Origin of the sequence: Trichococcus patagoniensis (assembly GCF_003051085.1) — a bacterium.
GTDB classification, from domain to species: Bacteria; Bacillota; Bacilli; order Lactobacillales; family Aerococcaceae; genus Trichococcus; species Trichococcus patagoniensis.
This window is the reverse complement of record NZ_QAOM01000003.1, coordinates 1-57,514: the sequence shown is the minus strand read 5'-3', so window position 1 is coordinate 57,514 and position 57,514 is coordinate 1. Positions and strand designations below refer to the sequence as shown.

The window sequence follows — 57,514 nt, the reverse complement described above, 5'->3', positions numbered from 1 at the left end:
AGTTGCAAGTTCCGAGTCAGCAGCTCCTGCTCAAACAGTTGTCAGCACGCCGGTTGTTGAAAGTGCACCCGTTGTGTCTGCTCCGGTTGCCGCTGCACCAGTCGTCAGCGCACCCGTTGTGGCTGCGCCAGTCGTGACTGCACCGACATTATCAGCACCAACAGGCGATGTTGTTTCCATTGCTGCGAAATACATCGGCGTTCCTTATGTATGGGGCGGAAAAACACCATCAGGTTTTGACTGCTCGGGCTTCACGTCTTATGTCTTCAGAGAAGCATACGGCATCGAAATCGGTGGCTACACAGTTCCTCAAGAAAACTCAGGTACACAGATTGCTGTATCAGCCGCACAAGCGGGAGATTTGATTTTCTGGGGTTCAAGAGGCGCGACTTATCACGTGGCTATCTCGGTAGGCGGCGGACAATACATCCACGCTCCAGCACCAGGCCAAACAGTTACTTATTCTTCTTACAACCTTTCCGGCGCATCATTTGCCGTACGTGTTGCAAGATAATCCAAAAATTCACGACAGTCCTCCGGGGCTGTCTTTTTTTGATTTTTGCGTATATGAAGGGACACTGTTGACCTTGACGCAGCGTCAAGGTGTAAGATGAAATCAACGGAGGGGATAAGATGGAATATACGATTCAAAAATTGAGCCGGCTGGCCGGCGTCAGCACGAGGACGCTGCGCTTCTATGATGAAATCGGCCTGCTGAAGCCCAAACGCACCAGTTCCTCCGGCTATCGCATCTACGGTGAAGCGGAGGTGGACAGACTGCAGCAGATCCTGTTCTTCAAGCAACTGTCCTTTTCGCTTGATGAGATCAAATCAGCGATGGATGATCCGGCATATGACGCGGAACGTTCGTTGGTCGCGCATAAACAGGCGCTGTTGGAGAAAATGAAAGAAATCGAATTGCTGATCAAAACGGTGGATGCTACGCTGGACGAAAAAAGAGGAGGCAGAAAAATGAGTGACAAAGAAAAGTTTGAAGGCTTGAAGAAGGAACTGCTTGACGAGAACGAAGCTCGCTACGGGCAGGAAACCCGCGAAAAATACGGCGAAAAGACCATTGAGGCCTCGAACAAGAAATTCGCAGGAATGAGCGAAGCGGATTTTGACGAGATGCAGGCGACAGCCGCGCGCTTGCAGGATCTGCTGACGGAAGCGATGGCTACGGGGGATGCCGGCGGAGAGCCAGCCCGGGCGGTTGCTGCGCTGCATAAACAGTGGCTGAGCTATACATGGCCGACCTACTCCCCGGAAGCGCATCGTGGACTGGCCCAGATGTATGTCGACGACGAAAGGTTCACCGCTTACTACGACAAAGCATCAGGCAAAGGGGCCACTGCATTTTTACGGGATGCGATCCACAACTATACTGAAAAAGCTGAATGACGCTGGAAAGGCCGGGAGCTGTAATTTGCTTTCGGCTTTTTTGGTGCGTGGATTCGGAGGTGCAGGCGTTGGCAAGGGTTGCCGCTTGTTTCGAATTTCGCGCCCCAACCCTTGACTTTTGTGGTAGAATGGTACGGTAAGTTGCGTACATTCGCAAACAACTTAGAATTCAGGGAGGCGCACTCATTCGTGGCTAAAGAAAAAAATACATTTTATATCACTACTCCAATCTATTATCCGAGCGGTAAGCTCCACATCGGGAATGCGTATTCGACAATCGCATGCGATGTAATGGCACGCTATAAAAAACTGATGGGATTCGATGTGTTCTACCTGACCGGATCAGATGAGCACGGACAAAAAATCGAGAACAAAGCAGCAGAATTGGGCATTACACCAAAAGAATATGTGGACGGCATGGCCCAGGATATGCAGGATCTATGGAAACGTCTGGACATTTCCAACAACAAGTTCATCCGCACTACTGATGATGATCATGTCCAAGCTGTTCAGCAGATTTTTGAACAATTATTGGAACAAGGCGACATCTATCTTGGCGAATACGAAGGCTGGTATTCGGTTTCCGACGAAGAGTTCTTCACGGAAACACAATTGGCTGAAGTATATCGCGATGCCGACGGAAAAATCATCGGCGGGGTTGCTCCAAGCGGCCATGAAGTCGAGTTGGTGAAAGAGGAGTCCTACTTCTTCCGCATGAGCAAATACGCAGACCGCCTGTTGGCTTATTACGATGCGCATCCCGATTTCATCCAACCGGAATCGCGCAAAAACGAGATGGTCAACAACTTCATCAAACCGGGCCTTGAGGATCTGGCTGTTTCACGGACGACCTTTACCTGGGGGATTCCCGTGAAGAGCAATCCAAAGCACGTAGTCTATGTTTGGATCGATGCATTGGCGAACTACATCACTGCCTTGGGCTATGGTTCGGCTGATGATTCGCTTTACCAAAAATATTGGCCGGCTGATGTGCATATGGTCGGAAAAGAAATCGTCCGCTTCCACACCATCTATTGGCCAATCATGCTGATGGCATTGGATCTGCCGCTTCCGAAGAAAATCTTCGGACACGGTTGGTTATTGATGAAAGAAGGCAAAATGTCCAAATCCAAAGGCAACGTTGTCTATCCGGATATGTTGGTGGACCGCTTCGGTTTGGATGCTTTGCGCTACTATCTGATGCGCGAAGTGACGTTCGGCAGCGATGGCATCTTCACACCGGAAGACTACGTGAACCGGATCAACTATGACCTGGCGAACGATCTGGGCAACTTGCTGAACAGAACAATCGCGATGATCAATAAATATTTCGGAGGGAACATCCCTGCGGCACTAGCAGCGGAAACGGCTTTCGATGCGGAACTCAAAGCGATGGCAGCGGAAGTGACCGAGAATTACCAGAAGGAAATGGACAACATGCAGTTCAGCTCGGCCTTGTCCGAAACATGGCGCCTTATTTCACGCGCGAACAAATACATCGATGAGACCGCTCCATGGGTCTTGGCGAAGGATGAATCCAAGCAAGCGGAGTTGGGAAGCGTCATGGCGCATTTGGCGGAAACCTTGCGCGTCGTCGGCATTCTCCTGTCTCCGTTCATGACGCAAGCGCCGTTCAGAATGTATGAACAACTTGGATTGGACTTCGAAAAACAAGGCACTTGGGAAAATGTGGCCTTCGGAACGTTCCCGGCGGACGTGAAGGTAGTCGAAAAAGGCACGCCGATCTTCCCTCGTCTCGTCACGGAAGAAGAAGTCGCCTACATCAAGGAACAAATGGGCGGAACGGCCCCAGCGGAAGAGGAAACGGTCGCGGCTGAATGGAATCCGACGACTACCGTGCTGACTTCCGAAAAGGAAAAACAGATCAAATATGAAGACTTCGATAAAGTCGAGCTGAAGGTTGCTGAAGTCATCGATTGCCAGAAGGTCGAAGGCGCGGACAAATTGCTGAAATTCCGTCTGGATGCGGGTGACGAAGGTCATCGCCAAATCCTGTCGGGTATCGCACAATGGTATCCGGATCCTGCGTATTTCATCGGCAAAAAAGTCATCATCGTCGCTAACCTGAAAGCGCGCAAAATGAAGGGTGAAATCAGCCAAGGAATGATCCTTTCTGCTGAAAAAGATGGCGTGCTTCAAGTCATACTTGCACCTGAATCAGCAGCGAATGGGTCTACAGTGGCATAAAGGTTTTTGTGATTCAAGGAGCCTGGGACAGTTGTCCCGGACTCCTTTGTCCATTTTAAATGCAGAAGAATCAGGGTAGGCAACGTCCTTCCCGCAGGAACCGGAAAGGAATCTATGGATAAACTATTATTTGATACACACACGCATCTGAATGTGGACGCTTTTGCGGATGACGTGGATGCTGCCATCGCAAGGGCCCATGAAGCCGGTGTCGGAAGATTCGCGGTAGTGGGCTTCGATGCGGACACCATAAAAAAAACGCTCGAATTGAGCGCAAAATATCCTGAAATCTACAGCATCATCGGCTGGCACCCTACAGAAGCAGCGACCTATACTGCGGCAGTGGAAGACAGCCTGATGGCATTGCTTGAAGAAAAAAAGGTTGTTGCCATGGGCGAGATGGGACTGGACTATCACTGGGACACAGCGCCGCATGACGTCCAAGCGAAAGTGTTCAGAAGACAAATCGCGATTGCAAAAGAAATGGAACTGCCGATCAGCATCCATATGCGTGATGCCATCGAAGACACGTACCGCATTTTGAAGGAAGAGGATGTGCGCGACATAGGCGGCATCATGCACAGCTTCAGCGGTGATGTGGACTACATGAGGAAGTTTTTGGATTTGGGCATGCACATTTCGATCAGCGGCGTCGTCACCTTCAAAAAGGCGACGGAAGTCCATGAAGTGGCCAAAGCTGTGCCGATCGAGAGACTTCTCGTCGAAACGGATGCGCCTTATCTGGCCCCCGTTCCTTTCCGCGGAAAACGAAATGAGCCGGCCTATGTGCGCTATGTAGCCGAAAAGATTGCTGAATTACGCGGCCAGACATTCGAACAGATTGCGCTGCAGACAACCAAAAACGCAAATACATTGTTTGGGCTGGATGACAGATGAAAATAGAAGAGATTATAGTGGTCGAGGGAAAAGACGATACCAGACGGATCAAGCTGGCGGTGGAAGCTGATACGATCGAAACGAACGGATCAGCAATCAACGAAGAAACACTGCAGCTGATTGCCCATGCGCAAGCGACACGTGGCGTCATCGTCTTCACCGATCCTGATTATCCAGGCGGGAAGATCCGGGCAACAATCGTGGAACGGATCCCCGGCGTCAAGCATGCGTTCTTGCGTAAGGATGACGCGCAATCCCCGAAAGGCGGAAGCCTCGGAATCGAGCATGCTTCTCCGGAAATCATCAGGGAAGCGCTGAAGAATATCTACACGCAAAGGCAAGCGGAAACGAGCGACATCGACAGGAAATTCCTGGATGAATGGCACTTGGTCGGTCATGCTGACTCAGGCCGTTACCGGGAGTTGCTGGGGGATGCTCTTGGGATCGGCCATACGAACGGGAAACAGTTGTTGAAACGCCTGCGCATGTTCCAATTGGAAAAAGAAGCTGTTAACGCAGCGATGACGGCCATTTTGAAAGAACTGGATGAAAAGGATAGCCTGACCGCTTTGCGGCAGGAGGAGGAAAATAAATGAGTGGATTAGAATACCATAAGGATATAGCAACACCGAGCAGAACGAACGCCATCTTAAAAAAATACCATTTGACCATGAAGAAAAGCCTGGGCCAAAACTTTTTGGTTGACCCCAATATATTGACGAAGATGGTTGCTGCAGCCGGCATAGATGAAAACACCAATGTCATCGAAATCGGGCCCGGTATCGGAGCCTTGACGGAACGACTTGCCAGAGAAGCCAAAAAAGTAGTGGCGTTTGAAGTGGACAGACGTTTGGCGCCAATTCTGAAGACGGAACTTGCGGAATACGATAATATCGAAATCATTTTTCAGGATATTCTGGAGGCAAATGTTCCGCAAGTCATCGAAGAGCATTTTGAACCGGCCGAACGATTAGTGGTGGCAGCGAATCTGCCTTACTATATCACGACGCCAATCATCATGAATTTCATAGAGACTGATTTGCCGATCGACACGTTTGTGATGATGATGCAGAAAGAAGTCGCGCAGCGTATGACTGCCAAACCTGGAACGAAAGCATTCGGCTCATTGACGATTGCAATCGACTACTATACGGAAGCAGAGATTGCCTTCATCGTTCCGAAAACCGTTTTTGTGCCGCAACCGAATGTCGATTCGGCAATCCTGAAGCTTCAGCGCAGAGCGGAACCTAAAGTCAAGGTTACGAATGAGGCGTTCTTCTTTGATTTGGTTCGCGCCGGTTTCAATCAACGCAGAAAAACGCTCTGGAACAATCTGCAATCCCGCTACGGCAAAACGGAAGAAATCAAGGCAGCTTTGACAGCCGGACTTGAAGAAGCTGGCATTGAGCCTTCAAAACGGGGAGAAGCCCTGAGTATCGAACAATTTGCGGACTTGGCGAATGCCTTGGTCAAATATTTGGACGTTCAATAATCTATCAAAAAACAACCTATTATTTTCGCAACCAAGGGCACCGTCGGTACGGAGGCCTCACCTTCCGGATCCCATTGCGATGGGAAGGTGAGGCCTTTAAGCTGCAATTTTCCGTTCAAGGAATTTACTAAAAATAGGTAAAAAAAATTGATAAGATTTCTTTGAAAATTATCCGTTTCATAGTTGCGTGCATACGTCCTCTGTGATATACTTGTAAATTAAATTTATCTGTGTTATACTGTGAATCAGTGAGGTGAAACAGAATGCCGGATAATTTGAGTCAGATTAAGGAACAACTGGAATGTCACTTAGGGCAGAAAGTTATGCTGACTGCGCAAGCAGGACGCAAACGCAAGACAGAACGAAAAGGTATTTTACGTGAAACGTATCATGCTGTATTTGTGGTTGATCTAGACCAAAACGAAAATGCATTTGAACGTGTATCATACAGTTATGCAGATGTTTTAACCGAAGCTGTAGAGATCTTATTTTACGATGAAGAAAAATGCCTGTACGCTTAAATTATGTAAGAACTTATTCCAAATAAATCAAACAGACATCGAAATGTCTGTTTTTTTTTATGGAAAAAATTGCTTGCTGCAGGTGGAACAGATTACGGGAACAAACCGGTTCCGGTCACTGATTCAGGCGAGAATGATCATTCAGAAAGTAATTCTTGTTTATTGACATATATTTCTTTTAAAAACGGCACGCTTAAGCTAGTATTGTAAGTATAAGAACAGTGGAGAGGAGTGTGGAGCGATGGAATGGATTGAACGTGCACCGGCAAAAATAAATTTGGCGTTAGATGTATTGTATAAGCGGGATGACCTTTATCATGAACTCGAAATGGTGATGGCTTCAGTCGACCTCGCGGACCATCTTACGTTTACTCCTCTCGAAAAAGATGAAATCAGAATCTACACGAACAAAGTGTTTTTGCCAGTGGACACGCGAAATCATGTCTATCAAGCAGTGAAGCTTCTCAAAGACCGTTGCGGGATAAAGAAGGGGATCAAAATCGAAATCGACAAGAAAATCCCTGTAGCTGCTGGATTGGGCGGCGGCAGCACGGATGCGGCTGCGGCATTGCGCGCGCTGAACAAGATTTGGGATCTGCAGCTTTCTGTTGAGGAGCTGATTGCGATCGGCAACCAAGTAGGCTCGGATGTTCCCTACAGCATAGTGGGCGGCACAGCCTTCGTATCAGGCCGAGGGGAAATCGTCCGCAAACTGCGGCCGATGCCATCCTGTTGGGTGATTTTGGCGAAACCGCGCCTGAGCGTCTCGACGAAAACCATTTTTCGGCTGCTGGCTGTCGAGCAACTGCAGCACAAGCCGACTTCCCGCATTGTAGCGCAAGCCATCGAGGAGGGCGATTACGAGCGGATGTGTCAGAACGTTGGGAATGCTTTAGAACAAGTGACCTTCAATAAGCATCCGGAACTGCGCCAATTGAAGGACCGGATGGAGAAGTACGGCCTTGATGGCGTGACGATGAGCGGCAGCGGCCCGACCATCATCGGATTCAGCAGAAACACGTCGCGCATCAAAAGAGTCTATAACAGTCTGCGAGGATTCTGCGAAGAAGTTTATATGGTCCGACTGCTCAACGAAGATTGATTAATCAAAACCGCGAATCCCCCTGAAGGGTGTTTGCGGTTTTTACTTGTGAAATGGAAGCGGAATGGTTGACGCGTTGCATCCAATTGTGATAAAGTATCTATCGGGACTTAAACAGTAATCATTACGTTTTGGAGGAATAATAAATTATGATAAATAGATTGAAACTGACAGGCATTCTGTCTGCAGCAGCCCTTATTCTGGTTGGTTGCGGAACGAGCGGAAGCGATGAATCAGCCGTTTCTGAAGATGGGATACAGGTTGTCACGACCTTCTATCCGATGTATGACTTTGCGAAAAATGTGGTAGGCGATAATGGTGAAGTTTCCGTTTTGTTGGATGCCGGACAAGAATCGCATGGCTATGAGCCGACGCCACAGGACATCGCGGCCATTGCTGACGCTGATGTGTTCGTATACAACAGCGATGAAATGGAAACGTGGGTACCCAGCGTGTTGGAGTCCATTGAATCGAGCGACGTGATCGTTGTCGAAGCTGCCGAAGATATCGCGCTTTTTGAGTTGGAAGAGGATGAGGCTGCCGAAGAAGAGCACGATGAAGAAGGCGAAGACGCCCACAGTGTCGATCCGCATATCTGGTTGGATCCGGTGTATGCACAAGAGCAAGTGGCTGCTATTTTGGCCGGAGTCATTACGGCGGATGAAGAAAACAAGGAGAGTTATGAGGCAAATGCCGCCGCCTTTAACGAAAAATTGGCGGAATTGGATTCAGCCTATCAGACTGCCTTTGAAACTGCCGAAAACCGCACATTCGTCGTCCAGCACGCAGCTTTCGGATATATCGCCCGCCGCTACGAACTGACTGAAGTGGCCGTATCCGATGTGTCATCCGATGCGGAACCGAATCCTGCCAAACTGGCTGAACTGCAGCAATTTATGATCGACAATCAGATCACTACCGTCTATTACTCGGACAGCGCATCCTCAAAAACAGCGCAAACCTTGGCTGAAGCAACAGGCGCCTCCCTTGAAGTGCTGAGTCCGCTTGAAGGGATAACCGATGAAGACCAAGAAGCGGGCAAAGATTACCTGAGCGTGATGCAAGAAAATTTGACAGCTTTGAAAAAAGTGATCCAGTAAGAGAAGAGGGGAAATCAAGTGGAATATATCGATGTACAGCATCTGTCGTTCTATTACGATGATGAACCTGTCCTGCAGGATATCACATTCCAAGTGCATGAAGGGGAATTCGTCATCCTTACAGGCGAAAATGGCGCGGCGAAATCTACTTTATTGAAGAGCATCCTGGGACTGTTGAATCCCCGGGAGGGCAGCGCGACGATTTCGAAGGTGAACTATCGTGGGGAAAAGCTTACGATCGGTTATGCACCGCAGCAAATTTCGTCTTTCAATATCGGGTTTCCGAGCAGGGTCCTTGAGTTTGTGGAGTCCGGCAGATACCAAAAAGGCAAATGGTTCAAAAAATTGGATGAAGAAGATAATACCCATGTAAAAAAAGCCCTGGAATCAGTGGGCATGTGGGAAATGCGCAACAAAAAAATCGGTGAACTTTCCGGTGGGCAAAAACAACGCATCGCTTTGGCACGCATTTTCGCAACCGATCCGGACTTGTTTGTGCTCGATGAGCCTACTACCGGAATGGATAAGGAATCGCGCGAGCGTTTCTATCGTTTGCTGAAACACAATTCACAAGTCCACAACAAAGCGATCATCATGGTTACGCATGAGCACGAAGATATCAAAGAATTTATGGATACCCATATTCAGTTGGTCAGAAAGGAGGATTCGCCGTGGAGATGTTTCTCTATGGATTTATGCAAAGAGCCTTCCAAGCATCAACATTGATCGCAATCATGGCACCCATTTTGGGTCTGCTGCTGATTTTGCGCCGGCAATCCTTAATGGCGGATACGCTGTCGCATGTTTCCTTGGCTGGAGTTGCTTTAGGGATGCTCCTAAATATCAATCCAACGCTAACCACTTTGGGTATCGTCATTTTGGCAGCGATCGGAATCGAATATTTACGCGTCATCTTCAAAGGCTATTCGGAAATATCGATTGCAATCCTGATGGCTACGGGAATGGCTGTAGCTTTAGTGCTGATGAGTTTCGTATCGGGGAAACAGAACGCGAGTGTCGAACAGTATCTGTTCGGATCGATCATCACCATCAATGATCAGCAAATCCAGATTTTATTGGCTTTGGCAATAATTATTGTTTTGCTGTATCTGATTTTCCGCAAACCGTTATATGTGTTGACGTTTGATGAAGACACGGCCCATACAGCGGGCTTGCCGGTCCGCATGATGTCGCTGTTGGTTTCTGTGATCACAGGGGTCGCAATCAGTGTGGTGATGCCGATTACCGGGTCATTGCTGGTTTCTTCCATCATGATTCTGCCGGCAGCCATCTCGATGAGATTGGTGCATACCTTCAACGGCGTCATCCTGCTTGGGATAGGCATCGGTTTGACGGGAATGTACGGAGGTTTGTTCGCATCCTATCAGTACGGAACGCCTCCCGGTGCCACCATCACCTTGGTTTTCGTGGCCATGTTCATTTTGACCAGCATCTATAAGGTCGTCGTCGAAAAGAAGTAGAATCTTAACAATAAGATATATGGACAAGAGCAGAACATTGCTCTTGTTTTTTTGCCTTAAATTCGATTAAAAACGAACAATCATCAATTAAAAGCTTTCATTTTTCAGGAATCAACTATATAATAGGGAAAAGAACGCAATATAAGGAGAGATTTGGATTGAAAATAAAGCGCAGTGAACGGTTAGTCGATATGACCCGTTACTTATTAGAGAGACCGCATCGGTTGATTTCATTGACCTATTTCGCTAAACGTTATGAATCAGCGAAATCATCCATCAGTGAAGACTTATCCATCATCAAGAAAACATTTGAAGATCGGGGAACAGGGATTGTCGAAACGCTTCCGGGTGCAGCAGGCGGCGTCAAATATATTCCGACAATCACCAAAGGAAATGCCCGCGAAATTATAGAAGAAATGTGCGAAATCATGAACAGCAAAGATCGTCTGTTGCCAGGGGGATACGTTTATCTTTCCGACATGTTGGGCAATCCGGAAATCCTGCAGAAAATCGGGCGTGTCATCGCGGCTCAATACGTCGACAAAAAAGTCGATGCAGTCATGACTGTCGCCACTAAAGGGGTTCCGATCGCGCAAGCAGTCGCCACTTATCTGAATGTCCCATTCGTCATCGTGCGCCGTGATTCGAAAATTACCGAAGGCTCCACAGTCAGCATCAATTACGTTTCAGGTTCATCCGACCGGGTCGAAAAAATGGAACTATCCAAACGCAGTTTGCCGCGCGGCTCCAAAGTTCTCATTGTCGACGATTTCCTGAAAGGCGGCGGCACCATCAACGGTATGCGCAGCATGATTTCCGAATTTGAATCGGAGACAGTCGGCGTGACGGTATTCGCTGAAGCTGGCTACAATTCCAAACGCGAAGTGTTCGATTATTCGTCACTGATCCGCGTAAACAATATCGACCTGAAAGATCATTCCATCAGCGTGGGCTTGGGCAATTATTTCGATTCAAGCACCGAGTGATTATAGATTGTAGCCTAAAAAAAGAGCTGGATCCTAAACGCAAGTTTAAGGTCTGGCTCTTTGGTGTTGAGAAGGAAAAACGCGATTCCCTGAGTGGGATTGGGTGTAGTTCAGACTTGTTCATTCCTGAAACAATCCCGTGGAAGCTTTTTGTAGGCTAATTTTTCCAAAACATTCCCGCAATCAGGATAGTATTTGAGCAACACATCATAAGGCAGCAATTCAAAATCACGGTAATCGAATCCCGGGGAAACCATGCAGCTTACGAGCGCGAAGTCTCCGGATTGTCCTTCGATGCTGCTCCCAAAGATGACCCCTTTCGGAACCGTGAATTGGAAAAGTTCTCCGTTTTCGGGATGGCGGCCCATTCTGACTGCCTCGTAGCGGCCATCGGGATGCAACAGATGGATCGTCAACGTGCTGCCTTCATGGAAATACCAGACCTCATCGGATTTCAAGCGGTGAAAATGCGAAGGGTTGTCTGCAGTCAATAAGAAGAGGATGTTGCTGTAGAGATAGCGCTCCAACCGATCCTCGGTAACGATCAGTTCGGGGGAATGGCCGGTTTCGCGAAAATAACCGCCTTCCGCATGCGGCTGAAGCAACAGTTCTTGTATCCAAAATGATGCAGTCGTTTTTGTCATTGGAATCAATCCTTTCGATGTGTCTTCCTGTCTACAAGTATATCCAAAAAACCGGTCAATAAGAAACAATGTATCCGCATTCTTCGTATTTCCATTAGATAATGAAAAGAAGTCTGTATTTATGTACGATATCATATTGAAAAAAGCAAGTTTTTACGCTAAGATAATTTAGTTGAAGGAATAAAATGAAAAGATAGGAGTTGCTTATGGCTAATCGTTTTGCAATCATACTTGCTGCTGGTCAAGGAACGCGCATGAAAAGTAAGCTTTATAAAGTACTGCATGCAGTTTGCGGAAAACCAATGGTAGAGCACGTCGTGGATCAAGTAGAGGCTGCTGGCATTGAGAAAGTAGTGACAATTGTAGGGCACGGTGCGGATACTGTTAAAGGATGCTTGGGGAATCGTTCGGAATATGTATTGCAGGCGCAACAATTGGGAACAGGGCACGCTGTTCTGCAAGCGCAAGCTGTGCTGGAGAACGAAGAGGGCACTACATTGGTCATCTGCGGAGATACACCGCTTCTGACTGCAGAGACGTTGGAATCCTTGTTGCAATACCATGAAGAGAAAAAAGCGAAAGCAACTATCCTGACTGCGCATGCTGCTGATCCGAACGGCTATGGCCGCATCATCAGAAATGCTTCAGATAACGTAGAAAAAATTGTGGAACAAAAAGACGCTTCTCCGGAAGAAGTGCTTGTGCAGGAAATCAATACCGGAACGTATGCATTCGATAACAAGTTTTTGTTCGCTGCGCTGCAATCAGTAGGCAACAACAATGCGCAAGGCGAGTACTATTTGCCGGATGTCATCGAAATCCTGAAGAACCAAGGCGAAATCGTGACGGCTTACCAGATGAGCGACATGGGCGAAGCTTTGGGTGTGAACGATCGTGTGGCTTTGGCTGAAGCTTCTGTCTACATGAAGAGACGCATCAATGAAAAACACATGCGCAACGGCGTTACCTTGATCGATCCGGATAATACCTACATCGAGTCGGATGTGATCATCGGAAGCGACACAGTCATTGAACCGAATGTATTCCTGAAAGGGAAAACGATCATCGGTGAAGATTGTTTCATCGGATCAGGCTCAGAACTGAGCAATACAACAATCGGGGACCGTGTCCAGATCAGAAGCTCAAATCTGGAGGACTCCGTGATGGAATCGGACAGCAACATCGGCCCGTTCAGCCACTTGAGACCGAACAGCCACATCGGAAAACGCGTCCATATCGGAAATTTTGTGGAAGTGAAGAACGCGGTCTTGAACGAAGACACAAAAGTCGGACATCTGACATATGTGGGAGACGCGGATCTCGGTAAAAACATCAATGTCGGTTGCGGCACTGTCTTTGTGAATTATGATGGCAAGCACAAACACCGTTCCAGCATCGGTGACAATACGTTCATCGGCTGCAACGTGAACATTGTGGCGCCTGTCAACGTCGAGGCCAACACATTCCTAGCTGCAGGTTCGACTATCACTAAAGATGTGCCTGAAGGCGCGATGGGCATCGCCCGCAGCCGCCAGGAGAACAAACCCGGCTATTGGGAAAAATTGCCGCCAGCCAAAAAATAAAGCAAAACCTTATACATGTATGGTAGAATGATTTTGAAAATACAATATCAGTATGTGTTTAATTTGGTAAAAACAAAAGATTAACGGAGGATTATCATGACAGAACATTACAAAGATCCAAAACTTAAGATTTTTTCCTTAAGTTCAAATCGCCCTTTGGCTGAGAAAATTGCGGCTGACGTTGGTGTGGAGTTAGGGACCCTTTCTTCATCCCAATTCAGTGACGGTGAAATCAAGATCAACATCGACGAAAGTATCCGCGGTTGCCACGTTTACGTCATCCAATCGACAAGTTCTCCGGTAAACGACCACTTGATGGAACTTTTGATCATGATCGATGCTTTGAAGCGCGCGAGTGCCAAAACGATCAACATCGTTTTGCCTTATTATGGCTATGCCCGCCAAGACCGCAAAGCACAATCACGTGAGCCGATAACAGCGAAATTGGTGGCGAATATGATCACTAATGCTGGTGCTGACAGATTGTTGACACTTGATATGCATGCTCCTCAAATTCAAGGTTTCTTCGATATCCCGGTTGATCATTTGTTGGGAGCTCCGTTATTGGCAAGCTACTTCTTGGATCATGAAGTTTTGCGTGATGACGTAGTCGTTGTTTCGCCTGATCACGGTGGCGTGACAAGAGCCCGCAAACTGGCTGAATTCATCAAAGCTCCAATCGCCATCATCGACAAGAGAAGACCGAAAGCGAACGTTGCCGAAGTCATGAACATCATCGGTAATGTCGAAGGTAAAAAATGTATCCTGATCGACGACATGATCGATACTGCCGGCACAATTACATTGGCTGCCCAAGCATTGCAGGATGCAGGCGCGTTGGATGTCTATGCTTGCTGCACACATGCTGTATTATCAGGTCCAGCAATGGATCGCATCAACAACTCCGTAATCAAAGAATTGATCGTTACTGATTCGATCAATATCCCAGCTGATAAAGTCAGCGAAAAAATTGTGATGGTTTCTGTTTCCCAATTGATTGCTGAAGCAATCAAACGTATCCACGAAAACCGCTCAGTAAGCCCGTTGTTCCAAGAAAAATTCGTAATCATCGACTAAGAATCCGATGGTTGAAAAAAGTCCTCCATTGGAGGGCTTTTTTGTTTGGGTTGGTTGTTGTTTCCTGCTGTGGGCCAGGGCTGCCGGAAACCATGGATAACTCAAAAGAATTCATGGTTTTGAGCCCAAGTTGGTCTGAAACCATGAATAACTCGAAAGAATCCATGGTTTTGAGCCCAGATCAGTGCGAAACCATGAATAACTCGAAAGAATCCATGGTTTTGAGCTCAAGTTGGCCTGGGCTCTGCGACAACAGATAGAACTTGTTTCCCGGGTGGCTCAAGTTCTAAAAGCGAACAAAATAAGACGCGCAAATAAGCAGGTAACCGCCCGTTCATTGCACGTTGCGTTAGTGCAGCTCCTTCACGAATTAGGATAATATTCATCAAATGAAATAACGCCCGCGGTTTTTCCCCATCACTTGAAATTCTGACTTCAGTATATTGCTTATGCGATTTTGATCGCCGACACCACACCAGTCCGTGATACGGCTTGCTGTAATTTTATCATCCGGAAATAAAATGCGGAAATCGGATATGCTCGTTCTGATGGCTTCGTTTATGTTTATTTTCTTTCCGCATTCGCCGCAAATCTGATGTTGGCCTCTAAATGTATCTTTTAGCGCTCCGCAAGCTGGACAGGGGACACCTTTTTTCATGTTCTCGTAGTGATATTCTGGTATCTTGAAAGAATAATTGGGATCGTGAAGAGCTACGAGTGAATCTGCAAGTCTGTATTGTTCGGCAGTTATTCCAGTGGTTTTGGGTATATTCCGGAAATGTCCGGGAATTTGACTGGGAAGGATATAGCTTGTTTCATTTGGAGCACCAACCAAGGTGAATTCGGGATTTACGAAAATGACATAAGCTTCCACTCTTGTCTTAAATCCCATCTCCGACAGCAAGAATTCCAATCGCACTTTCGTTCTCTGCAGTTGCATGGATGGATTCTCCAATAAAAACCCGGATGATTTTATGAAGGATCCTTTTCCCCACTGATGCATACCTTCATAATTCTTGATTTCGTAGAGGTTGATCATATCTGAGAAAATCAAGAGGGCATCAATCTGGAAAGGGGATTCCCTGACTTCCAACTGAAGATCGTTCAAGATAATGCAATTTTCACTGAGTGGCTCGGTGTGTACGTCAAGTCCGCCTTCACCCCCGAATCCCTTCTTTCGATTGATGAACCGATAATAATCGGCCTTCCCAAGATGGGTGCGCGTGTGCAATATCTCGTAGATGCGCAGAAGCTTTGGTTTTGTTCGTTCTTTGTATGCGATAGGAATCCCTCCTGATATGAGTCGTCAAATAGAGCATACGCGGATTCTTATAAATGCCTTTCGGAGAGAATATAAGTTGCTGTCGCTTGCTTAGTGACGGGAGTAATCCATGCCTGCGAGTACGATTGTCATCTGTGGCCTGAAACCATGGATAACTCAAGAGAATTCATGGTTTTGAGCTCAAGTTGGCCTGAAACCATGGATAACTCGAAAGAATTCATGGTTTTGAGCCCAGATAAGTGCGAAACCATGGATAACTCGAAAGAATCCATGGTTTTGAGCCCAAGTTGGCCTGAAACCATGAATAACTCATAAGAATCCATCTTTTCGCCCCCGTAACCCCGTAACCCCGTAACCCCGTAACCCCATAAACACCAAACCCCACATCACCGAAACCCACAAACAAACAAAAAAACACCCGTCGTCCCCAAAATGGGACTGACGGGTGTTTGAGATCGGATTCGATTATTTTGCGTCTGCTTCCAGGCTGGCGAATCCTTCTTCCAACACTTTTTTCAAGGTGTTAGCGGATAGATCCATTTTTTCCTGTTCTGCATCAGACAAAGGAATTTCGATGATGTTGCGGATACCTGAACGGTTGATGACTGCCGGCACGCCGATGAAGATATCTTTGTGGTTATATTCCCCATCCAGATAGACGGATAAAGGCATGATCGCATTTTCGTCATTCAGGATCGCTTTTGTGATACGGGCTAAGGCTACAGCGATACCATAGAAGGTCGCTCCTTTTTTCTCGATGATTTCGTATGCGGCATCGCGCACTTTGAAGAAGACATCGACTAAAGCTTTTTCATCGACAGCAGAAGTTTGTTTCACCCATTCGTAAATCTGCAGGCCACCAACGTTAGCGTGGGACCATACAGGGAATTCGGTGTCGCCGTGTTCCCCTAAGATATAGGCGTGAACATTACGCGTATCTACACCTACTAGCGCAGCGATGCTTTGGCGGAATCGAGCGCTGTCCAGGGAAGTACCGGAACCGATGACGCGGTTAGCAGGAAGTCCTGAGAATTTCCAAGTTGCATAAGTGAGGACATCCACTGGATTGGATGCTACCAAGAAGATACCGTCGAATCCGCTTGCCATGATTTCTCCGATGATCGACTTGAAGATACGCAGGTTTTTGCTTACCAGATCCAAACGTGTTTCGCCAGGTTTTTGAGCAGCTCCTGCAGTTAATACAACGATATCAGCGTCGTGGCAATCTGCGTAGGATGCTGCATAAATTTTCTTGGGTGAGGTATAAGCTAAAGCGTGGGAAAGGTCAATGGCGTCTCCCTCTGTTTTTGCTTTGTTGATATCGATGATACCCAACTCATGACCAATATTTTGTGTAACCAATGCAAACGCATAGCTCGATCCTACGGCGCCGTCACCGACTAAAATAATTTTTTGACCTGTATTTCCACTCAATTCTGCCATTATAATGCTCCTCTCGCTATTTGCTGGTTCTATTATAACACTAATCAAGGGTGATTACTCTTTGGGCCTATCCCGCTCAGCAAAGATTTTCAGAACCAGCGATGATTGCGCGAAAGTGATAGGAAGTGAACAACCTGTGAAATATTATATAAAAATATTATAAAATAAAACGCTGTTGTTTTCAATGGGCAATTGCGATTTTGTTCACAATAATTTTAGCGGGTCCCACTCCTATTTCTTACGATTATCCGATGATTGTGGTATACTGTTCGAAAGCAAACTGTTCGGAGGACATCCGTGCGGCCTTTTTTGGCGTAAAAGAGCAGAAAGCACACGCTTGCGCGCCTGCTAACATAACTATGACTGGAAACAATAGGGGAATATAAATGAAAATGATCGTTGGATTGGGGAACCCAGGTCCTAAGTATACCGATACGAAACACAATGTCGGCTTTATTGCTTTGGATGAATGGGCTTTTCAGAATAAAGAGAAATACAATAAAAATAAATTTGAAGCGGTATACATAGAAACGACCGTAAACGGTGAAAAAGTTTTATTCGTCAAACCGCTGACTTTCATGAATGATTCGGGAAGAGCTGTAAGGCCGCTGATGGATTACTACAGCATCCCGATCGAAGATTTGGTTGTCGTGTACGATGATATGGATATGCCGGTAGGCAAAATAAGGCTTCGCCAAAAAGGTGGAGCTGGCGGACATAACGGCATCAAAAGTTTGATCCAGCACTTAGGGACACAGGATTTCAACCGGATCCGCATCGGAGTCGGAAGGCCCCAACATAATATGACGGTCATTCAGCATGTGCTGAGTCCTTTTCTGAAGGACGACCACGCCGAAATGTTGCACTCCGTAAAAGAAAGCGTGGATGCGATCGATCATTTCATTAAAGGGAACAATTTTTTGGAGACAATGAATCAATTCAATAAAAAAGGTTAGGTTCAGCTTCAGCTGGACCTCTTTTGTGTCTGCCGCAACCTGCATAGGTGAATCAAGATGAAAGCGATAACCTTTTTTCTGCAGAACATACCATGAACGAGGAGAATATTCATGAAAGAAATAGAGAAATATTTGAAAAAAACAATAAATATACAGACCGTATTATCTGAAATCAATGCAGAATTGCCACAGTTGATAGCTGGGCTTTCCGGATCAGGCCGCAATCTGTTGACGAATATCCTGTTCGAAGAATTGCAGAAACCGGTCATCGTCTTGACCCCCAATCTGCTACAAGCGACCCAAGTGTATGAGGACATCAGTCAAATGGCACCCGATGTTCCCATCCATATCTTCCCTGTGGAGGAATCGGTCGCGGCGGAACTGGCTTTCTCATCGCCGGAATACCGCAGCCAACGGGTCGAAACGTTGGATTTTCTCAAGAGCGGCAAAAAAGGGATCGTCGTGATTCCGGCTGCCGGATTCAAAAAGATCCTCTCTCCAGCTTCAATCTGGGAAACGCATTGCCTTGATTTTTCCATCGGCATGGAGTTGGATCTGGACAGCCTGCCTGAAAAGTTGGTCGCAATGGGCTATACCCGTGAACGGATGGTTGCCAGCCCTGGTGAGTTCAGCATACGCGGGGGCATCATCGACATCTATGCCCTGAACGAAGAGAATCCATTGCGATTGGAACTGTTCGATACCGAAATCGACACATTGCGCTATTTTGATGCCTACACCCAAAAGTCCAGCGAATCTATCGAAACTGTACGGATTTTGCCGGCGCATGACACGATCTTCACGAAAGCGGAGATAGCGAAACAGGCCAGCGCGGTAGCGAAAAAGGCTGAAAAGGCCATCAAAGGCATCAAAAATGAAGAAGTCAAAGCAAGCATGACACGTGTATTCGCCGAGCTGACGGACAATATGAAGCGCGGTGAACTATCCAGAGATCCGCAACTTTACACAAGTTTGGTCTATCCGGAACAGCCTACGGTTTTGGACTATATCTCCGAAGACGCGTTGCTGATCGTGGACGATTACAGCCGTATCCTTGAGGTTGAAAGGACAATCGAAAGTGAATCATCGGAATGGAAGCTGGCCAAAGTGTCGGAAGGCGTGTGCCTGCCTTCGCAGGATTTCAGCGCCGATATCCGCGAAGTAATCAAAAAATCCAAACAGCATCGCATCTATTACGCGCTGTTCCACAGAGGATTCGGAAATATGCGGTTCCACGGAGTTTATCCTTTCCAATACCACACGCTGAATAATTTCTTCAGTCAGATGCCGCAAGTCAAATTGGAAATGGAGCGTTGGCTCAAGCAGCATATGACGGTTTTCGTGATGGTCCCTTCTGCCGAACGTGCCGAAAAGGTGCAGCGGATATTCGCGGATTTCGGCATCCATAGCTACATCAAAGGCAACGATCCGTTTATCGAGAATAAAGTGAACATCCTGGTCGGCGGAATGGCGAACGGATTTGAATTGCCGCAGGAAAAAGTCGTGTTCGTCACCGAAAAGGAACTTTTCAACAAAGTTACGAAGAAGCAACCGCGCCGCCAAAAAATGACGAATGCGGAGAGATTGAAGAGTTACACGGAACTGAATCCTGGTGATTACGTCGTTCACGTGAATCACGGGATCGGTCTCTATACAGGCATGGAAACAATCGAAGTCGGCGGCGTCCACCAGGATTACATGTCGATCGCCTACCAGGAAGGCGCCAAATTATTCATTCCTGTGACGCAAATCCATTTGATTCAAAAATATGTGTCTTCCGATGCCAAAACGCCTAAAATGCACAAGTTGGGTGGAACGGAATGGGCGAAAACGAAAAAGAAAGTCGCCTCGAAAATCGAAGATATCGCCGATGAACTGATCGAGCTTTACGCCAACCGGGAATCCGAAAAAGGATACGCCTATCAACCCGATACGCCGGAGCAACTCGACTTCGAAAATGCCTTCCCATATACCGAAACCGACGATCAACTGCGCAGCACCGCTGAAATCAAGGCGGACATGGAGAACGTCAAACCGATGGATCGCTTGCTGGTCGGTGATGTCGGATACGGCAAAACGGAAGTGGCGATGCGCGCCATCTTCAAGGCGGTGCAGGAAGGAAAGCAAGCCGCGTTTCTTGTCCCTACGACCATCTTGGCACAACAGCATTATGAATCGTTGACGCAACGGTTTGAAGAATACCCATTCGAAATAGGTTTGTTGAGCCGCTTCCGCACGAAAAAACAGCAAGAGGAAACATTGGCGGGCATCCGCAAAGGCACGGTCGACATCGTCATCGGCACGCACCGGATCTTATCGAAGGACGTTGTGTTCGCTGATTTGGGATTGTTGGTGGTCGACGAGGAGCAACGTTTCGGTGTGAAGCACAAAGAGCGCTTGAAACAGATGAAAGCCTCTGTGGATGTCTTGACGTTGACGGCAACGCCGATCCCGCGCACCCTGCATATGTCGATGCTGGGGGTCAGGGATCTCTCCGTCATCGAAACACCACCGGCAAACCGCTATCCGGTTCAGACATATGTCATGGAACAGAATAACGGAGCCGTCCGGGATGCGATCGAAAGGGAATTGGCCCGCGGAGGTCAAGCCTTCTACCTCTACAATCGGGTGGAAACGATCGAGAAGAAAGCCGAAGAGATCCGCGAGCTCGTCCCTGATGTCCGGGTCGCAGTGGCGCATGGCCAGATGACCGAAGTCCAGCTCGAGAATGTCATCATGGATTTTATCGAAGGCCGCTACGATGTGCTTGTCACCACAACCATCATCGAAACGGGTGTGGACATCCCGAACGTCAACACACTCTTCATAGAAAATGCCGACCGGATGGGATTGTCGCAGCTCTACCAACTGCGCGGACGTGTCGGCAGAACGAATCGGATTGCCTACGCCTATTTGATGTATCAGCCGAATAAAATGCTGACTGAAGTCAGCGAGAAAAGACTGCAATCCATCAAGGAATTCACGGAACTGGGTGCAGGCTTCAAAATTGCCATGCGTGATTTGTCGATCCGTGGAGCAGGGAACCTTTTGGGTGCGCAACAACACGGTTTCATCGACTCGGTCGGATTCGATCTGTACTCCGAGATGTTGGGAGAGGCAGTTGCGGTCAAACGAGGCCTGAAAGCGAAAACGAAGCGTTCCATCGTCGAAATCGACTTGAGCATCGACGCGTACATACCTGCCGATTATATAGAGGATGAGCGCCAAAAAATCGACTTCTACAAACGAATCCAACGCATCGATGGCGTGGCTGATCATGATGAAATCGAAACCGATCTGATTGATCGCTTCAGCGATTATCCGCAAGAAGTATCCGATCTGTTGGAGGTTGGTCTGATCAAAAATTATGCCGAAAAGAGCCAAATCGAAACGATCAAACGCCAAGGCGAGACGATCATCATCACCTTTTCCCAGGAAGCGACAGTCCGCCTTCAGGGGCCGGCTGTGTTTGAAGCGCTCAGCAAAATCCCGCTGAAGGCGCAGATCAATCTGAATAATGCCAAATTGGTTGTCAGCCTGGTCATCGGGAAATTACCGAACCGCCAATGGCTGCATCATCTCAATGCGTTCGTCAAAGCGTGCGTAGCCGAAGCGGATGACACTGCGGGAGAAACTGATGGAAAATAATCGCTTGAAGCAGATGATGAGGGGGGCCTTATTGTTGTCTTTGGCTGCTTTCATCAGCAAGGTACTCAGCGCAGTCTACCGGGTGCCGTTCCAGAATATGGTGGGAAATACAGGCTTCTATGTCTATCAGCAAGTCTATCCTATCTATGGCATCGGTATGACATTCGCGTTGTCGGGCTTTCCGGTATTTCTTTCCAAGATGATTGCGGAAACGCCGGATAGCGGGACCCGCAGAATGATGGTGAAGCGCAGCCTGGTCATAATGGGCGTCTTCGGCTTCATCCTGTTCATGGGTATCTATGGCTTTTCCGATCAACTGGCGCTGCTGATGGGGGACCCTGACTTGAAACCAATTTTGCAGTCGGTATCCTGGATGTTTTTGTGGATGCCGATACTGGCAACGTTGCGGGGGTACTTCCAAGGCAACTACCGCATGGAACCGACAGCAATTTCGCAGGTATCGGAACAACTGGTGCGTGTCGGTGCGATCCTTTTTGCGGCTTATCTGTACACGAAAACAAAAGGCGACCTTTATGCGATGGGCGCAAATGCCATGAGCGGCGCGACTGTCGGTGCGGTCCTGGGCAGTCTGATCCTGTTGGTTGCCTATTACAAAGAAAGGCGGAATCATGATTCGCCAGCGCTTGATGGGCGACACTTGAAACAAGAGGAGCCCGCCGTACAATGGGGGCGCCTGATCCGTCGCTATGCGACTGAAGGGGCGACGATTTGCTTGCTCAGCGCGATTCTGGTCCTGTTCCAGCTCATCGATTCGTTTACGCTCTACAACGGCTTGCTGGATGGCGGTACAGCCAGCGAATTGGCAAAAAATGTCAAGGGCATCTATGACCGTGGCCAACCGCTTGTTCAGCTGGGCATGGTTGTGGGGACCGGGTTTTCGGCCAGCTTCATTCCGATGATGAGCCAAGCGCATGCACAAGATCGCCTAGGCGAATTCACCCGATCCGCAGTGTCTTTGCTGCGGATGACAAGTGTCTTTTCAGCAGCCGCGGTGACGGGATTGTTGGCTATTTTACCGAACGTCAACAATATGCTCTTCGGGGACCGGGAAGGCATCGCGGTTTTGTCTGTATATATTTTGGCCATTTTTGCGGCTTCAGTCATGACCGCCTATCATTCCATCCTGCAAAGTTTGGGTCAGTACAAGATTTCCTTGCTTGCCCTGGCAGCGGGTCTTGCGGTCAAATTCTTCGGCAATCTGCTGTTGGTGGAACCGTTGGGGACGATGGGGGCAAGCATCGCTTTGATAGCCGGTCTTGGTGCCATGTTGCTGGTGCTTTGGCTAAACAGTGAATGCGCCTTGCGGGAAGTCTGGTTCAGGGATCACTTTTTCCTCAAACTTATGGCTGGCTGCGTTGTCCTTTTTGTTACGGTTGGGGCGATGCGGATCGGTCTGGAAAGGTATCTCTTCACGGATGGAGGCCGGCTGACGGATTCCGTGATAGCTGCCGTGACGGTTTGTGCTGGTGTCGGCATATTCTTATGGTATATTCTAAAAGTGAGGCTCTTTACTTTGCGGGAGTGGATCAGTATTCCGTTCGGGAAAAAACTGCTGCGTAAACTGCCGGTTAAAACGAGCGACTTAAAATAGGAAAGATTTCCAGAAGGAGAAATATATGGGTAAAATTGAAATAATGGGGCTTGGAGCCGGAGAGTTGGAACAACTGCCGTATGGCGTATACAGTCGATTGCTGGCAGCTGAATTTGTCCATCTGAGGACCAAAGAGCACCCGGTCGTTGAGAATCTGAGGGCTGCAGGCGTGCAGTTTGAAAGTTTTGATGACATATATGAATCGAAGGATAATTTTGATGACGTATACCGTCAGATTGCGGATTATTTATTGGAAAAAGCAAAAACGCAGGATCTGATTTATGCAGTGCCGGGACATCCAATGGTTGCGGAGGATTCCGTCAAGCATCTGCTGCAGAACGAGTCGGGAATTGAAGTGGAAATCGTTGGAGGGAAGAGTTTCATCGACGATTTCTTTCAGGCGGTAGCCATCGATCCGATCGAAGGCTTCCAATTGTTGGATGGGTTGACCTTCCACCAGGACCAGCTGAGCTTAGGCAATCACCTGATCATCATGCAAGTCTTCAATGAATTTGTGGCCAGTGATGTTAAATTGAAGCTGATGGAGAAATATCCGGATGAGCACCAAGTGGCCTTGGTCGATGCGGCAGGGACAAAGATGCAGAAAGTGACCTGGTGCCCGTTGTACGAGATGGACAGGCTTGAGGGAGTGCATAACTTGCTTTCTTTGTATGTTCCACCGCTTGAGACAGATGAGCGCACCAAAAGCTTTGAGTTGACCCAAGCCTACATGGATGCCATCGTAGAAAAAGATGTTTGGGTGCAATCGCAGACGCATGAAAGTCTGTTGCCCTATCTGAAGGAAGAATGCGAAGAAGTGGCCGAAGCGATCCAGAACGATGATATCGATAACCTGATCGAAGAGTTGGGTGATATTCTGCTCCAAGTGTTCTATCATGCCTCATTCGGCGAGCGGGAAGGCTTTTTCACGATGGAAGATATCCTGGAAACATTGAACAAAAAATTGCGCAGACGTCATCCGCATGTTTTTGACGGGGTGAAGGCTGATACGATCGAAGAAATCGATAAGATGTGGCAAGCGATAAAAGCAAAAGAAAAGGGGAATTCCGATGAGACTAGATAAATTTTTGAAAGTATCCCGCTTGATCAAACGCAGATCAGTAGCCAAAGAAGTGGCGGACAAAGGGCGCATCCTGATCAACGGCAAGCAAGCAAAATCGAGTTCGACTGTCAAAGCAGGAGATGAAATGACGCTGCAATTCGGGAACAAAACCGTCGTCGTGCGCGTCGACAAAATTGTGGAAACGACCAAAAAGGATGAGGCGCAGGAAATGTATACCCTCATCAGCGAAACGGTTGCACCCAGAACGGAAGAAAATCGCTTCTGATGATGCGAAAGGCCATGGACAATCCGCGCTGTTTCTTCTATACTTTTACATGAGTAAAACTATTCGGAGATAATGCGGGTGTGGATGTTTTCAAGGAGGCGATCAGGGTGAAGGAAAAGACGAAGAAAAAGACAGCTGACAACGTAACCGTGATGCAAAATGATTTTACGAAGGCGCAGCACAGTCAGAAACGTATATTTCAGAGGGAAAAAAAAGCCCATATGAGAAGATTGTCCCTGATTTTTTTCTTCGGTGCTGCCTTGATTGTGCCTTGTCTGTGGAAAACAGTCGGAAACTGGCTGGAAATCCGCAATTTGGATGCGGCCATCGCGTTGGCCAAAACAGAGAAAAAGCAGGCTGAGGACGAAAATACGCAATTGACCTATGAAGTCAAATTGTTGCAGGATGATGAATACATCGCCAAACTGGCGCGGGGCAAATATTATCTGAGCAAAGATGGCGAGATCATCTTCAGTTTGCCTGAAGATAATCAGACAAAAATGGCCGAAAAACAGGGAAATGCAGCAGATTCGGATTCGTGAATCTAGCTATGAATAAAAATTCTATTTTTTTCTGCATAATCCGTGTTATAATTAGTTGAGCAAAAATGAAGGAGGAACTTTTTTTTTATGTCAATTGAAGTTGGGAATAAAGTATCAGGAAGAGTTACAGGTATTACAAATTTTGGCGCATTCATTGATTTAGGTGGCGGTAAGACAGGATTAGTTCATATTAGTGAGATTTCTGATACTTTCGTAAAGGAAATAAAGGACGTTTTGAAGGTTGGCGATGAAGTGACCGTTAAGGTTATGTCCATTGCGGATGATGGGAAGATTGGTTTATCCATCCGTAAAGCTGTGGACAAGCCAGCAGGGGAAGTTTCCAGACCCCAACGAGAAAGCAGACCTTATCAAAAAAGTACAACTCCTCGTCCAGAAGGTTCTTTTTCCAAAGGCAGAAAAGATTTCTCAGCCCATCAGGATAAAGGTCTTAAAAATGACTTTGACTCTTTGATGAGCGGCTTCTTGAAGGACAGCGAAGACCGTCTGACTTCCATCAAGCGCAATACGGAAGGCAAACGCGGCGGCCGTGGCGGCAGACGTGGATAGAAAACAGTAATTTCTAGAGGATGGGCAAAAGGGAAACCGATTGTCGCACCCTCTTTTTTGGTTTACGAGTAAAGAGAGCAGGGATATTATGCAGGAATATATTCTGCGTCTATGCAAAGAGTTGGAGCGCCAGCAACTTTGGGATAAAGAGAGCCGCTTGCTTTTGGCGGTATCCGGCGGTGCGGATTCCATGGCGTTGCTGGGGCTTGTCCAACAATTGCCGCCGGAATGGCAACCGCAGTTCGCGGTGGTGCATGTCCACCATCATCTCAGGGAAGAGTCAGATGAGGAATTTCGGATGGTCCAAGACTACTGTCAGAGCCAAGGGATACCATTTTTTGCCGAACACTGGGAAGAAGAAAACCATCCCAAGTCGAACCTGGAAATGGCAGCAAGGGAATTCCGCTATGCCTTCTTTGCCGATATGATGGAAAAATGGTCAGCATCCCACTTGGCGACAGCGCATCATGCGGATGATCAGCTGGAGACGATTCTGATGCGTCTGGTGAGGGGAAGCACGTTGAAGGGCATCTCCGGAATCGCTATGGCGCGGACTTTTGGACGTGGACACCTCGTTCGCCCGTTGCTGTCGTTCCAAAAAGACGAGCTCTATCAGATTTGCGAAATGGCCGGAATCCCTTATCGGGAAGACAGCACCAATTTAGAGCTGACTTTCACGCGGAACAGATACCGGAACAGCATCATTCCGCTGCTGAAGGCTGAAAACAACCAAGCATCGAGGCATTTCGGCAATTTTTCGGAAGATCTGCAGGATGTATTGACTGTCGTTCAACCTATTGTAGCCCAGTCGTTTCGCTCTTTGTTCAACAAGGTTGAAGCGGACTGGTTATTGGATCTGACCGGATGGCAAGCATGTGACGATTCCTTGCAACGGCTCGTGCTCAGTCATTTTGTGACGGAGCAGATGATACCTGCAGGGCAAGACTTCCGCAGAAGCCAGCTGACTGCCATCATGGATCTTATCGAAAACCAATCTCCCCAAAAGCAAATATCTTTGGCGGGAGGGTGGCAGGCCAGAAAAAGGTATGATAAACTTACTTTCTTATCCCCCGATTCAGTCAGGATCGATTTTTCCGATTTTTCTGAAGTATTGGAGCTAAATAAATGGGTAACCTTGCCTTCTCATGGTAGAATAGGATTATTTCATGGCGATAATGCGTTTTCAAAAGAATTGCCGATGAATGCTCAGATCGTTGGAATCAAGGACGAGTTGGCACTGATGCCTTTTACGGTGCGTTCCCGGCGTATGGGCGACAAGATAGTTTTGAACAAAGATCAGCCATTCACAAAAAAAGTGAGCCGGCTTTTTGTGGATAAAAAAATTCCGGATGAAGAAAGACGAAAAGCCTGTATCGTCACTGATGGCGAGGGACGTATTTTATGGGTGCCGGGCTATGCCCAGTCCGTCTGGTTGTCCGAGAATGACAAAGAACAAACGCGTTACAGATTGATTTACATTAAATAAATTTTTGAGGTGAAAGAAATGTTGCATCCTGATATCAAGGAAGTATTATACAGTGAAGAAGAAATCAGCGCAGTAGTCAAAGACTTGGGCGCGCAATTGACGAAAGAATATGAAGGGAAAAATCCATTGGTGATCGGCGTACTGAAAGGTGCCGTCATGTTCATGACCGACTTATCGCGCGCGATGGCATGCGATCTGGAATTGGATTTCATGGACGTATCCAGCTACGGAGCGGGAATGGAGTCAAGCGGAGATGTGAAGATCCTGAAAGATTTGGATACGACAGTGGACGGACGCGACTTGTTGATCGTGGAGGACATCATTGACACCGGCCGGACGTTGAGCTACCTGATCGAAATCTTCAAATACCGTAAAGCAAAATCCATCAAAGTGGTCACTTTGATGGACAAAAAAGAACGCCGTGTCGTGGATTTGGAAGCGGATTACATTGGTATCAACGTTCCGAACGAGTTCGTCGTCGGATACGGATTGGACTTCAACGAAAAGTACCGGAACCTCCCTTATATTGGGGTTTTAAAAACCGAAGTTTATGAGTAAAATCATTCGTTAAAATTGGTCAGATATGATATGATTAGTGAGATACCAGTATATTGTACTAACAAAAAAGATGAGACGTAAGATAAAGTCTGCGAAGAACGATATCTGACGAGGAGGTTCTAATGAAAAAAAATAATTTTCTTAAAAGCAGCGGCTTTTATGTGCTGATCTTCCTTGCGATCATTGCAGTGGTTTCGATGATTACAGGCGGCATGGACACAGAGACGAGCCAAGAAATTTCAGCAAGCGAATTTATGGATGCCTTGAACTCTGAAGAGGTGGATAGTTTTACGATCCAACCGGGTGCAGGCGTGTATGAAATCAGCGGTGAATACCGCACAGAGCAAGAACTGGAAGTGGCTGATTCATCCAGCGATCTACTGTTGTTTGATGATACGACCAGTACAACAACGAAGAATTTCACAACCAGAGTCTTACCGAATGACGAAACTCTGAAACAGATTACGGACATCGCCGAAACGACGGATACACAGATGGTGCCACTGGAAGAAGATCAGTCCGGCGCATGGATCAGCATCCTGTTCAGCGTATTGCCGATCGTCATCTTCATCTTCTTCATGTACATGATGATGGGACAAGCTGGAGGCGGGCAAGGCGGTAACCGCAATGTCATGAACTTCGGCAAAACGAAGTCTGAAGATGCCACCAAAAAACCGATGAAAGTACGTTTTTCTGACGTCGCTGGTGCAGAAGAGGAAAAACAAGAACTTGTTGAAGTAGTGGAATTCCTGAAGGATCCGCGTCGTTTCACGGCACTTGGCGCAAGAATTCCGGCGGGTGTTTTGCTTGAAGGACCTCCAGGAACAGGTAAAACCTTGTTGGCCAAAGCTGTTGCTGGTGAGGCCGGTGTGCCTTTCTTCTCGATTTCCGGTTCGGAATTCGTGGAAATGTTCGTCGGTGTCGGTGCCAGCCGTGTGCGTGATTTGTTCGAGCAAGCCAAAAAAGCAGCTCCTGCAATCATCTTTATCGATGAAATCGATGCTGTCGGACGTCAACGTGGCGCTGGTATGGGTGGCGGACATGATGAACGCGAACAGACACTGAACCAATTATTGGTTGAGATGGACGGTTTTTCCGGCAATGAAGGCATCATCGTAATTGCCGCTACCAACCGTTCGGATGTACTCGATCCGGCATTGCTCCGTCCAGGCCGTTTTGACCGCCAAATTTTGGTCGGCAGACCGGATGTAAAAGGCCGTGAAGCGATACTGAAAGTACATTCCCGCAATAAACCGTTGGCAAGCAATGTGGACCTGAAGGTTGTTGCGCAACAGACACCAGGCTTCTCTGGAGCAGATCTGGAAAACCTGTTGAATGAAGCTGCCTTAGTCGCGGCCAGACGGAACAAAACAAAAATCGATGCACTTGATGTTGATGAAGCGCATGACCGTGTCATTGCCGGTCCTGCCAAGAGAGATCGTGTCATCAGCAAGCGCGAACGTGAAATGGTTGCTTACCATGAAGCGGGTCATACAATAGTCGGTATGGTGTTGAGTGATGCGCGCATTGTCCACAAGGTTACGATCGTTCCGCGCGGTCGCGCTGGAGGATATGCAATCATGCTTCCGAAAGAGGATCGATTCCTTATGACGAAGGATGAATTGTTGGAACAAGTTGTCGGGTTGCTTGGTGGACGTGTTGCGGAGGAAGTTGTCTTCAACGTCCAAACCACAGGCGCCAGCAACGACTTCGAACAAGCTACCGGCTTGATCAGAAGCATGGTTACCGAGTACGGCATGAGCGAGAAGTTGGGCACTGTGCAGTATGAAGGGAACCATCAAGTATTCGTCGGACGTGACTACGGCCAAACCAAAGCTTACTCTGAAGATATTGCCTACCAAATCGACTCAGAAGTCCGTCGCATGATGAATGAAGCGCATATCAGAGCGCGTGAAATCATCGAAGAACACCGTGAGCAATTGAATTTGATCGCTACGAAATTGTTGGAATTGGAAACATTGGACGAGAAAACAATCCGCAGCTTGTTCGAAACCGGCCAAATGCCTTCGGACTCAAATTCAGAAGAATATCCAAGCGAAAAAGCGCAGTCTTTTGAAGAAGCCAAACGGGCTCTTGAAAAGAAAGAGGCTGAAAAAGTTCGTCAAGAAGAGCAGATGCTTGCTGATGACGAATCTGAAGATCCAGCTAACGTTTCATTACCTGCTGCTGATGAAAAAGCAGAAAATGAATCCGCCGATACGGAAGAAAAATAAAACAAATAGCGTTTTGCAAAAAGTCCGGGATGATCATCCCGGACTTTTTGTCATCAAAGAGCAACTCTGCAAAAGTAAGTGAGCAAAGTGTGGTTGCTTTCGTCCCGACCTATAGTAGAATGATAGAGAAACAATTTAAGAATGCGATGGAGGATTATATATGAGTGACTATTTGATTAAAGCTTTAGCCTATGAAGGACAATTCCGTGCCTATGCGATCGACGCTACAGCAGCGGTTGCGGAGGCTCAAAGAAGACATGATACATGGAGCGCCTCGTCTGCAGCTTTAGGCCGCACGATGGTAGGGACTTTGTTGTTGGCTGCTGCCGGATTGAAGAATGAGGAAAAAATGACTGTCATCGTGAATGGAGATGGTCTGGGAGGCCGCATACTCGCAGATGCAAATGGCAAAGGCGACATCAAAGCCTATATTGCAAACCCGAACGTCAACCTTTCCTTGAACGGCGATGGCAAACTGGATGTGCGTGCAGTTGTGGGGACGGAAGGCACATTGACCGTCATCAAAGATTTAGGGATGAAAGAACCGTTTACGGGGCAAGTTTCTCTAGTCAGCGGCGAATTGGGCGAGGACTTCACCTACTACATGGCAAATTCTGAGCAGATCCCTTCAGCCATCGGTTTGAGCGTGCTGGTGGACACCGATGATTCGATCAAAGCTGCTGGCGGTTTCATGATCCAAGTGATGCCTGACGCCAGCGATGAAGCCATCACGAAAGTGGAAAAGAATATCGCAGCCATTCCGTTAGTCTCCAGATTGATGGAAAATGGGGAAACGCCTGAACAGATTTTGACGCGCATACTGGGCGAAGAGAATGTTGAAGTGCTGGAGAAGATGCCTGTGCGTTTCCACTGCGATTGTTCCAGAGAACGTTTCAGTGAAGGGTTGAGTTCGATCGGCAAGACTGAGCTGCATGAAATGATCGAAGAGGATCATGGCGCTGAGGTTGTCTGCCATTTCTGTGGCGAAAAGTACCACTATTCGGAAGCAGATCTGCAAGAACTGGTGAAGGCCATTGATGAAAAGCGCGCTGCCAACATCTGATGTCGCCGGCGTTTCGCTTGTAATGCGGTTTTACGTAACCTACAATGAACGTAATCTATCCGTTTGACGGAACTGATCAGTAAAATCTATCTGAGCTGGAGGAATCGACATGGTAAAAATAGTCTCTTCAATTGCGAGTTTGATCGGGGAAACGCCGATAATCAAACTGAATAAAGTGGTACCCGAGGGTGTGGCTGATGTTTTCGTCAAGCTGGAATCCTTCAACGCGGGCGGAAGTGTGAAAGATCGCATCGCTTTGAATATGATCGAAGTGGCGGAAGAAGAAGGCCTTCTGAAACCCGGGTATACAATCGTAGAGCCGACTAGCGGGAATACCGGTGTCGGACTGGCTATGCTGGCGGCGGCAAAAGGCTATAAAGCCATTTTTGTGATGCCGGATACGATGAGCATGGAAAGACGCTTATTGTTGGCAGCTTATGGCGCAGAGTTGGTTTTGACACCTGGCGCTGAAGGGATGAACGGTTCGATTGCGAAAGCAAGGGAAATCGCTGCGCAACCGGATCACTTTATGCCGATGCAATTCGATAATCCAGCCAATCCGGCTGTGCATGAAGCCATCACCGGACCGGAAATCATCGAGGCTTTTGAAGGCAAGACGCCTGATGCCTTTATTGCCGGAGTCGGAACGGGCGGAACCGTGACTGGAGTCGGCAAGGCGTTACGCAAAGTCAATCCTAACGTGGAGATTTATGCACTGGAGCCGACTGATTCGGCTGTACTGAGCGGAAAGCCGAAAGGTCCGCACAAAATCCAGGGTATCGGTGCTGGCTTTATCCCATCAGTCTTGGACATAACACTTTACAACGGCATCGTCCAAGTCTCCAATGAACAAGCCTTCGAAATGGCTCGCCGTGTTGCGCAGGAAGAAGGCATTCTGGTGGGCATTTCAGGCGGAGCCGCCATCGCTGGTGCGATCGAAGTGGCCATCCGATTAGGAAAAGGCAAGTCCGTCTTGACTTTGGCGCCGGATAACGGGGAACGCTACCTGTCTACGCCTCTGTTCAGTGCACAATAACAAATGTATAAGAAGGACAGGCCGATCGGATGGCTTGTCCTTTTTTCTTATTGTTGAGGTGCAAAACGCAATCGGGCAAGATATTTTTCTTTTCTTACGGATTGTAAGATGATAGAATGGTCCAAGAGTTTTTCGAGCATCCAAAAAATGGATGAGATCACCATAAATAAATAATAAAGGAAGTAAAAAATGTATAAAATTGGTAATATTGAAATCAATAATCCGGTTGCAGTCGCACCGATGGCCGGAATCAGCAACGCTGCCTTCCGTGTCACCGTCAAAGAGATGGGCGCAGGTTTAGTCGTCTGCGAGATGATCAGCGATAAGGGCATCCAATTCCGTAACGAGAAGACTTTGCGGATGCTGCACATCGAGCCGAATGAATATCCGTTGAGCGTGCAGATCATGGGCGGCAACAAGGATACGCTGGTGGAAGCGGCGAAATATGTGGCGGAAAATACGGAAGCAGCCATCATCGACATCAACATGGGCTGTCCCGTCAGCAAAGTCATCAAGGCGGAAGCCGGAGCCAAGTGGTTGTTGGATCCGGGCAAAGTCTATGAAATGGTTTCCGCTGTCGTGGATGCCGTAGATAAGCCTGTAACCGTGAAAATGCGGACCGGTTGGGATTCCGATCATCTGTTTGCAGTGGAGAATGCCTTGGCTGCAGAACGCGCTGGTGCAGCCGCCGTTGCCATGCACGGCCGCACACGCGTACAGATGTATGATGGCAAAGCCGACTGGAACATCTTCAAGGAAGTCAAGCAAGCTTTGACGCGTATTCCATTATTGGGGAACGGGGATGTGAAGACGCCTGAAGACGCGAAGCGGATGATGGACGAAACAGGCGTGGATGGTGTCATGATCGGCCGGGCTGCCTTAAGCAATCCTTGGATGATCAAACAGACAGTCCACTATCTGGAAACCGGAGAGATGTTGCCGCAATCGACCCCGCGTGAGAAATTGGAAATCGCAAAACTGCACTTGGACCGATTGACCGATCTTAAGGGCGAAACAGTCGCTGTCAAAGAATTCCGCAGCATCGCAGGTTATTACCTGAAAGGCATTCCGCGTGCTTCAAAAACAAAAGCTGCGGTCACTTCTGCATCCAGACAACAAGAAGTTGTCGACTTGTTGGATCGGTTCATTTTTGAAATAGAAGAACGCGAAGCCTCAAAAGAAGCGCCTACATCCGAAAAAATCGAAATAAATAGCTAAGACGGCTTGATTTTTCACTCTTTTATTGGCAATATTAAGAAGATTATGAAACAAGTAGATTTAAGAACGGAGTGACCTCATTGAGTCAAGAAAAACATTCAGAAGAAATGAATGACCAATTACTGATTCGCCGTGAAAAAATGCAGACTTTACGCGAAGAAGGAATTGAACCCTTTCAAAATGGTTTTGTAAGAACACATTTATCCGCAACTATCCATCAAGATTTCGATGCTTTTACGAAAGAGGAAATCGAAGAAAAAGATGAGACCATCGTTTCAGTAGCCGGCAGAATCATGACGAAACGCGGCAAAGGCAAGGTTGGCTTTGCGCATTTGCAGGACAGCAAAGGCCAAATCCAGATTTACGTGCGCAAAGACGCTGTCGGGGAAGAGAATTATGCAATCTTTAAGCAGGCCGACCTCGGGGACATCATTGGCGTAACCGGGCCGATCATGAAAACCGATGCCGGCGAAGTTACCATCAAACCGACGCAGCTTGTGCATTTGACGAAAGCGTTGCGACCCTTGCCCGATAAATATCATGGTTTGACGAACGTTGAACAAAAATACCGTCAACGCTATCTTGACTTGATCAGCAACAAAGAGAGCTTCAATAAGTTCGTGCAACGTAGCCAGATCATCAGCGAAATCAGAACCTACCTGAACGGCCTTGGCTATTTGGAAGTAGAAACACCGACTTTGCATAACATGGCCGGTGGTGCAACCGCAAGACCGTTCATCACGCACCACAACGCGTTGGATATGGAATTGTACATGCGCATCGCATTGGAGCTGCACCTGAAACGCCTTGTGATCGGCGGCATGGAAAAAGTTTATGAAATCGGTCGCGTATTCCGTAACGAAGGGATCGATACAACCCACAATCCGGAATTCACGATGTTGGAAATGTATACAGCCTATACGGATTTCCACGATGTGATGGAAGTGGTTGAAGGCATCTTTGAGACGGTTACAACAAAAGTCAAAGGATCCTCAACAGTGGTCTATGACGGTACCGAAATCAACTTGGCCGGACCATATCCGCGCATCCACATGGTTGACGCAGTCAAATCCGCTACAGGTGTCGATTTCTGGGCACCGATGACTGACGCAGAAGCGCAAGCTTTGGCGGAAAAACACAATGTGCCGTTCACGAAAAACATGACGGTAGGGCACATCATCAATGAGTTTTTTGAAGCATTTGTGGAAGACACGTTGGTTCAGCCGACATTCATTTATGGGCATCCACTGGCGATTTCTCCATTGGCACGTAAAAATGAAGAAGATCCGCGCTTTACGGACCGTTTTGAAATCTTCATCATGGGCAAGGAATACGGAAACGCCTTTACCGAACTTACGGATCCGATCGATCAAAGAGAAAGATTCGAAGCGCAAGCGATGGAGAAAGAGCAAGGCAATGACGAAGCGCATGGCGTGGACGAAGACTTCATCGAAGCTTTGGAATATGGTATGCCTCCGACAGGTGGATTGGGCATCGGTATCGACAGATTCGTGATGATGTTGACCGACAGTCAATCAATCAGGGACGTCCTGCTGTTCCCGACGATGAGAAATCTAGAGATTTAACTTAAATGTGAGGGGGCTACCGCAATTGCGGTAGCCCCTTCTTTCTTGTTTTGAGATTCTATTGATGTATGGATAGCCCAGTTGCTGTGCCGGGCCCCTATCTCCGGTGAACGGGGCCCTTACCGGAGTACACCGGTAGCTAGCGGCTGCAACTCCGACGAAGTTGCTCTCGTTGGAGAACACAAGCAAAATGTGTCTGAATTCCGGCGAAGCCTCTGTTCACCGGAGCAAAGCGGCGAGGTGCACCCAAAAGGCATTCAGATCGCATGAAAAAAAATCCGAAAAAAAACAAAAAAATTGCAAATAATGCAATACAAAAGGTTGACGGTCAGAAATATACATGTTATGATTCATAAGGTGATTTTGTACACAGATTCCTGAACAATATCTTTCAGTCGTGCTGACTGGTGTATGATTGTCACAGAAAGAATAATAGGTCGAAATATTCGATTTATTTATTTTTTTAACTAAAAAGGAACCACCTGGATGTGTGGACCTAGATATCCCATCGAGGAAGGAGGAAAATCAATGCCTACAATCAATCAACTAGTGCGTAAACCACGCAAATCTGCTATTGTAAAATCAACATCTCCTGCTTTAGGAAAAGGTTACAACAGCTTCAAAAAATCACAAACAAATACAAACTCACCTCAAAAACGTGGTGTTTGTACGCGTGTGGGTACAATGACTCCGAAAAAACCTAACTCAGCGTTACGTAAGTACGCTCGTGTACGTTTGTCTAACTTGTTAGAAGTTACAGCTTACATTCCTGGTATCGGACATAACCTACAAGAACATAGCGTGGTGCTTATCCGTGGCGGACGAGTAAAAGACTTGCCGGGGGTACGTTATCATGTCGTTCGTGGCGCTCTTGATACAGCCGGTGTAGCTAACCGTATGCAAAGCCGTTCTAAATACGGAGCTAAGAGACCTAAGAAAAAATAATTAAACAATAAACGAAAAAAACAAAAGTTAAGGAAGGAGGAATTTGAATGCCTCGTAAAGGTCCAGTTACAAAACGTGAAGTAATGCCAGATCCGATTTACAATTCAAAATTGGTGACTCGTTTGATCAACCGTATCATGGTTGATGGAAAACGTGGTAAAGCTGCTACAATCTTATATAACGCATTTGAAATGATTAAAGAATCTACAGGAAACGACCCGTTGGAAGTTTTCGAACAAGCTATGAAAAACATCATGCCTGTTTTAGAAGTAAAAGCACGTCGTGTAGGGGGTTCTAACTACCAAGTTCCTATCGAAGTACGTCCAGATCGTCGTATGGCTTTAGGATTACGTTGGTTGGTAAGCTACTCTCGTCTACGCGGTGAAGATACTATGGAAGAGCGTCTAGCTAAAGAAATTATGGATGCTGCTAACAACTCTGGTGCTTCAGTTAAGAAACGTGAAGATACACATAAAATGGCAGAAGCTAACAAAGCTTTCGCTCATTACCGTTGGTAAAATTTTCTTGCAAGAATTTTTTCTTGCAAGAAATTTGCTTTATGGTTGTGTAAGTCACCATTTTTCCAATAAAATGGACTTGCAATTACTTTAATAAGAGAGAGGTGTTTGAAGAAGATGGCACAAAGAGAATTTTCTCTACATAATACGAGAAATATCGGTATCATGGCTCATATTGACGCTGGTAAAACAACGGCAACTGAACGTATTTTGTACTATACCGGTAAAATCCATAAGATTGGTGAAACCCACGAGGGTGCTTCACAAATGGACTGGATGGAACAAGAACAAGAACGTGGTATTACCATCACTTCAGCTGCTACTACTGCACAATGGAAAGGGTATCGCGTAAACATCATCGATACTCCAGGACACGTGGACTTCACTATTGAAGTTGAACGTTCCCTACGTGTATTGGATGGCGCTGTCGCTTTACTTGATGCACAATCAGGTGTAGAACCTCAAACTGAAACAGTTTGGCGTCAAGCTACAACTTATGGTGTTCCTCGTATTATTTTCGCTAACAAAATGGATAAAATGGGTGCAGATTTCTTGTACTCTTTAGACACTCTCCATGACCGTCTGAATGCTAATGCGCATCCGATTCAATTGCCGATTGGTTCTGAAGATACATTCAAAGGAATCATTGATTTAGTCGAAATGAAGGCTGAAATCTATGACAACGACGAAGGTACTGAATACCATGAAGAAGATATCCCTGCGGATTATCTTGAAGCAGCTGAAGAATGGCACACTAAATTAGTTGAAGCTGTTGCTGAAACTGATGAAGCTTTGATGGAAAAATATCTTGATGGTGAAGAGATTACGAAAGAAGAATTGAAACAAGGTATCCGTACTGCTACATGTAATGTAGAATTTTTCCCGATGCTTTGCGGTTCTGCTTTCAAAAATAAAGGCGTTCAATTGTTGCTTGATGCAGTTATTGACTACCTTCCATCACCATTGGATGTTGCAGCCATTACAGGTACTGACGTAGATACTGAAGAACAAATTGCTGTTCCTGCAAGCGACGAAGCGCCATTTGCAGCTTTAGCATTTAAAGTTATGACTGACCCGTTTGTAGGTCGTCTGACATTCTTCCGTGTATACGCTGGTACGCTACAAAGTGGTTCTTACGTTCAGAATGCCACTAAAGGTAAACGCGAACGTGTAGGCCGTATCCTACAGATGCATGCTAACCACCGTAACGAAATCCCAGAAGTATTTGCTGGAGATATCGCTGCTGCAGTTGGTTTGAAAGATACGACTACAGGAGACACTTTGTGTGATGAAAAGAAACAAGTAATCCTTGAATCTATGAATTTCCCAGAACCAGTTATCGAAGTTGCTATTGAACCTAAATCAAAAGCTGACCAAGATAAAATGGGTATCGCGTTACAGAAACTTTCTGAAGAAGATCCTACTTTCCGTGCGTCCACTAACCCAGAGACTGGTCAAACGATCATCGCTGGTATGGGTGAGTTGCACTTGGACATCATCGTTGACCGTATGAGACGTGAGTTCAAAGTTGAAGCTACAGTAGGTGCTCCTCAAGTATCTTACCGTGAAACATTCCGTCAATCAGTTCAATCTGAAGGTAAATTCGTTCGTCAATCAGGTGGTAAAGGTCAATTCGGTCACGTATGGGTTGAATTTACTCCTAACGAAGAAGGCGCTGGATTTGCGTTTGAAAATGCTATCGTCGGTGGGGTTGTTCCTCGTGAATACATCCCTGCAGTTGAAGCTGGTTTGAGAGACGCAATGGAAAACGGTGTGTTGGCTGGTTATCCTTTAGTTGACGTTAAAGCTAAATTGTATGATGGTTCTTACCATGATGTCGATTCATCTGAAACAGCATTTAAAGTTGCTGCTTCACTTGCTTTGCGTAACGCAGCTAAAAAAGCTGACCCTGCAATCCTTGAACCAATGATGGCTGTAGAAATTACAGTTCCTGATGATTATTTGGGAGATGTAATGGGTCATGTAAGTTCTCGTCGTGGACGTATCGAAGGTACTGAAGCACGCGGTAACGCACAAATCGTTAAGAGCAGCATTCCATTATCAGAAATGTTTGGATATGCTACGACTTTACGTTCTTCTACACAAGGCCGCGGAACGTTCTCAATGACATTCGATCATTACGAAGCAGTTCCTAAATCTGTTCAAGAAGAAATCATCAAGAAGAGCGGAAAAAATAGCGAAGAGTAATCTCGCTGGTGCTTAGCTTGTATATTGCTTTTTCGAGCACAAATCGGTATACTTTATACGATAGACGATTAAAGTCTAGACAAATTATAAGCACTCAATATGAGGAGGAAATGATTTAAAATGGCAAAAGTAAAATTCGACCGTTCAAAACCCCATGTTAACGTTGGTACAATCGGACACGTTGACCATGGTAAAACAACATTAACAGCAGCTATCACTACAGTTTTAGCTAAAAAAGGTTTCGCTGAGGCATCTAACTATGCTGCAATCGACAACGCTCCAGAAGAAAGAGAACGTGGTATCACGATCAACACTTCTCACGTTGAATACTCAACTGAAACTCGTCACTACGCTCACGTAGACTGCCCAGGCCATGCTGACTATGTTAAAAACATGATCACTGGTGCTGCACAAATGGACGGCGCTATCTTAGTAGTTTCTGCTGCTGATGGCCCAATGCCACAAACTCGCGAGCACATCTTGTTGTCTCGTCAAGTTGGTGTTCCTTACATCGTAGTATTCTTGAACAAAGTCGACATGGTTGACGATGAAGAATTATTAGAATTAGTTGAAATGGAAGTTCGTGACCTGTTAACAGACTACGATTTCCCTGGCGACGATGTTCCTGTAATCGCTGGTTCAGCTTTGAGAGCTCTTGAAGGCGACCCAGCTTACGAAGAAAAAATCTTAGAATTGATGGCTGCTGTTGACGAATATATTCCAACTCCAGTTCGTCAAACTGACAAGCCATTCATGATGCCTATCGAGGACGTATTCTCAATCACTGGACGTGGTACTGTTGCTACAGGCCGTGTTGAACGTGGACAAGTCCGCGTTGGTGACGAAGTTGAAATCGTCGGTATTGCTGAAGAAACTAAGAAAACAGTTGTTACCGGTGTTGAAATGTTCCGTAAATTATTGGATTACGCTGAAGCTGGCGATAACGTAGGAGCTTTGTTACGTGGTGTTACACGTGAACAAATCCAACGTGGTCAAGTATTGGCTAAACCAGGTTCAATCACTCCACATACAACTTTTACTGCTGAAGTTTATGTACTTTCAAAAGAAGAAGGCGGACGTCACACTCCATTCTTCACAAACTACCGTCCACAATTCTATTTCCGTACAACTGACGTTACAGGCGTATGTAACTTACCAGAAGGCGTTGAAATGGTAATGCCTGGCGACAACGTTACTATGACGATCGAATTGATCCACCCAATCGCTATCGAAGACGGAACTAAGTTCTCTATTCGTGAAGGCGGCCGTACTGTAGGCGCTGGCGTTGTAGCTTCAATCACTAAATAATTTTATTTCAAGATAAAATTTAATGCGATGAAAAAAATCCCGAGGGCTTCTGCTCTTGGGATTTTTTTTCGTAATACTAGGAAACTATATAATTTTTTGCAATTAAAAGTGCATCACCGCAGGTGTTTCACAGGTTTGCAAAGTGTTTCATGCGTCCAATAACGTTGGCTAGCTACACGGGTTAGCCCTTCGGAAATTAGATAAATCGGTCCTATTGCGCTCTACGATGCTCAGTTGCATGGGGACTCTTAGGGATTCATCCCTTAGAGCCCCAGTACAAGGTGACTGTAGGGAACGTTGCGGACCGATTTCCTAAATTTCTTTCAGGGCTGAACGAACCCGTTCAGCTTTTCTTATTCTGAAGAGCTTCTTCTAGGTAAAATAGTGGGCGGCGCGACGGCATGAGAGCGCAGCTCCGGTGAAAGATCTGCTCACCGGAGCACGCCGGTAAATATTGGACGCTACTCCGATGAAGACACCTTCATCGGAGTACGTAAACGGAATGCATCCTGAACTCCGGCGAAGCCTCCGTTCGCCGGAGAAGAGCGGTACAGATCGTAAGCATAGCGAGTAATATCAGAAAAAGGTATCGGATATCGACAAAAAAACCGGCTCATTACGAGCCGGTCCCTGCTTGCTTATTCGTTTGGATATTCCAAAGCTTTCTTGCCCTCATCCCCGGTGCTGACGCGGATGACGTTTTCCACATTATAGATGAAGATTTTTCCGTCACCGATGTTGCCGCTGTACAATGCTTTTCTGGCAGCATCGACTACCTCTTGGACCGGAACCGTGCTGACGACAACCTCGACACGGATCTTCGGCAGAAGATCGGCTTCGGTCTCAACGCCACGATAATAAGTAGAATGGCCTTTCTGCATGCCGTAGCCGAATACATCGAAAACGGTCATGCCTGTGATGCCGATGCTGTTCAGCGCTTTTTTCAGACCTTCAAATTTACTCTCGTTTGTGATGATTTCGATTTTGGTAATTTTGTTTTGAACATCGAAGCCGCCTGTTGTTGCGCCGGATGCTTGGTATTCCACAACCACTGATTTGTTCACGTCGTCAAGCGAAGCATTCGCGAAGGCCAATTCCTGATCTTTGCCTCCGAAAGTGCGCTCCTGGAATTTTTGGAAGGCCGTTCTCAATTCACCCGGCACAACCGATGTATCAGTACTTGAATAATTAGTTTCACTCAAAGCTACAGCGAGACTGCCGTATGCTGTTTCGCCATGGACTGCATAATCCAAACCGATTTCTTCTTCTTCCGCAGAGACACGTAGCGGCATGAATTGACTGATCAATTTCAACAAGAGAAAGGACATGATGCCGGCGTATGCAAGTACAGCCAAAATGCTGATGGCTTCTGCTACCAAAAGTGAGGCGCTGCCGTCGACCAAGCCGCCTTCTATGGCAGGATTGATGCTGCTTGATGCGAAGATACCTGTTGCGATTCCGCCCCAGATACCGCCGATACCATGGCAACCGAATGCATCAAGCGCATCATCATAGTCAAATTTCTTCTTCAAGACGGATACGCCATAGAAGCAGACGATCCCGCCAATGAAACCGATGGCTAAAGCTGAAATCGGGCTGACAAATCCGGCACCTGGTGTAATGGAAACCAGACCAGCGACGATCCCGCTGACGAATCCAAGTGCAGTCGGTTTTTTATGGATTACCCATTCGCAGATCATCCAGCTGATACCGGCAGTTGCAGCGGCTGTGTTTGTAGTGATGAAGGCATCCAGAGCAATATCGTTGATTGCCAAAGCACTTCCGGCGTTGAAACCGAACCAACCGAACAACAGTAGGCCAGCGCCGATCATCGTCATCGGAATATTATGCGGCTTGACTGAATCGTGGTTTTTCCTTTTGCCTAGATAAATAGCTGCCACAAGTGCTGATATACCGGAACTTATATGGATGACGCTCCCGCCTGCAAAGTCGAGTGCACCCAGTTCGCGGATCCAACCGCCATTCCCCCAAATCCAATGGGCAATCGGATCATAGACAAAAGTCGTCCATAAAAGGATGAAGGCGAGGAATGCGGGGAATTTCATTCTTTCCGCGATGCTTCCGGATATCAAGGCTGGGGTGATGATGGCGAATGCCAGCTGGAACATCATGAAGAGCTGGTGCGGAATGGTCGGTGCATAATCAATCGGTGCGAAGCCTACACCGTTGAGCAATGTGAAAGACAAATCGCCGAAAAATTTCGAATCGCCTCCGAATACAAAAGAGTAGCCGAATAATAGCCATTGGATGGAAACGACTGCGATGGCAGCGTAACTGTGCATCGTTGTGCTGAGGACATTTTTCTTCCGGACCATCCCTCCGTAGAATAGGGATAAAGCGGGCGTCATCATCATGACTAAGATCGTTGCGAGGAAGACGAAAGTTGTGTCTGCATAATTAATGTTCTCCATGTAGATTCTCCTTCTGTTGATATTTTTTTGTGAGTGATTACTTTGTGATGTTCCATACTTTACACCCTAGGAAATAGAAAAGCATCAAAATGATGACGACTTGCGTGATGAAATATGACATGGACAAGGCGCAGTTGCGCTGGAGGGCTGCACAAGTAGACTTAACTTCAAAAAAAAGGCTGTTGCGCGTTCAATAAGTACTATGGCCGCGTCAGAAAACCGGTTTAATCCCTAAAATTGAGTGAAAATAACTCACATGAAACGATACCGAGGCAAAAAATGTTTGAAATTGGGCAATATGTCAGTAAATTAAATGCATTTCATCAATGGACCAACCCAGCAAGCCGATTCGAAAATCCTGTTTCTTCTATAATATATGAAAACTGATAAAAGTAGAGTAGACAGGCAAAAAGCAAAACGTCGCTCATGAGCGAAGAAATTACCAACGGCCTTGCATTCTTCATGCGAATCAGTATAATAGTGAAGGGACAAAAATGCTTCATAGTACTCAGGCAATGCAGGTCATTTGGATAATAGCAGAAACTGAATATTATTTTCAGAAAAGACTTGCTTTAACTTATGTGATTATGTATAATATATTGGTACGGCATTCATGGTTATGAATAATGTATTGGGGACCGTTCATTCGGGAACTGCAGCTAAGAGACGAGAGGTTGCGACACACCCGGTCGCTTTGTCACGGCGGGTGTGCCGGGGAATTTTCGTGGAGCTAGTCTTATGAATTACATCTGACGAAGGAGGGAACAACATGGCAAAACAAAAAATACGTATTCGTTTAAAAGCATATGAACACCGTGCTCTTGATCAATCAGCGGATAAAATCGTGGAAACAGCAAAAAGAACGGGAGCTACCGTTTCTGGTCCGATTCCATTGCCGACTGAAAGATCACTATACACAGTGATCCGTGCTACTCACAAGTACAAAGATTCTCGTGAGCAGTTCGAAATGCTTACACACAAACGTCTGATCGACATCATCAACCCAACAACAAAAACTGTTGACGCTTTGATGAAGCTTGACTTACCAAGCGGCGTAGACATCGAAATCAAATTATAATCAAACCTATCATATAAAAAACAAACGGAGGTGTTACCATGACCAAAGGAATCTTAGGCAAAAAAGTAGGAATGACTCAATTCTTTACTGCAAACGGTGAGTTAGTACCAGTTACAGTTATCGAAGCTACTCCAAACGTTGTTTTACAAGTTAAAACCAACGAAACAGACGGCTACGAAGCGGTACAACTAGGCTACCAAGAAATGCGTGAAGTATTGTCAAACAAACCTGCTAAGGGTCATGCAGCAAAAGCAAAAACTGCTCCTAAGCGCTTCATTCGTGAATTTAACAATGTTGAGCTAGGAGAATACGAAGTAGGAAAAGAAATCAAAGTTGATATCTTTGCAGCCGGCGACATTGTTGATGTTACTGGTACCACTAAAGGACATGGCTTCCAAGGCGTAATCAAACGTCACGGACAAAGCCGCGGACCAATGGCCCACGGATCTCGTTACCATCGTCGTCCGGGTTCAATGGGTGCTGCTTCATTCCCATCCCGCGTATTCAAAGGTAAAAAATTAGCAGGACGTATGGGTAACGATCGCGTTACTATCCAAAACCTTGAAGTCGTTATGGTTGACGTTGAGAAAAACGTAATCCTGATCAAAGGTAACGTGCCTGGTTCTAAAAAATCATTAATCGAAATCAAAGTAGCCCGCAAAGCTGCAAACAAATAATATAAAAGAGAGGAGGAACGAGAAAAATGCCAAACGTAGCCTTATTTAAACAAGATGGAACACAAAACGGTGAAGTAACTTTGAATGAAGAAATCTTTGGGATCGAGCCTAACGAAAACGTTGTTTATGACGCAATCATCATGCAACGCGCTTCTTTAAGACAAGGAACTCACGCAGTAAAAAACCGCAGCGCTGTCAGCGGTGGTGGTCGTAAACCATGGAAACAAAAAGGAACAGGCCGTGCACGCCAAGGTTCAATCCGTTCACCACAATGGGTTGGCGGTGGAGTTGTCTTTGGACCAACACCTCGTTCTTACAGCTATAAATTAAACAAGAAAGTTCGTCGCTTAGCTATCAAATCAGTTCTTTCAACGAAAGTTGCTGAAGGAGACTTGATCGTAGTTGAAACATTGAACTTCGATGCACCAAAAACAAAAGAATTTGCAAATGTGTTGAAAAACCTTAACGTTGATACGAAAGTATTGGTTGTTGTAGAAAACGACAACGATTTTGCAGCATTATCAGCACGTAACCTTCCTGGCGTAACAGTCGTTAACGAAACAGGAATCAACGTATTGGATGTTGTTTCAAACAACAAATTAGTCTTGACACAAGCTGCTCTTTCTAAGGTAGAGGAGGCTCTTATATAATGGAAGCAACAGACGTTATCAAACGCCCAATCATCACGGAAGCTTCTATGCTTGCAATGGATGAAAAGAAATATACCTTTGAAGTGGATGTACGTGCTAACAAAACATTAGTTAAACAATCTATCGAATCATTGTTCGGTGTAGATGTTAAAAACGTAAACATCATGAATGTACGCGGCAAACTTAAACGTATGGGCAAATACAAAGGCTATACAAAAAAACGCCGTAAAGCAATCATCACTTTGACTGAAAATTCTAAAACAATCGAATTATTCGAAAATTAATTTACTGAAATAATCAAATAGGAGGGGAAAAAACGTGGCGATTAAGAAATACAAACCTACCACAAACGGCCGTCGTAATATGACTGGTTCTGATTTCGCAGAGATTACAAAAACAACACCTGAGAAATCTTTGGTTGAACCAATCAAAAGAAAAGCCGGTCGTAACAACCAAGGTAAAATTACCGTTCGTCATCAAGCTGGTGGACACAAACGTGCTTACCGTGTGATCGACTTCAAACGTAATAAAGATGGAGTCATTGGTATCGTCAAAGCTGTCGAGTACGATCCAAACCGCACTGCAAACATCGCGTTAATCCAATATGTTGATGGAATCAAAACTTACATTATTGCCCCTAAAGGCATCGAAGTAGGCCAACAAATCGAATCTGGAGTAGGATCTGATATCAAAATCGGAAACGCAATGCCATTGGCAAACATCCCAGTCGGTACTGTTATCCACAACATCGAAACAAAACCAGGCAAAGGCGGTCAATTGATCCGTTCAGCTGGTACAAGTGCTCAAGTACTTGGACAAGAAGGTAAATATACATTAGTTCGTTTGAACTCAAGCGAAGTACGTTTAATCCTTTCAACTTGCCGTGCAACAATCGGTTCAGTAGGTAACGAACAACACGAATTGATCAACATCGGTAAAGCTGGACGTAACCGTTGGTTGGGTAAACGCCCTACTGTCCGCGGTTCTGTAATGAACCCTAACGATCACCCACACGGTGGTGGTGAAGGTAAATCTCCAATCGGACGCAAAGCGCCAGTTACTCCTTGGGGTAAACCTGCTCTTGGTTACAAAACTCGTAGCAAGAAAGCTAAATCTAGCAAGCTGATCGTTCGCGGACGCAAAAAATAATTATCACAATAATAATTGACTGAAGCAACACATAATCGAAAGGAGGCTTCACCATGGGTCGTAGTTTGAAAAAAGGACCTTTTGTCGATGAACATTTAATTAAGAAAGTTGAAGCTGCTCTAGCTAGCGAAAAGAAACAAGTAATTAAAACTTGGTCTCGCCGCTCTACAATTTTCCCACAATTCATCGGACAAACGATTGCAGTTTATGATGGAAGAAAACACGTTCCAGTTTACATTCAAGAAGACATGGTAGGACACAAATTAGGAGAATTCGCTCCAACAAGAACATACCGTGGCCATGCCGCAGACGACAAGAAAACAGGTCGCCGTTAATTACGAGGGGAGGAAATAACATGCCAGAACAAATCACAGCTGCAAAAGCATCTGCACAAACTGTTCGCATTGCCGCTCGTAAGGTTCGTTTAGTAGTGGATCTTATCAGAGGCAAGAGCATCGGAGAAGCAATCTCCATTCTGAAATTCACACCACGTGGCGCTTCGCCCGTTGTAGAAAAAGTGTTGATGTCAGCAATTGCTAATGCAGAACATAATTATGATTTAGATATCGAAAACTTGGTAGTAAGCGAGGCTTATGTTAACGAAGGACCAACGATGAAACGTTTCCGTCCACGTGCAAAAGGTTCAGCTTCACCAATCATGAAACGTACTAGCCACATCACAATCGTGGTATCAGAAAAGAAGGAGGGATAATCTGTGGGTCAAAAAATTCATCCATTAGGATTACGTGTCGGCATCATTCGTGACTGGGATGCTAAATGGTACGCTGAAAAAGATTACGCAGCTTTCTTACATGAAGATTTACGTATCCGTAAATATATCGCAAAGAACTTAAGCGAAGCTTCTGTTTCTAAAATTGAAATCGAGCGTGCCGCTAATCGCGTGAACGTCTCCATTCATACTGCCAAACCTGGTATGGTAATCGGTAAAGGTGGTTCTGAAGTAGAAAAAACTCGTAAAGAGTTAAATGAACTGACTGGTAAAAAAGTACACATCAACATCGTGGAAATCAAAAGACCAGACTTGGATGCTAAATTGGTTGCTGAAGGTATCGCTAAACAGTTGGAAAACCGTGTAGCTTTCCGTCGTGCGCAAAAACAAGCTATCCAACGTACAATGAGATCTGGCGCTAAAGGGATCAAAACGCAAGTTTCTGGTCGTTTGAATGGTGCAGATATCGCTCGTGCTGAAACTCATGCTGAAGGAACTGTTCCATTGCATACATTGCGTGCGGACATCGACTACGCTTGGGAAGAAGCAGACACAACTTATGGTAAACTAGGCGTTAAAGTTTGGATTTACCGTGGTGAAGTTTTGCCAGCAAAAAAAACAACTGAGAAAGGAGGGAAATAACCAATGTTAGTACCTAAACGTGTAAAACACCGTCGTGAGTTCCGTGGAAAAATGCGCGGAGAAGCTAAAGGCGGAAAAGAAGTTGTATTCGGCGAATATGGTTTGCAAGCAGTGGATTCACACTGGATCACAAACCGTCAAATCGAAGCAGCTCGTATCGCTATGACTCGTTACATGAAACGTGGCGGGAAAGTTTGGATCAAAATCTTCCCTCACAAATCATATACATCAAAAGCTATCGGAGTCCGTATGGGTTCTGGTAAAGGGGCACCTGAAGGTTGGGTATCTCCAGTTAAACGCGGCAAAATCATGTTTGAAGTAGCAGGCGTCCCTGAAGAAGTGGCACGCGAAGCTCTACGTCTTGCATCTCATAAATTGCCAGTTAAAACAAAAATTGTAAAACGTAAAGAAATTGGTGGTGAATCGAATGAAGGCTAATGAACTTAAAGAGTTATCCACTGCTGAAATGATTGAAAAAGAAAAACAATTCAAAGATGAATTATTCAATCTACGATTCCAACTTGCAACCGGACAGTTAGAAAATACTGCCCGCTTGAAAGAAGTACGCAAATCAATTGCACGTATTAAAACTGTATTGCGACAACAAGAATTGCAAAAATAGTAGATCAGCAAAGGAGGTCACAACGAAATGACTGAAGAACGTAACCAACGTAAAGTCTACCAAGGTGTTGTTGTTTCCGACAAGATGGATAAAACAATCGTTGTAGAAGTATCTACAACAAAAACACATCCTACTTACGGTAAACGCGTTAAGTACTCTAAAAAGTACAAGGCACATGATGAAAACAACCAAGCTAAAATGGGAGATGTAGTTAGAATTATGGAGACTCGTCCTCTATCTGCTACTAAAAACTTCCGCTTGCTTGAAGTTGTTGAAGAATCAGTAATCATCTAATCAGACAAATAAATATTTTTATATCCGGAAGGAGGATACTGACGTGATACAAACAGAATCCCGCTTAAGAGTTGCCGATAATTCAGGCGCTAAAGAAGTGTTAACTATCAAAGTGTTAGGTGGTTCAAACCGCAAATTCGCAGGAATTGGTGATACAATCGTCTGCACAGTAAAACAAGCTACACCCGGTGGTGTTGTCAAAAAGGGTGATGTCGTTAAAGCTGTTATCGTTCGTACGAAACACGGCGCACACCGTAAAGATGGTTCTTACATCAAATTTGACGAAAATGCTTGTGTAATCATTCGTGACGACAAGAGCCCTCGTGGAACACGTATCTTTGGACCAGTTGCACGTGAATTGCGTGACAACAACTACATGAAGATCGTTTCCCTTGCTCCAGAAGTATTGTAATCAACTGTCATAAATGAAGGAGGTGCAACAAAGCATGCACGTAAAAACTGGTGATAAAGTTAAAGTCATTACTGGAAAAGATAAAGGTAAAGAAGGAGTAATCCTTAAAACTTTCCCTAAAAAAGATCGTGTTATTGTCGAAGGCATTAATATTGTCAAGAAACATCGCAAAGCTTCTCAAACAAACCCAACCGGTGGAATTCTTGAAGAAGCAGCACCTATCCATGTTTCTAACATTATGTTAATTGATGCTAAAACTGGCGAACCTACTCGCGTAGGATCTAAAGTCGTAGATGGCAAAAAAGTCCGCGTTTCCAAAAAAACCGGCGAAATCATTGATTAATTATTAGAGGAAGGAGGATATTCTAAATGAACCGTTTAAAAGAAAGATACACAAAAGAAATCGTTCCATCATTGATGGAAAAATTTGAATACAGCTCAATCATGCAAACACCTAAAATTGACAAAATTGTCATCAACATGGGTGTGGGTGATGCAGTTTCAAACACAAAAAACCTAGATAAAGCAGTTGAAGAACTAACTTTGATCTCTGGTCAAAAACCAGTCATCACGTTAGCTAAAAAATCAATCGCTGCATTCCGTTTACGTGAAGGTATGCCTATCGGCACTAAAGTTACTTTACGTGGCGAAAGAATGTACGACTTCTTGGATAAACTAGTAACAGTTTCATTACCACGTGTACGTGACTTCCGTGGGATCAGCAAAAAATCTTTTGATGGTCGTGGAAACTATACTTTAGGTATCAAAGAACAATTGATTTTCCCAGAAGTTGACTATGATAGAGTCGACAAAGTACGTGGTATGGATATCGTTATCGTAACTACTGCTAACACTGATGAAGAATCAAGAGAATTATTGACACAACTTGGAATGCCATTCCAAAAATAAGCTAAGGAGGCGAATAATAATTGGCTAAAAAATCCATGATTGCTAAAAACAAACGTCCCGCAAAACACTCTACTCAAGCTTACTCTCGTTGTGAACGTTGCGGACGTCCACATTCAGTTTATCGCAAATTCAAACTTTGCCGTATTTGCTTCCGTGAACTTGCCTATAAAGGACAAATTCCCGGCGTGAAAAAGGCTAGCTGGTAATTTAACCATACTCGCAAAAGGAGGTATAATGTAAATGGTCATGACAGATCCAATCGCAGATTTCTTAACTCGTATTCGTAATGCCAACATGGTACGTCACGAATCTTTAGAAGTGCCTGCATCAAAGACAAAATTAGAGATCGCTAACATTCTTAAGGCTGAAGGTTTCATCAAAAACTTTGATTACACTTCAGACGACAAACAAGGTGTTATCCGTGTATTCTTAAAATATGGTCCAAACAACGAACGCGTCATCACTGGTTTGAAACGTATTTCAAAACCAGGTTTGCGTGTATACGCTAAAACTGGCGACATCCCTAAAGTATTAAATGGTTTAGGAATCGCAATCGTGTCAACTTCTGAAGGTGTTATCACCGACAAAGAAGCAAGAGCGAAAAACATCGGCGGCGAAGTATTAGCTTACATTTGGTAATTTTTAAAAAATAAGAGAAAATAAAGGAGGTGCAGCCCTGTGAGTCGTATTGGTAATAAAGCAATCGAAATTCCAGCTGGCGTAACCGTTACTCAACAAGGTAACGCTGTTACAGTTAAAGGCCCTAAAGGCGAATTAACTAGCACATTTAATGAAATGATCGGTATCAAGATCGATGGAAACACTGTTACTTTCACTCGTCCTAACGAAGAGAAATTCACTAAATCCATTCATGGTACTACACGCGCGTTGGTAAACAACATGGTTGTAGGTGTATCTGAAGGATTTATGAAAGAATTGGACTTAGTAGGGGTTGGGTACCGTGCTCAATTGCAAGGCAAAAAACTTGTATTGAACGTCGGCTATTCTCATCCAGTTGAATTCACACCTGAAGACGGTATTGAAGTGGAAGTACCAACTAACACTAAAATCATCGTTAAAGGTTACGATAAAGCTAAAGTTGGCGCTTTGGCAGCCAACATCCGCGGCGTACGCCCACCAGAGCCTTACAAAGGTAAAGGTATCAAATACGTTAACGAAATCATCCGTCGTAAAGAAGGTAAGACAGGTAAATAATAGTCCGCTATTATTACTTGCTTCCTGAACGACGCAACAAAATAAATATAACGAGGTGACAATTGTGATTACTAAACCAGATAAAAACAAAGTGCGCCAAGCTAGACACGCACGCGTAAGAAGAAAAATCTCTGGTACTGCAGAGTGCCCACGCTTGAACGTTTTCCGTTCCAACAAAAACATCTACGCTCAATTAATTGATGACGTAGCGGGTGTGACGCTAGCAAGTGCCTCTACAAAAGAAACAGAAATCGCAACCGGTACTAAAACTGAAGCTGCTGCTGCAGTTGGAAAACTTATTGCTGAGCGTTCTGTTGCTAAAGGTATCAAAAAAGTAGTCTTTGACCGTGGTGGCTATCTGTACCATGGCCGTGTACAGGCTTTAGCTGAAGCTGCTCGCGAAAATGGACTAGATTTCTAAGAAAAGGAGGATAACCACACATGGTTTATGTTGACCCAAATCATATTGAATTAGAAGACCGCGTTGTTGCGATCAATCGTGTAACAAAAGTTGTTAAAGGTGGACGTCGTCTGCGTTTTGCTGCTTTAGTTGTTGTAGGAGACAGAAACGGACATGTAGGATTCGGTACTGGTAAAGCAGCCGAGGTTCCAGAAGCTATTCGTAAAGCTATCGAATCAGCTAAAAAGAGCCTAATTGAAGTTCCAATGTCTGAATCAACAATCCCTCACAAAGTTATCGGATCTTTCTGTGGCGGTAACGTAATGTTGAAACCTGCTAAATCCGGTTCCGGAGTTTCTGCAGGCGGACCAGTCCGTGCCGTTGTCGAATTAGCTGGTATCGCTGATATCACAAGCAAATCCCTTGGTTCTAACACACCAATCAACATGGTACGTGCTACAATCGATGGCTTGAAACAATTGAAAAATGCTGAAGATGTTGCGAAATTACGCGGCAAAACAGTTGAAGAATTACTAGGATAAGGAGGACTACATAATGGCAGAAGTAAAGATCACTTTAAAACGCAGCTTGATTGGACGTCCTCAAAACCAAAAAGATACTTGTAAGGCTTTGGGATTGTCCAAAATCGGCAAATCTGTTGTAAAACCAGCTAACCCAGCTATCTTGGGCATGGTCAACACAGTAAGCCACTTAGTTACATCAGAAGAAGTTAAATAATAAACATCAGATTAAAGGAGGTGCCAAGTTACTATGAAACTTCATGAATTAAAACCTGCTGAAGGCTCACGTAAAGAACGTAACCGTGTCGGTCGCGGATCTTCATCCGGTAATGGTAAAACATCCGGTCGTGGACATAAAGGCCAAAAAGCCCGTTCAGGCGGCGGTGTGAGACTTGGATTCGAGGGTGGACAAACTCCATTGTTCCGTCGTCTTCCAAAACGTGGATTCACGAACATCAACCGTAAGGAATATGCTGTCATCAACTTAGAAATCTTAAACCGTTTCGAAGATGGTACAGAAGTTACTCCAGCTTTATTAGTTGAAACTGGTATTGTCAAAGATGAAAAATCAGGCATCAAAGTTTTAGGCAACGGAAGCGTTGAGAAAAAACTGACAGTTAAAGCTAATAAATTCTCCGAAGCAGCACAAAAAGCTATCGAAGCTGCAGGTGGGACTGTTGAGGTGATCTAATGTTTACTCTTCTGAAAAATGCATTTCAGGCGAAGGACATTAGAAATAGAATCTTTTTTACTCTAGGTATGCTGATTGTGTTCCGTCTCGGAGCACATATTACTGTACCGGGTGTTGATGCGGGTGCCATCACAAACTTGGCATCGACGGGCTTATTCAGCCTGTTGAACACATTCGGAGGTGGAGCACTGAGTCAGTATTCCATTTTCGCAATGGGTGTCTCGCCATACATCACTTCTTCTATTGTCGTTCAATTGTTACAAATGGACATTGTTCCGAAATTTGTGGAATGGTCCAAACAGGGTGAAGTAGGTAGAAGAAAATTAAATCAAGTTACAAGGTACTTAACTGTCATTTTGGCATTTGTGCAATCCGTCGGTCTTTCGATCGGTTTCAACCAGCTCTCAGCTTTGGGATTGGTGAACGATCCGGGCATGACGACCTACATGGTCATCGCGTTAGTGATGACGGCAGGTTCGATGCTTGTTGTTTTTATCGGAGAATCCATTTCAATGCACGGTATCGGAAACGGAACGTCGCTGATCATCTTCTCAGGTATCATCGCAAGAATCCCTACAGATCTTTACACTTATTACAATGATCGTTTCGTTGATGCAGGATCCGATTTGATGAACAACATTTTGTTCTCGGTTGCGCTATTGTCAGCAATATTATTGGTGGTCATACTCGTTGTGTACGTTCAACAAGCTGAACGTAAAATCCCCATTCAGTATTCCAAGCGTGCTTCCGGATCGAATCAATCCGCGCATTTGCCTTTAAAAATCAATTCAGCTGGAGTCATTCCAGTCATCTTTGCCAGTTCTTTCATGATGACACCGCAGACGATCCTTGGGTTTTTCGCGGCAAGTCAAAGTGAAGCTAGCTGGTATCAAATTTTGTCAACCATCTTTAATTACCGTGAACCCATCGGCGCAACAATCTATACGGTATTGATCGTTGTCTTCACTTACTTCTATGCCTTCATTCAGATTAATCCTGAAAAGATGGCAGAGAACTTGCAAAAGCAAGGCGGCTATATTCCAAGTGTACGCCCGGGTAAAGGGACAGAAGATTACATTTCCGGCATGATTATGCGATTAAGTACGGTCGGCGCGCTATTTCTTGGACTGATTGCGCTATTGCCAATCATTGCCTCAGGTTTGTGGGATTTGCCGGACTCGCTCGCCCTTGGCGGTACAAGTCTTCTGATTGTAGTTGGTACTGCATTGGAAACGGCAAGACAAATTGAAGGTCGAATGGTTAAACGTAATTACCAAGGATTTATTCAATAGTAAGTTTGTGGGGAGGAAGTGATTTCCTCGTCACATATTCTTACATCTTTAGGAGGCAGTAAAATGATGAACCTAATTATTATGGGTCTTCCCGGTGCTGGAAAAGGAACACAGGCTGAAAAGATCATCGCGAAATATAATATTCCGCATATCTCTACAGGGGACATGTTCCGAGCTGCCATGAAAAATGAGACAGCGTTGGGCCTGGAAGCAAAATCATATATGGATAAAGGCGAACTTGTTCCAGATGAAGTTACAAACGGAATCGTTAAAGAGAGATTAGCAGAATCTGATACTGAAAAAGGCTTTTTGTTGGATGGTTTTCCAAGAACCCTCGTACAAGCAAAAGCTCTAGAAGCTATCATGGATGAACTCGACAAAAAAATCGATGCTGTTATTAACATTGATGTGAACCCTGAAGTTTTGATGCAACGTCTAACGGGTAGAATCATTTGCCGCTCTTGCGGAGCGACTTACCACAAAGAGAACAATCCTCCCAAAGTGGAAGGAACATGCGATCGCTGTGGTGGACACGAATTCTATCAACGTGAAGATGACAAGCCTGAAACCGTAGAAAATCGCATTCAGATTAATCTAGAACAGTCTAAACCAATCATTGCATTTTACAGCGAAAAAGGATTGGTACATAATGTGGATGGCCAAATCGGCATCGACAACTTGTTTTCCGAAATCCAAAAGATTATAGAATAGTTGCAACTGTCATTTGAAATTAATCGAAAATTTCTTTTCAATTGATACTTGCTATGGTATAATCTAGCAGTTAGAGTAAAAATTGCCAAGACATAAGATTAATCAGCTCAACAGAATGTTAGGAGGTTAGCAGGCGTGGCGAAAGACGATGTAATTGAGATCGAAGGAGTTGTCGTTGAAACTTTGCCCAATGCAATGTTTAAAGTCGAACTTGAAAATGGTCACATAGTATTAGCTCACGTATCTGGTAAAATTAGAATGCATTACATCCGCATTTTGCCAGGCGATAAAGTTACGGTAGAATTATCACCGTACGATCTTACTCGTGGACGCATTACTTACCGCTTTAAATAATTGCACTCCATCACTAAATAGGAGGGAATTTAAATGAAAGTTAGAGCATCAGTAAAACCCATTTGCGAAAAATGCAAAGTCATTCGCCGCAATGGTCGTGTTATGGTGATTTGCGAAAATCCCAAACACAAACAACGCCAAGGATAATAACAAGGAGGTGCCTATAAATGGCTCGTATCGCAGGAGTAGATGTTCCGCGTGACAAACGTGTAGTTATTTCATTAACTTATATTTTTGGTATCGGATTAAACACAGCTCAAAAAGTTTTAGCAGCAGCTGAGGTTTCAGAAGATACTCGCGTTCGTGATTTAACGAATGATGAATTAGACCGTATCCGTATTGAAGTGGATAAATTAAAGGTTGAAGGTGACCTTCGTCGTGAAGTTAACCTAAATATTAAACGATTGATTGAAATTGGATCTTACAGAGGAATGCGTCACCGTCGTGGTTTGCCTGTTCGCGGACAAAACACTAAGAACAACGCACGCACTCGTAAAGGCCCAGCTAAAGCAGTCACTGGCAAGAAAAAATAATAATTAAGTGAAGGAGGTCAAAACTTCATGGCTAAAAAAGTAGCTCGCAAACGCCGCGTAAAAAAGAATGTTGAATCTGGTATAGCACATATCCGTTCAACTTTTAATAATACTATTGTTATGATTACAGATGTTCATGGAAATGCTATTTCATGGTCATCAGCAGGTTCATTAGGATTCAGAGGTTCTCGTAAATCTACTCCTTATGCTGCACAAATGGCTGCAGAAGCAGCAGCTAAAGTTTCTATGGAAAATGGCATGAAAACAGTTGAAGTAGCTGTTAAAGGTCCTGGTTCTGGACGTGAAGCTGCCATTCGTTCATTACAAGCAGCAGGTTTGGAAGTTACCGCAATCCGCGACGTAACGCCCGTTCCTCATAATGGATGCCGTCCACCAAAACGTCGTCGTGTTTAATTGAGAATTGTACTGATATGTAACGAAACGCAATGGACTCACTAACATGAACTTCACGTTTTGAAAGGGGTAAATTGATAAATGATCGAAATTGAAAAACCAAGAATTGAAACGATTGAGATCAGCGAAGATGCCAAATTCGGTAAATTCGTTGTAGAACCACTAGAACGCGGTTATGGAACAACACTTGGGAACTCATTACGTCGAATTCTATTATCTTCACTTCCTGGTACAGCTGTAACAACTATCCAAATCGATGGTGTTCTACACGAATTTTCAACGATTGATGGTGTTGTCGAGGATGTTACCCAAATCATTCTGAACATCAAAAAATTAGCTTTGAAATTGTATACGGACGAAGACAAAACAATCGAGATTGACGTAAAAGGTCCAGCAGTCGTGACTGCTGCGGATATTACCCATGACAGCGATGTGGAAATCTTAAACCCTGATTTATATATATGTACAGTTTCAGAGGGAGCACATTTTCATGTTCGCTTGGATGTAAAAAATGGCCGTGGTTATGTTCGTTCTGAATATAACAAAACGGAAGATATGCCGATCGGTGTTTTGCCAGTCGACTCCATCTATACTCCAATCAGCAAAGTAAATTATCAAGTTGAAAACACTCGTATCGGACAAAAAAATATTTATGATAAATTAACGTTGGATGTCTGGACAGATGGTTCCATCAGCCCGGAAGAAGCAGTCAGCTTGGCTGCCAAAATTTTAACGGAACATTTGAATATTTTTGTTAATCTGACCGATGAAGCTCGTAAAGCTGAGATAATGGTTGAAAAAGAAGAAACACATAAAGAGAAAATGCTGGAAATGACTATCGAAGAATTGGATTTATCCGTACGTTCTTATAACTGTTTGAAACGCGCAGGCATCAACACAGTCCAAGAATTGACAGACAAGTCTGAAGCAGAGATGATCAAAGTACGTAATCTGGGACGCAAATCACTTGAAGAAGTGAAAAATAAGCTGAGTGATCTTAATCTAGGCTTGCGTCAAGACGACTAGTACTGTACAAAGGAGGAAAACCTAGGATGGCTTACCGTAAATTAGGACGCACAAGCGCTCAAAGAAAAGCAATGCTTCGCGATTTGACTACTGACTTACTAATCAACGAACGCATCGTTACAACTGAAGCTCGTGCTAAAGAAATTCGTTCAACTACTGAAAAGATGATTACTTTAGGCAAACGTGGAGATTTATCTGCTCGTCGTTTAGCTGCAGCATACGTTCGTAACGAAGTAGCAGCTGTACGTGAGGAAGATGACAAAATCGTTGTTCAATCAGCTTTGCAAAAATTGTTCAGTGATATCGCACCTCGCTATGCAGAACGTCAAGGCGGATACACACGTATCTTGAAGACAGAACCTCGTCGTGGCGATGCTGCACCAATGGTTATCATTGAATTAGTATAATTCAATCGTATAAAGATGAAACGTTCACTTTTAGATGAAATAGAGTGTTATGATGATGGGATTGCTTCTGGCTTCCCTAGTCTAGCTCAAGGTTCTTCCGAAGATCGCATGATCTTCGGAAGGGCATTTTTTCATCAAAAAAAGTGCTTTTTTTATCAAAAGAAACTAGAAAATGCCAATATATTTTCTAGTTTCTTTTGATATATAAACACCACTTTACAACTTTTCACGCCCCTCAGGGCATAAAAATACAAACAACCCCAAATTTTTTGTATGATTGATTTGGAGAAAAAACCAACAAAAA

General features: G+C 45.3%; 65 protein-coding genes and 1 pseudogene (1 of these 66 cut by a window edge). 61 read left to right on the top strand and 5 right to left on the bottom strand.

Translation table 11 applies throughout. The features are described 5' to 3' along the window. The 12 genes from C8U37_RS02545 to purR form a co-directional block, all read left to right on the top strand. A protein-coding gene (locus C8U37_RS02545; RefSeq protein WP_108031700.1) for a C40 family peptidase crosses the window boundary here: on the top strand, positions 1-514 show its 3' end. 809 nt of this gene lie to the left of the window's left edge; 514 of the gene's 1,323 nt are visible here — the last part of the coding sequence; its start codon lies beyond the left edge, outside the window; the stop codon is at positions 512-514. A gap of 119 nt (positions 515-633) precedes the next feature. After that, complete coding sequence (locus tag C8U37_RS02540; RefSeq protein WP_108031699.1) at positions 634-1,401, top strand: MerR family transcriptional regulator; 768 nt, start codon at positions 634-636, stop codon at positions 1,399-1,401. A 189-nt stretch (positions 1,402-1,590) separates the two neighbouring features. Next, positions 1,591-3,609 carry a methionine--tRNA ligase gene (metG, locus tag C8U37_RS02535; protein WP_108031698.1) on the top strand — a complete coding sequence of 673 codons (2,019 nt, stop codon included), beginning with the start codon at positions 1,591-1,593 and terminating at the stop codon, positions 3,607-3,609. A 114-nt stretch (positions 3,610-3,723) separates the two neighbouring features. After that, entirely contained in the window at positions 3,724-4,506 is a 783-nt protein-coding gene (locus C8U37_RS02530; RefSeq protein WP_108031697.1) for a TatD family hydrolase, read from the top strand. Further along, on the top strand, positions 4,503-5,102 hold the full coding sequence (gene rnmV / locus C8U37_RS02525; RefSeq protein ID WP_108031696.1) for a ribonuclease M5: 600 nt from the start codon (positions 4,503-4,505) through the stop codon (positions 5,100-5,102). Before C8U37_RS02530 ends, rnmV begins: the two co-directional genes overlap by 4 nt. Beyond that, the gene (rsmA, locus tag C8U37_RS02520; protein ID WP_108031695.1) at positions 5,099-5,998 is read left to right on the top strand and encodes a 16S rRNA (adenine(1518)-N(6)/adenine(1519)-N(6))-dimethyltransferase RsmA; all 900 of its coding nucleotides are present in this window, start codon (positions 5,099-5,101) and stop codon (positions 5,996-5,998) included. Before rnmV ends, rsmA begins: the two co-directional genes overlap by 4 nt. 263 nt (positions 5,999-6,261) lie before the next feature. Further along, entirely contained in the window at positions 6,262-6,519 is a 258-nt protein-coding gene (locus C8U37_RS02515; protein WP_086987295.1) for a Veg family protein, read from the top strand. 241 nt (positions 6,520-6,760) lie between these two features. Beyond that, on the top strand, positions 6,761-7,621 hold the full coding sequence (gene ispE, locus C8U37_RS02510) for a 4-(cytidine 5'-diphospho)-2-C-methyl-D-erythritol kinase (protein ID WP_106448961.1): 861 nt from the start codon (positions 6,761-6,763) through the stop codon (positions 7,619-7,621). A 149-nt stretch (positions 7,622-7,770) separates the two neighbouring features. Then, a complete protein-coding gene (locus tag C8U37_RS02505; protein ID WP_108031694.1) occupies positions 7,771-8,721 on the top strand; it encodes a metal ABC transporter solute-binding protein, Zn/Mn family in 951 nt (316 codons plus the stop codon). Positions 8,722-8,739: 18 nt separating this feature from the next. Next, the gene (locus tag C8U37_RS02500) at positions 8,740-9,447 is read left to right on the top strand and encodes a metal ABC transporter ATP-binding protein (RefSeq protein ID WP_086626885.1); all 708 of its coding nucleotides are present in this window, start codon (positions 8,740-8,742) and stop codon (positions 9,445-9,447) included. Then, a complete protein-coding gene (locus C8U37_RS02495; RefSeq protein ID WP_108031693.1) occupies positions 9,393-10,202 on the top strand; it encodes a metal ABC transporter permease in 810 nt (269 codons plus the stop codon). Before C8U37_RS02500 ends, C8U37_RS02495 begins: the two co-directional genes overlap by 55 nt. Before the next feature lie 158 nt (positions 10,203-10,360). Further along, the gene (purR, locus tag C8U37_RS02490) at positions 10,361-11,188 is read left to right on the top strand and encodes a pur operon repressor (RefSeq protein ID WP_108031692.1); all 828 of its coding nucleotides are present in this window, start codon (positions 10,361-10,363) and stop codon (positions 11,186-11,188) included. 110 nt (positions 11,189-11,298) lie between these two features. Here the strand turns inward: purR and C8U37_RS02485 are convergent, their stop codons facing one another. Then, a complete protein-coding gene (locus C8U37_RS02485) occupies positions 11,299-11,832 on the bottom strand; it encodes a cupin domain-containing protein (protein ID WP_108031691.1) in 534 nt (177 codons plus the stop codon). A 206-nt stretch (positions 11,833-12,038) separates the two neighbouring features. Here C8U37_RS02485 and glmU point away from each other — a divergent pair, with 206 nt between their 5' ends. Together glmU and C8U37_RS02475 are read left to right on the top strand one after the other, a co-directional pair. Further along, positions 12,039-13,415: a bifunctional UDP-N-acetylglucosamine diphosphorylase/glucosamine-1-phosphate N-acetyltransferase GlmU gene (glmU, locus tag C8U37_RS02480; protein ID WP_108031690.1), complete on the top strand. Its 1,377-nt coding sequence runs from the start codon at positions 12,039-12,041 to the stop codon at positions 13,413-13,415. A gap of 96 nt (positions 13,416-13,511) precedes the next feature. After that, positions 13,512-14,492: a ribose-phosphate diphosphokinase gene (locus C8U37_RS02475; RefSeq protein ID WP_108031689.1), complete on the top strand. Its 981-nt coding sequence runs from the start codon at positions 13,512-13,514 to the stop codon at positions 14,490-14,492. Positions 14,493-14,877: 385 nt separating this feature from the next. On the opposite strand, the gene C8U37_RS02470 is transcribed toward C8U37_RS02475, so the two are convergent. Further along, the gene (locus C8U37_RS02470) at positions 14,878-15,723 is read right to left on the bottom strand and encodes a nuclease-related domain-containing protein (RefSeq protein ID WP_281257476.1); all 846 of its coding nucleotides are present in this window, start codon (positions 15,721-15,723) and stop codon (positions 14,878-14,880) included. Between the two features lie 516 nt (positions 15,724-16,239). Next, a complete protein-coding gene (locus C8U37_RS02460) occupies positions 16,240-17,217 on the bottom strand; it encodes an L-lactate dehydrogenase (protein ID WP_108031686.1) in 978 nt (325 codons plus the stop codon). 386 nt (positions 17,218-17,603) lie between these two features. Here C8U37_RS02460 and pth point away from each other — a divergent pair, with 386 nt between their 5' ends. From pth to tuf, 18 genes are all read left to right on the top strand, one after another. Then, on the top strand, positions 17,604-18,173 hold the full coding sequence (gene pth, locus C8U37_RS02455; RefSeq protein ID WP_108031685.1) for an aminoacyl-tRNA hydrolase: 570 nt from the start codon (positions 17,604-17,606) through the stop codon (positions 18,171-18,173). A gap of 111 nt (positions 18,174-18,284) precedes the next feature. Beyond that, positions 18,285-21,821: a transcription-repair coupling factor gene (gene mfd, locus C8U37_RS02450; protein ID WP_108031684.1), complete on the top strand. Its 3,537-nt coding sequence runs from the start codon at positions 18,285-18,287 to the stop codon at positions 21,819-21,821. Continuing rightward, positions 21,811-23,433: a putative polysaccharide biosynthesis protein gene (locus tag C8U37_RS02445; protein ID WP_108031683.1), complete on the top strand. Its 1,623-nt coding sequence runs from the start codon at positions 21,811-21,813 to the stop codon at positions 23,431-23,433. Before mfd ends, C8U37_RS02445 begins: the two co-directional genes overlap by 11 nt. 25 nt (positions 23,434-23,458) lie before the next feature. After that, on the top strand, positions 23,459-24,517 hold the full coding sequence (locus C8U37_RS02440) for a MazG nucleotide pyrophosphohydrolase domain-containing protein (RefSeq protein WP_108031682.1): 1,059 nt from the start codon (positions 23,459-23,461) through the stop codon (positions 24,515-24,517). After that, the gene (locus C8U37_RS02435) at positions 24,504-24,782 is read left to right on the top strand and encodes an RNA-binding S4 domain-containing protein (protein WP_086942198.1); all 279 of its coding nucleotides are present in this window, start codon (positions 24,504-24,506) and stop codon (positions 24,780-24,782) included. Before C8U37_RS02440 ends, C8U37_RS02435 begins: the two co-directional genes overlap by 14 nt. Positions 24,783-24,889: 107 nt before the next feature. Then, positions 24,890-25,324, top strand: coding sequence for an FtsB family cell division protein (locus C8U37_RS02430; protein ID WP_211306102.1), 435 nt, complete (start codon positions 24,890-24,892; stop codon positions 25,322-25,324). Between the two features lie 87 nt (positions 25,325-25,411). Then, positions 25,412-25,891 (top strand): S1 domain-containing RNA-binding protein, encoded by a 480-nt coding sequence (locus C8U37_RS02425; RefSeq protein WP_108031681.1) that lies wholly within the window; start codon positions 25,412-25,414, stop codon positions 25,889-25,891. An 88-nt stretch (positions 25,892-25,979) separates the two neighbouring features. Further along, positions 25,980-27,377: a tRNA lysidine(34) synthetase TilS gene (tilS, locus tag C8U37_RS02420; RefSeq protein WP_108031680.1), complete on the top strand. Its 1,398-nt coding sequence runs from the start codon at positions 25,980-25,982 to the stop codon at positions 27,375-27,377. A gap of 18 nt (positions 27,378-27,395) precedes the next feature. Next, a complete protein-coding gene (gene hpt / locus C8U37_RS02415; RefSeq protein WP_086626898.1) occupies positions 27,396-27,935 on the top strand; it encodes a hypoxanthine phosphoribosyltransferase in 540 nt (179 codons plus the stop codon). 122 nt (positions 27,936-28,057) lie between these two features. Beyond that, a complete protein-coding gene (gene ftsH / locus C8U37_RS02410; protein WP_108031679.1) occupies positions 28,058-30,169 on the top strand; it encodes an ATP-dependent zinc metalloprotease FtsH in 2,112 nt (703 codons plus the stop codon). 160 nt (positions 30,170-30,329) lie between these two features. Further along, positions 30,330-31,232, top strand: coding sequence for an Hsp33 family molecular chaperone HslO (gene hslO, locus C8U37_RS02405; RefSeq protein ID WP_108031678.1), 903 nt, complete (start codon positions 30,330-30,332; stop codon positions 31,230-31,232). Positions 31,233-31,341: 109 nt separating this feature from the next. Next, positions 31,342-32,268, top strand: a complete 927-nt coding sequence (cysK, locus tag C8U37_RS02400) for a cysteine synthase A (RefSeq protein WP_108031677.1) — start codon at positions 31,342-31,344, stop codon at positions 32,266-32,268. A 189-nt stretch (positions 32,269-32,457) separates the two neighbouring features. Further along, positions 32,458-33,486 (top strand): tRNA dihydrouridine synthase DusB, encoded by a 1,029-nt coding sequence (gene dusB / locus C8U37_RS02395; protein WP_086626902.1) that lies wholly within the window; start codon positions 32,458-32,460, stop codon positions 33,484-33,486. A 107-nt stretch (positions 33,487-33,593) separates the two neighbouring features. After that, a complete protein-coding gene (gene lysS, locus C8U37_RS02390) occupies positions 33,594-35,072 on the top strand; it encodes a lysine--tRNA ligase (protein WP_108031821.1) in 1,479 nt (492 codons plus the stop codon). Between the two features lie 528 nt (positions 35,073-35,600). Continuing rightward, entirely contained in the window at positions 35,601-36,017 is a 417-nt protein-coding gene (gene rpsL / locus C8U37_RS02385) for a 30S ribosomal protein S12 (protein WP_108031676.1), read from the top strand. 47 nt (positions 36,018-36,064) lie between these two features. Continuing rightward, positions 36,065-36,535, top strand: a complete 471-nt coding sequence (gene rpsG, locus C8U37_RS02380; protein WP_086626904.1) for a 30S ribosomal protein S7 — start codon at positions 36,065-36,067, stop codon at positions 36,533-36,535. A gap of 117 nt (positions 36,536-36,652) precedes the next feature. Continuing rightward, positions 36,653-38,743, top strand: coding sequence for an elongation factor G (fusA, locus tag C8U37_RS02375; RefSeq protein WP_108031820.1), 2,091 nt, complete (start codon positions 36,653-36,655; stop codon positions 38,741-38,743). 120 nt (positions 38,744-38,863) lie between these two features. After that, a complete protein-coding gene (tuf, locus tag C8U37_RS02370) occupies positions 38,864-40,051 on the top strand; it encodes an elongation factor Tu (protein ID WP_086987318.1) in 1,188 nt (395 codons plus the stop codon). Positions 40,052-40,689: 638 nt separating this feature from the next. Here the strand turns inward: tuf and C8U37_RS14815 are convergent. Together C8U37_RS14815 and C8U37_RS02365 are read right to left on the bottom strand one after the other, a co-directional pair. Then, complete coding sequence (locus C8U37_RS14815; RefSeq protein ID WP_281257479.1) at positions 40,690-41,097, bottom strand: P-II family nitrogen regulator; 408 nt, start codon at positions 41,095-41,097, stop codon at positions 40,690-40,692. Positions 41,098-41,271: 174 nt separating this feature from the next. Further along, positions 41,272-42,474 (bottom strand): annotated as a pseudogene (locus C8U37_RS02365) (ammonium transporter); the annotation flags it as partial. Positions 42,475-43,252: 778 nt separating this feature from the next. Here C8U37_RS02365 and rpsJ point away from each other — a divergent pair. The 29 genes from rpsJ to rplQ all read left to right on the top strand — a co-directional run bounded on the left by rpsJ (position 43,253) and on the right by rplQ (position 57,210). Then, a complete protein-coding gene (gene rpsJ, locus C8U37_RS02360; RefSeq protein WP_068558995.1) occupies positions 43,253-43,561 on the top strand; it encodes a 30S ribosomal protein S10 in 309 nt (102 codons plus the stop codon). 38 nt (positions 43,562-43,599) lie between these two features. After that, positions 43,600-44,238: a 50S ribosomal protein L3 gene (rplC, locus tag C8U37_RS02355; protein ID WP_068558993.1), complete on the top strand. Its 639-nt coding sequence runs from the start codon at positions 43,600-43,602 to the stop codon at positions 44,236-44,238. Positions 44,239-44,264: 26 nt separating this feature from the next. After that, positions 44,265-44,888, top strand: a complete 624-nt coding sequence (gene rplD, locus C8U37_RS02350) for a 50S ribosomal protein L4 (RefSeq protein WP_068558991.1) — start codon at positions 44,265-44,267, stop codon at positions 44,886-44,888. Next, positions 44,888-45,172: a 50S ribosomal protein L23 gene (gene rplW, locus C8U37_RS02345; RefSeq protein ID WP_068558989.1), complete on the top strand. Its 285-nt coding sequence runs from the start codon at positions 44,888-44,890 to the stop codon at positions 45,170-45,172. Before rplD ends, rplW begins: the two co-directional genes overlap by 1 nt. Before the next feature lie 34 nt (positions 45,173-45,206). Continuing rightward, positions 45,207-46,037 carry a 50S ribosomal protein L2 gene (gene rplB, locus C8U37_RS02340; RefSeq protein WP_106448940.1) on the top strand — a complete coding sequence of 277 codons (831 nt, stop codon included), beginning with the start codon at positions 45,207-45,209 and terminating at the stop codon, positions 46,035-46,037. 53 nt (positions 46,038-46,090) lie between these two features. Further along, positions 46,091-46,372 (top strand): 30S ribosomal protein S19, encoded by a 282-nt coding sequence (rpsS, locus tag C8U37_RS02335; protein ID WP_068558985.1) that lies wholly within the window; start codon positions 46,091-46,093, stop codon positions 46,370-46,372. 20 nt (positions 46,373-46,392) lie between these two features. Further along, entirely contained in the window at positions 46,393-46,749 is a 357-nt protein-coding gene (rplV, locus tag C8U37_RS02330) for a 50S ribosomal protein L22 (RefSeq protein WP_086626908.1), read from the top strand. A 3-nt stretch (positions 46,750-46,752) separates the two neighbouring features. Beyond that, the gene (rpsC, locus tag C8U37_RS02325) at positions 46,753-47,409 is read left to right on the top strand and encodes a 30S ribosomal protein S3 (RefSeq protein WP_086987320.1); all 657 of its coding nucleotides are present in this window, start codon (positions 46,753-46,755) and stop codon (positions 47,407-47,409) included. Positions 47,410-47,412: 3 nt separating this feature from the next. After that, a complete protein-coding gene (gene rplP / locus C8U37_RS02320; RefSeq protein ID WP_068558979.1) occupies positions 47,413-47,847 on the top strand; it encodes a 50S ribosomal protein L16 in 435 nt (144 codons plus the stop codon). Then, the gene (gene rpmC / locus C8U37_RS02315; RefSeq protein WP_068558977.1) at positions 47,837-48,031 is read left to right on the top strand and encodes a 50S ribosomal protein L29; all 195 of its coding nucleotides are present in this window, start codon (positions 47,837-47,839) and stop codon (positions 48,029-48,031) included. The genes rplP and rpmC overlap by 11 nt, the downstream gene beginning before the upstream one ends. A 27-nt stretch (positions 48,032-48,058) precedes the next feature. Beyond that, a complete protein-coding gene (rpsQ, locus tag C8U37_RS02310) occupies positions 48,059-48,325 on the top strand; it encodes a 30S ribosomal protein S17 (RefSeq protein ID WP_086987321.1) in 267 nt (88 codons plus the stop codon). A gap of 43 nt (positions 48,326-48,368) precedes the next feature. Further along, positions 48,369-48,737 (top strand): 50S ribosomal protein L14, encoded by a 369-nt coding sequence (rplN, locus tag C8U37_RS02305; RefSeq protein WP_068558973.1) that lies wholly within the window; start codon positions 48,369-48,371, stop codon positions 48,735-48,737. A 34-nt stretch (positions 48,738-48,771) separates the two neighbouring features. After that, the gene (gene rplX, locus C8U37_RS02300; protein WP_068558971.1) at positions 48,772-49,080 is read left to right on the top strand and encodes a 50S ribosomal protein L24; all 309 of its coding nucleotides are present in this window, start codon (positions 48,772-48,774) and stop codon (positions 49,078-49,080) included. Between the two features lie 26 nt (positions 49,081-49,106). Further along, complete coding sequence (gene rplE / locus C8U37_RS02295) at positions 49,107-49,646, top strand: 50S ribosomal protein L5 (protein ID WP_108031675.1); 540 nt, start codon at positions 49,107-49,109, stop codon at positions 49,644-49,646. Positions 49,647-49,666: 20 nt separating this feature from the next. Further along, positions 49,667-49,852 (top strand): type Z 30S ribosomal protein S14, encoded by a 186-nt coding sequence (locus tag C8U37_RS02290; protein ID WP_072763659.1) that lies wholly within the window; start codon positions 49,667-49,669, stop codon positions 49,850-49,852. Between the two features lie 34 nt (positions 49,853-49,886). Beyond that, positions 49,887-50,285: a 30S ribosomal protein S8 gene (rpsH, locus tag C8U37_RS02285; RefSeq protein WP_086626913.1), complete on the top strand. Its 399-nt coding sequence runs from the start codon at positions 49,887-49,889 to the stop codon at positions 50,283-50,285. Between the two features lie 39 nt (positions 50,286-50,324). Continuing rightward, entirely contained in the window at positions 50,325-50,861 is a 537-nt protein-coding gene (gene rplF / locus C8U37_RS02280; protein WP_108031674.1) for a 50S ribosomal protein L6, read from the top strand. Between the two features lie 64 nt (positions 50,862-50,925). Then, positions 50,926-51,282 carry a 50S ribosomal protein L18 gene (gene rplR / locus C8U37_RS02275; protein WP_086626915.1) on the top strand — a complete coding sequence of 119 codons (357 nt, stop codon included), beginning with the start codon at positions 50,926-50,928 and terminating at the stop codon, positions 51,280-51,282. A gap of 20 nt (positions 51,283-51,302) precedes the next feature. Beyond that, the gene (gene rpsE, locus C8U37_RS02270; protein ID WP_106448937.1) at positions 51,303-51,803 is read left to right on the top strand and encodes a 30S ribosomal protein S5; all 501 of its coding nucleotides are present in this window, start codon (positions 51,303-51,305) and stop codon (positions 51,801-51,803) included. A gap of 13 nt (positions 51,804-51,816) precedes the next feature. Beyond that, positions 51,817-51,999, top strand: coding sequence for a 50S ribosomal protein L30 (rpmD, locus tag C8U37_RS02265; RefSeq protein ID WP_086626917.1), 183 nt, complete (start codon positions 51,817-51,819; stop codon positions 51,997-51,999). Positions 52,000-52,032: 33 nt separating this feature from the next. Next, positions 52,033-52,473, top strand: a complete 441-nt coding sequence (rplO, locus tag C8U37_RS02260) for a 50S ribosomal protein L15 (protein ID WP_068558958.1) — start codon at positions 52,033-52,035, stop codon at positions 52,471-52,473. Next, the gene (gene secY, locus C8U37_RS02255) at positions 52,473-53,765 is read left to right on the top strand and encodes a preprotein translocase subunit SecY (RefSeq protein ID WP_108031673.1); all 1,293 of its coding nucleotides are present in this window, start codon (positions 52,473-52,475) and stop codon (positions 53,763-53,765) included. The genes rplO and secY overlap by 1 nt, the downstream gene beginning before the upstream one ends. 66 nt (positions 53,766-53,831) lie before the next feature. Next, positions 53,832-54,476, top strand: a complete 645-nt coding sequence (locus C8U37_RS02250) for an adenylate kinase (protein ID WP_108031819.1) — start codon at positions 53,832-53,834, stop codon at positions 54,474-54,476. 135 nt (positions 54,477-54,611) lie between these two features. After that, a complete protein-coding gene (gene infA, locus C8U37_RS02245) occupies positions 54,612-54,830 on the top strand; it encodes a translation initiation factor IF-1 (RefSeq protein WP_068558953.1) in 219 nt (72 codons plus the stop codon). A gap of 33 nt (positions 54,831-54,863) precedes the next feature. Then, on the top strand, positions 54,864-54,977 hold the full coding sequence (gene rpmJ, locus C8U37_RS02240) for a 50S ribosomal protein L36 (protein ID WP_062470716.1): 114 nt from the start codon (positions 54,864-54,866) through the stop codon (positions 54,975-54,977). Positions 54,978-54,997: 20 nt separating this feature from the next. Further along, the gene (gene rpsM, locus C8U37_RS02235; protein ID WP_108031672.1) at positions 54,998-55,363 is read left to right on the top strand and encodes a 30S ribosomal protein S13; all 366 of its coding nucleotides are present in this window, start codon (positions 54,998-55,000) and stop codon (positions 55,361-55,363) included. A 27-nt stretch (positions 55,364-55,390) separates the two neighbouring features. Continuing rightward, on the top strand, positions 55,391-55,777 hold the full coding sequence (gene rpsK / locus C8U37_RS02230) for a 30S ribosomal protein S11 (RefSeq protein WP_108031671.1): 387 nt from the start codon (positions 55,391-55,393) through the stop codon (positions 55,775-55,777). An 81-nt stretch (positions 55,778-55,858) separates the two neighbouring features. After that, positions 55,859-56,803 carry a DNA-directed RNA polymerase subunit alpha gene (locus tag C8U37_RS02225; RefSeq protein WP_108031670.1) on the top strand — a complete coding sequence of 315 codons (945 nt, stop codon included), beginning with the start codon at positions 55,859-55,861 and terminating at the stop codon, positions 56,801-56,803. A gap of 26 nt (positions 56,804-56,829) precedes the next feature. Continuing rightward, positions 56,830-57,210, top strand: a complete 381-nt coding sequence (gene rplQ, locus C8U37_RS02220; protein WP_086987328.1) for a 50S ribosomal protein L17 — start codon at positions 56,830-56,832, stop codon at positions 57,208-57,210. Positions 57,211-57,514: the final 304 nt, after the last annotated feature.

Excerpts from the sequence above, each read along its gene's own strand:
- C8U37_RS02540 (WP_108031699.1), top strand. The coding sequence starts at position 634 with ATGGAATATACGATTCAAAAATTGAGCCGGCTGGCCGGCGTCAGCACG.
- C8U37_RS02530 (WP_108031697.1), top strand. The coding sequence starts at position 3,724 with ATGGATAAACTATTATTTGATACACACACGCATCTGAATGTGGACGCT.
- rnmV (WP_108031696.1), top strand. The coding sequence starts at position 4,503 with ATGAAAATAGAAGAGATTATAGTGGTCGAGGGAAAAGACGATACCAGA.
- rsmA (WP_108031695.1), top strand. The coding sequence starts at position 5,099 with ATGAGTGGATTAGAATACCATAAGGATATAGCAACACCGAGCAGAACG.
- C8U37_RS02515 (WP_086987295.1), top strand. The coding sequence starts at position 6,262 with ATGCCGGATAATTTGAGTCAGATTAAGGAACAACTGGAATGTCACTTA.
- ispE (WP_106448961.1), top strand. The coding sequence starts at position 6,761 with ATGGAATGGATTGAACGTGCACCGGCAAAAATAAATTTGGCGTTAGAT.
- C8U37_RS02505 (WP_108031694.1), top strand. The coding sequence starts at position 7,771 with ATGATAAATAGATTGAAACTGACAGGCATTCTGTCTGCAGCAGCCCTT.
- C8U37_RS02485 (WP_108031691.1), bottom strand. The coding sequence starts at position 11,832 with ATGACAAAAACGACTGCATCATTTTGGATACAAGAACTGTTGCTTCAG.
- glmU (WP_108031690.1), top strand. The coding sequence starts at position 12,039 with ATGGCTAATCGTTTTGCAATCATACTTGCTGCTGGTCAAGGAACGCGC.
- C8U37_RS02475 (WP_108031689.1), top strand. The coding sequence starts at position 13,512 with ATGACAGAACATTACAAAGATCCAAAACTTAAGATTTTTTCCTTAAGT.
- C8U37_RS02460 (WP_108031686.1), bottom strand. The coding sequence starts at position 17,217 with ATGGCAGAATTGAGTGGAAATACAGGTCAAAAAATTATTTTAGTCGGT.
- pth (WP_108031685.1), top strand. The coding sequence starts at position 17,604 with ATGAAAATGATCGTTGGATTGGGGAACCCAGGTCCTAAGTATACCGAT.
- mfd (WP_108031684.1), top strand. The coding sequence starts at position 18,285 with ATGAAAGAAATAGAGAAATATTTGAAAAAAACAATAAATATACAGACC.
- C8U37_RS02445 (WP_108031683.1), top strand. The coding sequence starts at position 21,811 with ATGGAAAATAATCGCTTGAAGCAGATGATGAGGGGGGCCTTATTGTTG.
- C8U37_RS02440 (WP_108031682.1), top strand. The coding sequence starts at position 23,459 with ATGGGTAAAATTGAAATAATGGGGCTTGGAGCCGGAGAGTTGGAACAA.
- C8U37_RS02435 (WP_086942198.1), top strand. The coding sequence starts at position 24,504 with ATGAGACTAGATAAATTTTTGAAAGTATCCCGCTTGATCAAACGCAGA.
- C8U37_RS02425 (WP_108031681.1), top strand. The coding sequence starts at position 25,412 with ATGTCAATTGAAGTTGGGAATAAAGTATCAGGAAGAGTTACAGGTATT.
- tilS (WP_108031680.1), top strand. The coding sequence starts at position 25,980 with ATGCAGGAATATATTCTGCGTCTATGCAAAGAGTTGGAGCGCCAGCAA.
- hpt (WP_086626898.1), top strand. The coding sequence starts at position 27,396 with ATGTTGCATCCTGATATCAAGGAAGTATTATACAGTGAAGAAGAAATC.
- ftsH (WP_108031679.1), top strand. The coding sequence starts at position 28,058 with ATGAAAAAAAATAATTTTCTTAAAAGCAGCGGCTTTTATGTGCTGATC.
- hslO (WP_108031678.1), top strand. The coding sequence starts at position 30,330 with ATGAGTGACTATTTGATTAAAGCTTTAGCCTATGAAGGACAATTCCGT.
- cysK (WP_108031677.1), top strand. The coding sequence starts at position 31,342 with ATGGTAAAAATAGTCTCTTCAATTGCGAGTTTGATCGGGGAAACGCCG.
- dusB (WP_086626902.1), top strand. The coding sequence starts at position 32,458 with ATGTATAAAATTGGTAATATTGAAATCAATAATCCGGTTGCAGTCGCA.
- lysS (WP_108031821.1), top strand. The coding sequence starts at position 33,594 with ATGAATGACCAATTACTGATTCGCCGTGAAAAAATGCAGACTTTACGC.
- rpsL (WP_108031676.1), top strand. The coding sequence starts at position 35,601 with ATGCCTACAATCAATCAACTAGTGCGTAAACCACGCAAATCTGCTATT.
- rpsG (WP_086626904.1), top strand. The coding sequence starts at position 36,065 with ATGCCTCGTAAAGGTCCAGTTACAAAACGTGAAGTAATGCCAGATCCG.
- fusA (WP_108031820.1), top strand. The coding sequence starts at position 36,653 with ATGGCACAAAGAGAATTTTCTCTACATAATACGAGAAATATCGGTATC.
- tuf (WP_086987318.1), top strand. The coding sequence starts at position 38,864 with ATGGCAAAAGTAAAATTCGACCGTTCAAAACCCCATGTTAACGTTGGT.
- rpsJ (WP_068558995.1), top strand. The coding sequence starts at position 43,253 with ATGGCAAAACAAAAAATACGTATTCGTTTAAAAGCATATGAACACCGT.
- rplC (WP_068558993.1), top strand. The coding sequence starts at position 43,600 with ATGACCAAAGGAATCTTAGGCAAAAAAGTAGGAATGACTCAATTCTTT.
- rplD (WP_068558991.1), top strand. The coding sequence starts at position 44,265 with ATGCCAAACGTAGCCTTATTTAAACAAGATGGAACACAAAACGGTGAA.
- rplW (WP_068558989.1), top strand. The coding sequence starts at position 44,888 with ATGGAAGCAACAGACGTTATCAAACGCCCAATCATCACGGAAGCTTCT.
- rpsS (WP_068558985.1), top strand. The coding sequence starts at position 46,091 with ATGGGTCGTAGTTTGAAAAAAGGACCTTTTGTCGATGAACATTTAATT.
- rplV (WP_086626908.1), top strand. The coding sequence starts at position 46,393 with ATGCCAGAACAAATCACAGCTGCAAAAGCATCTGCACAAACTGTTCGC.
- rplP (WP_068558979.1), top strand. The coding sequence starts at position 47,413 with ATGTTAGTACCTAAACGTGTAAAACACCGTCGTGAGTTCCGTGGAAAA.
- rpmC (WP_068558977.1), top strand. The coding sequence starts at position 47,837 with ATGAAGGCTAATGAACTTAAAGAGTTATCCACTGCTGAAATGATTGAA.
- rpsQ (WP_086987321.1), top strand. The coding sequence starts at position 48,059 with ATGACTGAAGAACGTAACCAACGTAAAGTCTACCAAGGTGTTGTTGTT.
- rplX (WP_068558971.1), top strand. The coding sequence starts at position 48,772 with ATGCACGTAAAAACTGGTGATAAAGTTAAAGTCATTACTGGAAAAGAT.
- rplE (WP_108031675.1), top strand. The coding sequence starts at position 49,107 with ATGAACCGTTTAAAAGAAAGATACACAAAAGAAATCGTTCCATCATTG.
- rpsH (WP_086626913.1), top strand. The coding sequence starts at position 49,887 with ATGGTCATGACAGATCCAATCGCAGATTTCTTAACTCGTATTCGTAAT.
- rpsE (WP_106448937.1), top strand. The coding sequence starts at position 51,303 with ATGGTTTATGTTGACCCAAATCATATTGAATTAGAAGACCGCGTTGTT.
- rpmD (WP_086626917.1), top strand. The coding sequence starts at position 51,817 with ATGGCAGAAGTAAAGATCACTTTAAAACGCAGCTTGATTGGACGTCCT.
- rplO (WP_068558958.1), top strand. The coding sequence starts at position 52,033 with ATGAAACTTCATGAATTAAAACCTGCTGAAGGCTCACGTAAAGAACGT.
- secY (WP_108031673.1), top strand. The coding sequence starts at position 52,473 with ATGTTTACTCTTCTGAAAAATGCATTTCAGGCGAAGGACATTAGAAAT.
- C8U37_RS02250 (WP_108031819.1), top strand. The coding sequence starts at position 53,832 with ATGAACCTAATTATTATGGGTCTTCCCGGTGCTGGAAAAGGAACACAG.
- rpmJ (WP_062470716.1), top strand. The coding sequence starts at position 54,864 with ATGAAAGTTAGAGCATCAGTAAAACCCATTTGCGAAAAATGCAAAGTC.
- rpsM (WP_108031672.1), top strand. The coding sequence starts at position 54,998 with ATGGCTCGTATCGCAGGAGTAGATGTTCCGCGTGACAAACGTGTAGTT.
- rpsK (WP_108031671.1), top strand. The coding sequence starts at position 55,391 with ATGGCTAAAAAAGTAGCTCGCAAACGCCGCGTAAAAAAGAATGTTGAA.
- C8U37_RS02225 (WP_108031670.1), top strand. The coding sequence starts at position 55,859 with ATGATCGAAATTGAAAAACCAAGAATTGAAACGATTGAGATCAGCGAA.
- rplQ (WP_086987328.1), top strand. The coding sequence starts at position 56,830 with ATGGCTTACCGTAAATTAGGACGCACAAGCGCTCAAAGAAAAGCAATG.